Source organism: Streptomyces malaysiensis subsp. malaysiensis, from assembly GCF_040653035.1.
Classification (GTDB): Bacteria; Actinomycetota; Actinomycetes; order Streptomycetales; family Streptomycetaceae; genus Streptomyces; species Streptomyces malaysiensis.
Genome location: NZ_JBEZNG010000029.1, coordinates 1 through 57,311, shown reverse-complemented (window position 1 = coordinate 57,311; position 57,311 = coordinate 1). Strand labels below are relative to the sequence as shown.

Here is a 57,311-nt window from a genome sequence, read left to right as displayed (position 1 = left end):
AGCAGCGAGGTGATCAGGGCCGCGCCGCCGCCGAGGCCGACGATGTAGGAGACCTCGTGGCCGACGAAGGCGTGGCCGGCCGCCGCGGCCGCGAGGGCGCCGAAGGTCATGGACCACTGGGAGCCGAGGACGGTGCCGGCGAGGGTCCAGGAGAAGGTGGCCCCGGCGGAGGTGGTACGAGGCAGATAGCGGGAGTAGTCGGCGACGTACGGGCCGAAGGCGAGCTGCCAGGAGGCGGACAGCGACACCGCGAGGAGGAAGAGCGGGAAGTCGAAGGTCCGGTCGTGGAGCAGGGTGGCCAGATCGGTACGGTCCAGCAGCCGGATGCCCAGGTAGACGAAGGCCAGGGCGCAGATCACGCCCGCGATCCGGCCCAGGGTGTGGATCAGGCGGTAGCCGACGGCGGCCGCCACGGCGGTGACGAGGGCGAAGAGGATGATCCCGGTGGTGTCGCCGAGATGGGTGAGCTCGCCGACCGCCTGTCCCGCCAGCACGCTGCCGCTGGCGAAGAAGCCCACGTACATCACGATGACCAGCAGCAGCGGGACGATCGCGCCCCGGACCCCGAACTGGGCCCGGGAGGAGATCATCTGGGGCAGGCCGAGCCGTGGTCCCTGGGCGGAGTGGAGCGCCATGACGGCTCCGCCGAGCAGGTTGCCGATCAGCAGGGCGATGATCGCCCAGAAGGCGCCCGCGCCGAAGACGACGGCCAGGGCGCCGGTCACCACGGCGGTGATCTGGAGGTTGGCGCCGAGCCACAGGGTGAACTGGCTGAAGGCGGTGCCATGGCGCTCCGCGTCCGGGACGACGTCGATCGAGCGCTTTTCGACCAGCGAGTCCAGCGAGTCCAGGGAGTTCAGGGAGTTCAGTGGGTCCGGGGAGTCGGGCATATGTGTGCTCCTGCCGCTATTCCTTGGTGAGGCCGTTCTTGGCGGCCCAGTCCGCGGCGACCCGGTCCGGGTCCTTCTTGTCGTTGCTCACCAGCTTGTTGAGCCGGGCCAGTTCCTGGGTGGTGAGGGCGCCGCCCAGGCGGGCCAGGGCCTTGCGGACCTTGGCGTCGGCCTTGGCGGAGCGGACGACGGGCACGATGTGCTGGGCGGGGATGAGGGCCTTGGGGTCGGCGAGGATCACCCAGTCGTTGGCCTCGATGTCGGGGTCGGTGGAGAAGAGGTTGGCGACGTCGACATCGCCCTTCTTCAACGCGCCCTTGACCAGGGGGCCGGAGGCGTCGAGGGCCTTGAACTCCTTGAAGGTCACGCCGTAGCGGTTCTTGAGGCCGACCAGGCCGACCACGCGGTTCTTGTCCTCGGCCGGGCCGCCGAAGACCAGCTTCCCGTTCTGCTTGGCCAGGTCGGCGAAGCTGCGCAGACCGTACTCGCGCGCGGCCTCACGGGTCACGCAGAAGACGTCCTTGTCCTCGGCGGCCGCGTACGACAGGGCCTCCAGACCGCCCGGGAGGGCGACGGTGAGGGCGTTCTGGAGGTCGCCCGCCTCGGTCTGGGGGGCCTTGTCGTCGAAGTGGAGCAGCAGATTGCCCTGGTACTCGGGGAGCAGATCGATATCGCCCTGCTGGAGGGCGGGGATGACGATCTCGCGCGAGCCGAGGTTGGGCCGCACGTTCGTCTTGATGCCCGCGCCCTTCAGCGCCTCGGCGTAGAGGTAGCCCAGCAGCTGGTTCTCGGTGAAGTTGGCGGTGCCGATGACCAGGCCGCCCACGCTGCTGCCGCCGCCCGAGCCACCGCTGCCGCCGTCGCCCTTGAGCGAGGTGATACCGCCGCCGCAGGCGGCGAGCGCGGGCACGGAGGCGCCGGCGAGCAGGCCGCCGAGCAGTTTCCTGCGGTTCATGGGGTCGTCTCCTCGGATCGGAGTGAAGTCGGTGAGTCGGTGAGCCGGTGCTCAGTGCGCGTGGGCGCGCGGGGGGCGGTTGCGGAACAGCAGGCGCTGTACTCCGGCCAGCGCCAGATCCAGGGCGATGGCCAGTACGGCGACGAGCACCGCCCCGCCCAGCACCTGCACCAGATCGCGCTGGGCCAGCCCGTCGAAGACATAGCGGCCGAGGCCGCCGAAGCTGACGTACGCGGCGATGGTGGCGGTGGCCACGACCTGGACGCAGGCCAGCCGCAGCCCCGTCATGATCAGCGGCAGCGCGAGGGGCAGTTCGACCTGGAACAGCACCTGGTACCAGCGCATGCCCTGGCCCCGTGCCGCGTCCCTGACCTCGGGGTCTACGGCGGCCATGCCCGCGTACGTATTGGTGACGATCACCGGGACCGCGAGGGCGACCAGCGAGATGTAGACCGGCCACATGCTCAGCCCGCTGGCCAGGAAGACCAGGGTGACCAGGCCGACGGTCGGCAGCGCCCGCCCGAAGCCGGAGAGGTTGATGGCGAGGAACGCGCCGCGCCCGGTGTGCCCGATGAGCAGCCCGACCGGGAGGGCGATGGCGGCGGCGACCAGGGTGGCCAGCAGGGAGTACTGGAGGTGTTCCAGGAGGCGGGTCGCGATGCCGTCGGTGCCGGACCACTGGGAGCCGCTGGTCAGCCAGCGCAGCAGGTTCTGGAGTAGCTCGATCATGTCAGGCACGCCTCCTCAGCCACGGGGTGCACAGCCACTGGATGGTGACCAGCACCGCGTCCGCGACCAGCGCGAGCAGCAGGGACAGGATGACTCCGGCCACGACGGGGGTGGGGTAGTTGCGCTGGAAGCCGTCGGTGAACAGCTGGCCGAGACCGCCGTACCCGATGTAGCTGGCCACGCTGACCAGCGAGATCGCCATCACCGTGGCGACCCGTACGCCCGCCATGATCACCGGGAAGGCGAGCGGCAGCTCGACGGTGAGCAGGGTGCGCAGCGGACGGGCGCCCATCGCGGTGGACGCCTCGCGGACCTTGCTGGGCACGCTGTCCAGCCCCTCGACGGTGTTCCGGAGCAGCACGACCAGGGTGTAGATGGTCAGCCCGGTGATGGCGGTGGTCCGGGTGAGGCCGGTGACCGGCAGCAGCAGGACGAAGATCGCGATGGAGGGGATCGTGAACAGGATGTTCGAGACCCCGAGCAGAAGTCCGCGCAGCGGGCGCACCCGGTGGGCGATCACCGCCAGCGGCAGCGCGATCAGCAGGCCGAAGAGGACGGCCGGGACGGCGGTGGAGAGGTGGTCGAGGGTGAGGGTGACCAGGTCGGACCGGTGGTCGGGGAACCAGCCCCAGTCGACGGTCATGCGGTCACGCTCGCGTCGGAGGCCGTGGTGCCCTCACCGGTTTCAGCGGTTTCCGGTGCCTCGTCGGCGTTCTTCTCGTCGGCGTTCTTGAGGGCGGCCGCGCGGCCCGCCTCGGCGTGGCGGCGCCCGGCGTGCTCATGGATCCTGTCGCGCCCGGTGACCCCGGTGAGCACGCCGTCGGCGTCCACGCGGGCCACCAGACCCGCGGGGGAGGCCAGCGACTCGTCGAGGGCGGTGAGCAGCGAATCGCCGTCCCGCAGCGGGCGCACCGGCAGCAGCGGGGCTCGGTCGCCGTCCGGCCCCTCGGCGTCGCGCCAGCCCAGCGGCTCACCGCGCTCGGAGGTGACCAGCCGCCAGCGCTCCCCGTCGGCGGGCGCGGCCTCCTGCGGCACGTCCGCGAGGGTGGACAGCGAGAGCAGCTTCAGCCCGCGCTCGGCGCCCAGGAAGCCCGCCACGAAGTCGTCGGCGGGGCTCGCCAGCAGCTCGGCCGGGGGTGCGCACTGGACGAGGTGGCCGCCGGTGCGGAAGATCGCGATGCGGTCGCCGAGCCGTACCGCCTCGTCGATGTCGTGGGTGACGAAGACGACCGTCTTGCGCAGCTCGCTCTGGAGCCGCAGCAGCTCGTTCTGGAGCTGGGTCCTCACGACCGGGTCGACCGCCCCGAACGGCTCGTCCATCAGCAGCACCGGCGGGTCGGCGGCGAGCGCGCGGGCGACCCCGACGCGCTGCTGCTGACCGCCCGAGAGCTGGTGCGGGTAGCGCTTGCCGGAGTCGGCGGGCAGCCCGACCAGCTCCAGCAGCTCGGCGGCGCGGGCCCGCGCCTTGCGGCGGCCCCAGCCGAGCAGCAGCGGGACGGTGGCGATGTTGTCGAGGATCGTGCGGTGCGGGAAGAGCCCGGCCTGCTGGATCACATAGCCGATCCCGCGCCGTAGCTCGGCGGCGTCCGCTTCGAGGACATCACGCCCGCCCACGCTCACCGTGCCGCTGCTCGGCTCGACCATGCGGTTGACCATGCGGAGAGTGGTGGTCTTGCCGCAGCCCGACGTGCCGACAAGAACGGTTATGCCCCCTTCGGGGAGTTCGAGATCGAGGCGATCCACCGCTGTGGTGCCGTTCGGGTAGTGCTTGCTGACGTCCTTGAAGCTGATCATCCGCTTCCCCTTGCCCTGTCTGCATATAGTCATGCACAGTCATAGGCGAGTGAATAGAAGTCAAGAGGTCTGCGTTAATCGCCGGTTACTTCTGCTCGCGATATGGACGGAGCGCTTGGTGTTTTGCCCGAATGGGGCGTGCTGGAGAGGGGTTGCCCTGGATGTTGTCTCATATGCTGGATGCTGATCACGCGGCCGCCGACGGCACGGACGGCGCGGGCCCGCGGATCACACTGGACGGCCGGAGCCTACGCGTCGTCGATGTCACCCGTCTGGCCGACCGCCGCAGCCGGCCCGCGCCGCCCGACCCCACCGCGCTCGCGCTGGCCGAGCGCGCCTGGGAGACCGCGGACCGGCTCGCCGCCACCGGCCGCGTCTACGGCCGCAGCACCGGGGTGGGCGCCAACCGCACCGAGGACGTCGGCCCGGCCGACTCCGACCACGGACTGCGGCTGCTGCGCAGCCACGCCGGCGCGATCGGCGCACCGCTGCCCGGCCGCGAGGTGCGCGCCATGATGGCCGTCCGCGCCAATCAGCTGCTGGCGGGCGGCGCCGGGCTGCGCCCCGCCGTCGTCACCGCGCTCGTCGAGGGCCTCGACAGCGGCGCCCACCCGGTGATCAACGAATACGGCGCGGTCGGCACCGGGGACCTCGCCGCGCTCGCCCAGGCCGGGCTCGCGCTCGTCGGCGAGCACCCCTGGGACCTCACCGAGGCCGTGCCCGGACGGGGCGCCCCCGACCCCATCACGCTCGACAGCAATGACGCCCTCGCGCTCATCAGCAGCAACGCCCTCACCCTCGGGCAGTCCGCGCTCGCCCTCGCCGAGCTGCGGCGGCTGATGTCCGCCTCGCTCGCCGTCGCGGCGCTCTCGCTGATCGCGGTCGGCGGGTCGTACGAGGCGTACGCCGAACCCGTGCACGCCGCCCGGCCGCACCCCGGCTCCATCGCGGCCGCCGCCCGGATGCGCGCCCTGCTCGGCGCCCCCGCCCGGCCCACCCCGCCGCTCGGGCGCATACAGGACCCGTACGGCTTCCGCTGTCTGCCGCAGATCCATGGACCCGCGCTGGACGCGGCGGACGCGCTGGAGCGGGTGCTGACCGTCGAGTTCAACGCCGCCGCCGAGAACCCGCTGATCAGCGCTGCGGACGAGGCCGCCTACCACCACGGCAACTTCTACGCCGCGCATACCGCGCTCGCCCTGGACCACTTCCGGCTCGCGGCGCTCCAGACCGCCCGGCTCTCCACGGCCCGGCTCGCCGCGCTCAGCGAACCCGACTTCACCCGGCTGCGCCCCTTCCTCGGCGACGCCGCGTCCGCGAGTTCGGGCGTGATGATCCTCGAATACGCGGCGGGGGCGGCGCTCGGCGAGATGCGCGCGGTCTCCCACCCCGCCTCGCTCGGCCATGCCGTGCTCTCGCGCGGCGTCGAGGAACAGGCCAGTTTCGCCTCGCTCGGCGCCCGCCAGACGCTCCGGGTGGCCGACCACTACCGGTTGGTGCTGGGGTGTGAACTGGTCGCCGCCGTACGGGCGTTGCGCCAGCGTGGCCTGGAGCCCGACCCGGAGCTCCCGGCCGGTGCCGCCTTCGCCCTGGCGTCGGAAGTGCTCGATCCCCGGATGGAGGACCGGCCGTTGACGGAGGATGTGGCGGTGGCCGCGCGCCTGCTCGACCGGCTGGCGGAGGCATGAGGGACGAGGGTACGAGGGTCAGGAGGACGCCATGGGTACGGACCACGGGGTGAGCGGTGCTCGGATGACGCCGGTGGGCGAGGAGGCCGCGGGGGCGGCGGTCGGTGCGGGCGGCGCGGGTGTTCCGGCGGGTGCGGGTGTTCCGGCAGGTTCAGGTGCTCCGGCGGGCTCTGGCGTTCCGGCGGGCTCGGGTGTTCCGGTCGGCGCGGGTGCGGCCACCGCCTCCGGTGCTTCGACCGCCGCCCGGCTCCAGGCGCTCTTCGAGGGCCACCGGCTGACCCCCACCCAGCGTCGGATCGCCCACTGCATGGTGCGGCGGGCCGCGGACGCGCCGTTCCTCTCCAGCGTCGAACTGGCCGAACTCGCGGGCGTCAGCCAGCCGTCCGTGACCCGCTTCGCGGTCGCCCTCGGCTTCGACGGCTATCCGGCGCTGCGCAAACATCTGCGCGATGTCGCCCCCGCCGAGCCGGCGGCGGACGAGGGCTCGTACAACGAGTACCAGCAGGCCGTGCAGTCCGAGATCGACAATCTGCGCCATCTCGCCGCGCTGCTGGCCGACCCCGCCCCCGTCGTCCGCGCCGGCCGGCTGCTCGCCGAGTCCCGCCCGCTGCCGGTCCTCGGGCTGCGGGCCGCCTCCGCGCAGGCGCGCGGCTTCACGTACTTCGCGCGCAAGGTCCACCCGGACGTCCGGCTGCTCGACGAGGGCGGCACGATGCTCGACGACCGCGTCGACGCGGCGAAGCGCGCGGGCGCCACGGCCCTGCTGTGCTTCGCGCTGCCGCGCCATCCGCGGGAGGTCGTGGAGGGCCTGGAGTACGCCCGGGAGGCGGGCCTGGCCGTGGTCACCGTCGCCGACAGCGCCTTCGCCCCCGTCGCCCGCCACAGCGATCTGCTGCTGCCCGCGGCGGTCGGCACGGGCCTGGCCTTCGACACCGCGTGTGCGCCGATGCTGCTGGGGCGGGTGCTGCTCGAGGCGATGTGCGACGCGCTGCCGGATGCGCAGGCGCGGCTGGAGGAGTTCGACGCGAAGGCGGCGGAGCGGGGGCTGTTCGTGGAGTGAGCCCCTGGGGCCGTAGCCGCCCGCTTCGGGGGTTCCGCCCCGACCCCGTCCCTCTCACCGAATTCTCAGGCATCCTGGCTAGATTCCTCGATTCGACAGGGTTTTCTTCCGGAATTCACCAGGGGTGAGGAGGTCGGTCGTGGGGCGCGGGTCGTATGCGCTGGCACGGGTGGCGGTGATCGTGAGGGCTCCCGCGGGGTGGCTGTGGTGGCCCGGCGTACTGGCCGCCGGAATCGGAGCGCTGGTACCGGGGCTGACCGGACGCCGGATCGGAGTGCTCGCGGGGGCGGCGCTCTTCCTGGTCGCGGCGGTCGTGGTGTTCGCGGTGCGACGGAAGCGATATCGGGAACTGGCGCGCGCTGCCTCGCGCGCGGGCAAGTCGGTCTTCCTCCAGGACCGCGCGGTAACCGTACGGGCCCGCCGCCGCGCCCTGCGGTGGTGGCTCCTGCTGGCCTTCCTCGCCGCGGTCGGCTCCTCCTTCGCCGTCCCGGCGGCGGGCGGAATGCTGCTGGCGGGGCTAGGCGCGGGCCTGTGGGCGAAGGCGCTGTGGCTGGGCCGCTGGGAGCGCGCGAACGATGCGCTGCTGTGGGTCCGTACGGAACGAGTCTCCCGCGGGCGCCCGGCGGGCAAGGCGGTGGACGCCTACCAGACGACGGGCATCGTGGCCGGCGACGCGGGCCCGGGCGGCGCCCGCCGCCAGCGGACGATGGCACCGACCGCGCGCTGAGGGTACGCCGTGGTTTCGGGGCTGCCGTGTATTTGGGTTGCCCGGTGCTGGGGTCGCGCTGCGCCAGGGGTGTTCTGCGCCGGGTTGCCCCGTGCCGGGTTGCTCGGCGCCGGGGTTGCGCTGTGCCGGGTTGCCCCGTACCGGGGGCGTCTTGCGCCGGAGTTGTCCTGTGCCGGGGTTGAGCTGCGGGGGCTGGGCGGCGTGGGTGGGTGCGGCGCCGTCTCGCGCCTTCGGCGCATTTGAGCATGGGGCCGGGGTGCCCTGGCGGGGGCCCGTCGCCGACGGAGGGCCGGTGGGGGCGGAGCCCGGTGGCGGCGCCCCTCCGACCCAGGACTGGGCCCGATCCGGACTGCGGGGGGTTTGGGGTACCCCCTTCGAAAACGTTTGACAAATTAGTTGCACGAGATCAAACGTTTTTTGAAGGGGGTACCCCACCCGGCACAACGCGTGACGCGCTCAGTCATCCAGGGCGCGCGGCCTGGGCGGCGACCGAGAACGCCGCCGCGCACCGACCCGCCATCCCAGCGGCAGTCCGGCAACGGCCTCGGCCCGAGGCCACAGAAGCCGCCACCGCCTTTCGTCCCACCGACCGGTGGTCGGCGATGCGGCCCCCGCCCCGTGCCTACCTGGCCCGATGCTCAATCGGCGTCAGCCGAGACGAAGGTGTCGGTCGCGGGGCGGACTTCGGGCCCACTCAGCTTGGGCAGGGGCGGAGGCTGCCGGGTTCCGGGGCGTCCGCCGGTCGTGGGGCTGGCCGTCAGTCCGGCAGCGACGTCGGCTCCAGGCCACAGGTGCCGCCGCCGGGCCAAGCCCCCCACCGGCCGGTGGTCGGCGGCATGGCCCGCGCCCGTGCCCACCTGGCCCGTTGCTCAATCGGCGTCAGCCGAGACGAAGGCCGCGGTCGCGGGGCGGACTTCGGGCCGACTCAGCTTGGGCGGGGGCCGAGGTTGCCGGGTTCCGGAGGCTCCGGTCAGCCGGGCTGTCCGTCAGTCCGGCAGTGGCCTTGTCCCCAGGTCACAGGTGCCGCTACCGGGCTAAGCCCCCACCGGCCGGTGGTCGGCGATGCGGCCCGCGCCAGCGCTCACCTGGCCCGTTGCTCAATCCGCGTCGGCCGAGACGAAGGCCGCGGTCGCGGGGCGGACTGAGGAAACCCAGGGCTGGGCGCCCCGCGCCCTACCGCAGTCGGGTCAGCCCCAGCGCATACGCGGCACCGCTCTCCGCCACGATCTCCCCCACCGTCTGCGGCGGCCGCACCGTCGCGAAGCGCACCTCGCCTTCGGTGGCGTCGAAGCCGTAGACACCCGGCCTGGGCAGGCTGTTGTAGGCGAAGTGGTTGGAGAAGTAGTACGCACCCGTGTCCAGCAGGGCGACCAGATCGCCCGGTGCCAGCTCCGGCAGGGGCCGGTCGCGGGCGATCAGGTCGCCCGCGAAGCAGCAGGGGCCGGCGATGTCCTGGGCGATCGGGCCGTCGGGGCCCGCCGCCTTGGGGCGGCCCTCCGCGTCGTAGGCCGCGACCCGCAGCGGCCAGGCATCGGGGGCGAAGACCGTACGCGTGGCGAGCTGGGCGCCCGCGTGGGTGACCGCGATGGGGCGGCCGCCCGCGGACTTGGCGTATTCGACCCGGGCCAGTACCAGACCGGACTTGGCGAGCAGGGACCGCCCGAACTCGGTGACCAGCGCGTACCGCCCGTCGAGGAGCCCCGGCACGGTGTTCCGCAGCAGCTGTGCGTACTCCCGGTAGTCGGGGGTGACCTCGTCGGAGGCGAAGTTCACGGGGAGCCCGCCGCCGATGTCGAGCGCGTCGATCTGCCGGCGGCCGACCGCCTCGTTGATCTCTTCGGCCAGTTCGTAGGCCACCCGTATGCCCGCCGCCATCAGCTCCAGCGGACAGCCCTGGGAGCCGACATGCGCGTGCAGCCGGGTCAGCCAGGGGCGCTCCGTGAAGGCGCGGACGACCCACTCGCGCGCCCCCGGGTCCTGGAGGGCGACGCCGAACTTGGAGGTCGCGGTGGCCGTGCTGAGCGCGTCGATGCTGCCGCCGCCCACCTGTGGGTTGATCCGCAGGCCCAGGGGCGCGGGCGGGGTCGCGCGGTGCCCGACCAGCGCGCCGAGCCGGTCCAGCTCCTGCGGGTTGTCGGCGTTGACCGCGATCCCCAGGTCGAGGGCTTCGCGCAGCTCCGCGGCGGTCTTGGCGGGGGAGTCCAGAACGATCCGGTCGGGCGTCACCCCGGCCGCGCGGGCCAGCGCCAGCTCTCCGGGGCTGGCCACCTCGCAGCCCAGGCCCTCGTCGGCCAGCAGCCGCAGGACGGGGACGAGCGAGGCCGCCTTGACCGCGAAGGCGTGCAGGACGGGGGTGCCGGGCGCGACGACCTCCTCGAAGGCCGCGCGCAGTCCGGCGGCGGCCGCGCGGATCCCGGCCACGTCCAGCAGCCCGACGACGGGCTGGTCCGGGCCGAGCAGCCCCTGCTGCACGGCGGCCCGTACGGCCTGTTCACGCCGGGTGGCCATCGCGATCGGTGTCGATGTCATGACCTCAGCCAACCATTCGGGGACGGCTCCCGACCAGCGGCCCCGGAGCCGCTCCGGGAGCTCCGCCCGCTCTGCTCGGCGCCCCCCGAGTTCCCCGAGTCCCCCGCGCCTCCCACGTCCCCCGCGAGCCCCGACAGCAGCGCCAGGGCCTGTTCGGCGGGGCTGCCGGGGACGGCGTGGTAGACCACCAGGAGCTGGCCCTCGGTGCCGGTGACGGCCAGCTTCTCGTAGCTCAGCTCGAGCGGACCGACCTGCGGATGCTGGAAGGTGGACGTGCCGGACCCGGCCTTGGGCTTGACGTCATGGCGGGCCCACAGCCGCCGGAACCGCTCGCTCTTGACCGACAGCTCACCCACCAGCTCGGCCAGGGGCGGATCCTCGACATCGGGACCGACGAGCGCACGCAGGGCGGCTACGACCCCGGCGGTGGCGGTCTCGCTGCCGTGCGCCTCGTGGATCTCCGGGTCGAGGAAGAGCGCGCGGACGACGTTCACCCCGGGGCGGCAGAGCGGGGAGAGGGCGATGGCCAGCGGATTGGCGAAGAGGACGTCCATATAGCGGCCCTGGACGAAGGCGGGGTTCCGGGTCCAGGACATCACCAGCTGCTGAATCCCGGCGGGTACCCGCTCCGGCCGCTGCGGACGACGGCGACGGGGCGTGGGGCGGGCCAGCCGGTGCAGATGGGCGGTGGCGTCGTCGTCCAGGCGGAGCACACGGGCCAGGGAGTCGAGCACCTGTGCGGAGGGGTGCCGGTCGCGGCCCTGCTCCAGCCGCAGGTAGTAGTCGCTGCTGATGCCCGCGAGGAGGGCGAGCTCCTCGCGGCGCAACCCGGGCACCCGGCGCCGCCCCACGGTAGGCAGCCCGACGTCCTCGGGCCGCACGAGTTCGCGTCGCGCCCGCAGATACTCCCCCAGCCGATTCGCGCTCTCCACCATCTCTCCACGCTATGCGCCCGGCGAAGACTGAGCCTGGTCCTGCGACTACCAGGGTCGGCGGGACGGAACGGGGTCCGCCCGGCGCGCCGGGGGCGGACTGTGCTGCGCCCGGCGCGATCTGGCACCGCCAGGGGTGGTCGTGGGACGGGGGCCGCTCGCGTCGCGGGCCGATGGGGAGGCGGCCGCAGGCGGAGCCGGACCCCGTCGGCGGGCCGCCGACCGGCGCGGCAGGCGCAAGCCCCCGAGCCGTGGCTGCTGGGCGGTCAGGACCTGGTGCCCCCGGAGCCGACGGGCGGCTTCCGGCGGGGGCAGCGACAGGCCCGCGTGGGCCTGGCGCTGCCCGGGGGCGCTGCCCGGGGGCCCTGCCCGCGGGGCCCTGCGCTGTCCGGGGGCGTGTCGCGCGGGTCCAGCCTGGTCCTCGTACTCCCAGGACGCGGGGGGTCTGGGTGGGAGCGGTGGGTGGAGTGACGCTGGGGGGATGGACCCCAAGGAAACACGCATAACGACACCTTTTGACGCCCGTTCCACCGCCGCCGAGGTGATCGACGGCGTCGATCTCTCGGGCAGGCGCGCGGTGGTCACCGGGGCCGCCTCCGGTATCGGTATCGAGACCGCGCGGGCGCTCGCCGGGGCAGGGGCCGAGGTGACCCTGGCGGTGCGGAACCTCGACGCCGGGGCCCGGGTCGCCGAGGACATCACCGCCACCACCGGCAACAAGCAGCTGTATGTCGCACACCTCGACCTGGCCGACCGGGCCTCGGTCGCCGCCTTCGCGGACGGTTGGGACGGTCCGCTGCACATCCTCGTGAACAACGCGGGCGTCATGGCCCTGCCCGAGGGCCGTACGCCCGAGGGCTGGGACCGGCAGTTCACCGTCAACCACCTCGGCCACTTCGCACTGGCCTGCGGCCTGCACGGCGCCCTGGCAGCCGCCGGGTCTGCCGCAGCGGCCAGGCCCCTCGGGCCCGCCGCATCCGCCGGGTCTGCCGGGTCTGCCGGGTCCGTCGGGTTCCCTGGGTCTGCCGGGTCTGCCGGGTCTGCCGGGTCCGCCGCATCCCCCGGATCCGCCGGGTCTGCCGGGTCCGCCGGGTTCCCCGGGTCCGCCGGGTCCCCCGGGACCACCGGGTCCCCCGGGACCACCGGCACCCCCGGCACCCCCGCGTCCGCCCGAATCGTCGTCGTCAGCTCCGCCGCACACCTCCGCTCGCCGGTCGTCTTCGACGACCTTCACTTCGACTACCGGCCGTATGAGCCGATGCTGGCGTACGGGCAGTCCAAGACCGCCAACGTGCTCTTCGCGGTCGGCGCGAACGCGCGCTGGGCGGGCGACGGCATTGTCGTCAACGCCCTGAGCCCCGGGGGCATCCGGACCAATCTCCAGCGCCATGTCGGGGACATCGCGGCCCCGGGCGTGGTGTGGAAGACCCCGGAGCAGGGGGCGGCCACCTCGGTGCTGCTGGCCGCATCGCCGCTGCTGGAGGGCGTCGGCGGCCGCTACTTCGCGGACTGCGCCGAGGCCGAGCCGGTGAGCCGCCGCCCCGAGGACCTCACCGCCATGATGGTGGGGGTCGCCCCGTACGCCCTCGACCCGGAGGGCGCCGACCGCCTCTGGGCGACGTCGGAGCGGCTCCTGGCCGCGGACTGACCCGAGCCCTTTCCACCGGCACCCCGGGGCTACAGCTCCACCAGCACCGCCCCGAGGTGCCGCCCCTCCACCAGCTCGCACAGCGCCCCCGGCGCCCGGTCGATGCCCGTGAGCCGGGTGTACGGATACGTAATCGCGCCCTCGCGCAGCGCGCGGCCGAACTCGCGCAGGTAGTCGGGCATCGCGTCCTGGTGGTCCGCCGCGCTGATGCCGCGCAGCGTGACGCTCCGGGCGATCAGGGCCAGGGTGCTGATCGCGGTCGGGGCCAGCGCGTCGTCGGACAGCTGTGCGGCCAGCGCGCCGACCAGGGCGAAGCGCGCGTTGCGGCGGGCCAGCGCCAGCGCGGCCCGCAGCTGTTCGCCGCCGACGGTGTCGAAGAGGGCGTCGATGCCGTCGGGGGCGGCCGCGCGCAGCTGCTCGTCGAGGGGGCCCGCGCCGCGGAGGACGACCGCGTCGTAGCCCAGCTCCCGTGTCAGCCGGTCGGCCTTGTGGCGGGAGCCGGTGGAGCCGATGACCCGCGCGGCGCCGTGCAGCCGGGCGAACTGCCCGGCCAGGGAGCCCACTCCGCCCGCCGCGCCGGTGACGAACACCGTGTCGCCGCGCCGCACCCCGGCCCCGCGTACGACCCCCAGCCAGGCGGTGAACCCCTGCGACAGATGGGCGGCGGGGTCGGGCAGCGCCTCGGGGTCGACGGGCGACACCTCCCCGGCGTCGAGGACCGCGTATTCGCGCCAGCCCGCGCGGTGGCGGACGACGGTCCCGGGGGCGAGATCCGTTCCCGGCGCGTGGACCACCTCGCCGAGGGCCGGGCCCCGCATCACCTCACCCGCCCTGTGCAGCAACTGGGGGAGGCCGAAGGCGTCGGGGTCGGCGAGTGTGAGCGGGCGCATCACGGCGGCGACGCTCATCAGTTGGTTGCGCACCAGCACCTGACCGGGGCCGGGCGTGGGGACGGGGACGGTGACGACCTCGAAGTGGCCCGGGGTGAGCGCGCCTTCGGGCAGGGCCGTCAGACGCACCTCGCGGTGGGTGGCGGGGAGGGACACGCGGGGCTCCTCGGCGGGCGGACCGGACACGACCCGGCGACGCTACCCCGCGCCGACTAAGCCGCGCCGACTAAGCCGCGCCGACCATGCCGCGCCGACCAGCGCCGACCATACCGCCGCGCCCCACTGTGGCGCCCCACTGTGGCGCCCCGTCACGACGCCCCGCCGTGGCGCCGCGCCGCACCGGACGCGCGCCCCCGGCGAGCCCGCGCCGCTGAACCACCTGGGTGTATGCGAGACTCCGCACTATTGACTAGTCATATTCATCGGCATCAAGATGTGAATATCTCGATCCAGTCGATGGCAGGGAGGCTTGGCCCATGACAGGACCGCGACCCGTACGGGCGCCGCGTGGTGCGCAGCTCAGCGCTCGGGGGTGGCAGCAGGAAGCCGCCCTGCGCATGCTCCAGAACAACCTCGATCCGGAGGTCGCCGAGCACCCGGACAAGCTCGTCGTCTACGGCGGCACCGGCAAGGCGGCCCGCGACTGGCGCTCGTTCGACGCCATGGTCCGCACCCTGCGCACGCTGAAGCAGGACGAGACGATGCTGGTCCAGTCGGGCCGCCCGGTGGGCGTCATGCAGACGCACGAATGGGCGCCGCGGGTGCTGATCGCCAACTCCAACCTGGTCGGCGACTGGGCCAACTGGGAGGAGTTCCGCCGCCTGGAGGCGCTGGGCCTGACCATGTACGGCCAGATGACCGCGGGCTCCTGGATCTACATCGGCACCCAGGGCATCCTCCAGGGCACCTACGAGACCTTCGCGGCCGTGGCGGCCAAGAAGTTCAACGGCACCCTGGCCGGGACGATCACCCTCACCGCCGGCCTCGGCGGCATGGGCGGCGCCCAGCCGCTGGCGGTCACCATGAACGACGGCGTCGCGATCTGCGTCGACTGCGATCCGCGCGCCATCGAGCGCCGTATCGAGCACCGCTACCTCGACGTCCGCGCCGACAGCCTGGACCATGCGCTCCAGCTGGCCACCGAGGCCCGGGACGCCCGGCGCCCCCTCTCGATCGGCGTGCTGGGGAACGCGGCCGAGCTGGTCCCGCAGCTGCTCGCGATGAACGCCCCGATCGACATCGTCACCGACCAGACCAGCGCCCACGACCCGCTGTCGTATCTGCCGGTCGGCGTGGACTTCGACGAGATGGCCTCGTACGCCGCCGAGAAGCCCGCCGACTTCACCGAGCGGGCGCGCGAGTCGATGGCCCGGCATGTCGAGGCCATGGTCGGCTTCATGGACGCGGGCGCCGAGGTCTTCGACTACGGCAACTCCATCCGCGGCGAGGCCAAGCTGGCCGGCTTCGAGCGCGCCTTCGCCTTCCCCGGCTTCGTGCCCGCCTACATCCGGCCGCTCTTCTCCGAGGGCAAGGGCCCCTTCCGCTGGGCCGCCCTCTCCGGCGACCCGCGGGACATCGCGGCCACGGACAAGGCGATCCTGGACCTCTTCCCGGAGAACGAGTCGCTGGCCCGCTGGATGAAGATGGCGGGGGAGCGGGTCCACTTCCAGGGGCTGCCCGCCCGTATCTGCTGGCTCGGCTACGGCGAGCGCGACAAGGCGGGCGAGCGCTTCAACGAGATGGTGGCCGACGGCACGCTCGCCGCACCGCTGGCGATCGGCCGTGACCACCTCGACTGCGGCTCCGTGGCCTCCCCGTACCGCGAGACCGAGGCCATGCTGGACGGCTCGGACGCGATCGCCGACTGGCCGCTGCTCAACGCCATGGTCAACGTCGCCTCGGGCGCCTCGTGGGTCTCCATCCACCACGGCGGCGGCGTGGGCATGGGCCGCTCGATCCACGCGGGCCAGGTCACGGTCGCCGACGGCACGGCACTGGCGGGCGAGAAGATCCGCCGGGTGCTGACGAACGACCCCGGCATGGGCGTGATCCGCCACGTGGACGCGGGCTACGACCGCGCGGACGAGGTAGCCCAGGAACGAAACGTCCGGATCCCCATGAGGGAAGCGGAGTGAGCGTTGTGGGCAATCGTTCCGCGGAGGGGGTACCTCCCAGCGGTAGCTGGGGGAGGAACGGGTGGGCACAACCCACCCACCGGGCGTCAGCCGCGCACGAAACCCCGTCGTTCCACGACATGTGGCGCGACCTGACCCCCATCGGCCGCAACACCACAACAAACGGCTACCGCCGCTACGCCTGGACGGAAGCCGACGCGGACTGCCGAGAGTGGTTCAAGGCACAGACAGAAACCCGCGGCCTCACCTACGAAGTGGACCGCAACGGCAACCAATGGGCCTGGCTGGGCGACCCCACCGCGGGGGACGCCGTGGTCACCGGCTCCCACCTGGACTCCGTCCCCGACGGCGGCGCCTTCGACGGCCCGCTGGGCGTCGTCTCCTCCTTCGCGGCCCTCGACGAGCTGCGCGCACGGGGCGCCCGCCCCACCAAACCCCTCGCCATCGTCAACTTCGGTGACGAGGAGGGCGCCCGCTTCGGCCTGGCCTGCGTCGGCTCCCGGCTGACCAGCGGCCGGCTCAGCGTCGAGCAGGCGCATGAGCTGCGCGGCGCGGACGGGCTGAGCCTCCCCCAGGCGATGGAGCGCGCCGGTTACGACCCGGACGCGATCGGCCCCGACCCGGAGCGGCTGGCCCGTATCGGCGCGTTCGTCGAGTTGCACATCGAGCAGGGGCGTGCGCTGGCGGACACGGCCGACCCGGTGGGCGTGGCCTCCGCGATCTGGCCGCACGGCCGCTGGCGGTTCGACTTCCACGGCGAGGCCAACCACGCCGGGACGACCCGGATCGAGGACCGCCGCGATCCGATGCTCACCTACGCCAACACCGTCCTCGCGGCCCGTAAGAAGGCCAGGATCGCCGGGGCGCTGGCGACCTTCGGCAAGGTCAGCGTGGAGCCGAACGGCGTCAACGCGATCGCGAGCCTGGTCCGCGGCTGGCTGGACTCGCGCGCCGCCGACGAGGAGACCCTGGCCGCCGTGGTCGGCGAGATCGAGCGCGCCGCGGTCGAGCGGGGGCAGCGCGACGGGGTGGACGTCCGGGTCACCCGGGAGTCCTTCACCCCGGTCGTCGAATTCGCCCATGATCTCCGGGACCGGCTGTCCGGGCTGCTGGGCGGGGTTCCGGTGCTGCCGACCGGGGCCGGGCACGACGCCGGCATTTTGTCCGCGTCCGTTCCGACGGCCATGCTGTTTGTAAGGAACCCCACCGGCGTCTCGCATTCACCCGCGGAGACGGCGGGCGAGGATGATTGCCTCGCCGGTGTGGCCGCACTCGCGGAGGTACTGGAGGGCCTGGCGTGTCACTGACGGCGCAGACGTACTGGGCGGAGCACGCCTGGGTGAACGGAAGCGTGCGGTCGGACGTGGTGATCGTGGCCGCGGCCAATGGGCGGATCACGGCGGTGGTGCCCGGGAGCCCGCGGCCGCCCGCCGGTTCCGTCACCCTCCGTGGTCTGACGATCCCCGGTCTGGCCAACGCCCATAGCCACGCCTTCCACCGGGCCCTGCGCGGTGTCGTACAGGCGGAGGGCGAGGCGGGCGACTGGGCGGGGGACGAGGACGAGGCAGGGAACGGGGCGGGGAGCGAGGCGGAGGGCGGGGCCGAGGGCGATACGGCCGGGCGGGCGGCCCGGCACGGCAAGGGCGCGCCGGACTCCTTCTGGACCTGGCGCGAGGTGATGTACGGGGTCGCCGACCGGCTGACCCCGGACAGCTACTTCGACCTGGCTCGCGCCGTCTACGCCGAGATGGCCATGGCCGGGATCACCTGTGTGGGGGAGTTCCACTACCTCCACCACGCACCCGGCGGCATCCGCTACGGCAACTCCAACGCGATGGGGGAGGCCCTGATCGCGGCGGCGGCCGAGGCCGGTATCCGGATCACCCTGCTGGACACCTGCTATCTCTCCGCCGGTTTCGGGGCCGAGCCCAACGAGCACCAGCTGCGCTTCTCCGACGGCACGGCCGAAGCCTGGGCCGAGCGGGTCTCCGGGCTGAAGGGCGACGGCAACACCCGCATCGGCGCGGCGATCCACTCGGTGCGGGCCGTCCCCGTCGACCAGCTGGCGACGGTGTCCGGCTGGGCCCAGGAGCGCACGGCGCCCCTGCATGTGCACCTCTCGGAGCAGACCGCCGAGAACGACGCCTGTGTGGACGCACACGGCTTCACCCCCACTCGGCTGCTCGCCGACCACGGGGTGCTGGGCCCGCGGACGACCGCCGTGCACGCCACCCATCTCACCCCGGGTGATATCCGACTTCTGGGCCATGCCTCGACCGGTGTCTGTATGTGCCCGACCACCGAGCGTGACCTCGCCGACGGGATCGGCCCGGCCGTCGAGCTCCAGCGCGCGGGCTCACCGCTCTCGCTGGGCAGCGACAGCCATGCCATGATCGACATCCTGGAGGAGGCCCGCGCCATGGAGCTCGACGAGCGGCTGCGCACCCGCGCCCGTGGCCACTGGACCGCGGCCCAGCTGCTGCGGGCCGCCACCGTGGACGGCCATGCGGCGCTCGGCTGGGGCGCGGACGCGGGCCGGATCGAGGTGGGCGCGCTCGCCGACCTCACCACGATCGCGCTGGACTCGGCGCGCACCGCGGGGCCGCCGCCCCGGCTGGGCGCCGAGACCGCCGTATTCGCGGCGACCAGCGCGGATGTCCGGCACACCGTGGTCGGCGGCCGCCATGTCGTACGGGACGGGACCCATCAGCTCGTCCCCCGCGTACCGCAAGCGCTGGCCGAGTCCATCCAAGCCCTGCACGGCTGGTGACCCGGCCGCCACCGCCACGGCCGACGAAGGAGAGCACCCCCACGATGACGACCGCGACGACTGCGCCGACCACGACCGCCATCACCGACATCGCCGGTCTGGTCACCAATGATCCCTCCCTCGGTGCGGGCCCCCTCGGCCTGATCAAGGACGCGGCCGTCGTCATCGACGGCGACCGCATCGCCTGGGTCGGTGAGTCCAGCAAAGCACCCGCCACCGACAACCGGGTCGACGCCGGTGGCCGGGCCGCCATTCCGGGCTTTGTGGACTCCCACTCCCATCTGGTCTTCGCGGGCGACCGGACCGAGGAGTTCAACGCCCGGATGTCCGGCCGCCCGTACAGCGCGGGCGGGATCCGCACCACCGTGGCCGCGACCCGCGCGGCCTCGAACAACGTGCTGCACGCCAACGTCGGCCGCTATGTGGCCGAGGCGCGCCGCCAGGGCACCACGACCGTCGAGATCAAGTCCGGTTACGGGCTGACCTCGCGGGACGAGGCCCGCGCCCTGACCATCGCCGCTGTCCACACCGACGAGGTGACCTTCCTCGGGGCGCATATCGTCGCTCCCGAGTTCGCCGACGACCCGGCCGGGTACGTGGATCTGGTCACCGGCCCGATGCTGGACGCCTGCGCCCCGCACGCCCGCTGGATCGATGTCTTCTGCGAGCAGGGGGCCTTCGACGGCGACCAGGCCCGCGCCATCCTGACCGCGGGCCAGGAGCGCGGGCTGATCCCGCGGGTCCACGCCAATCAGCTCTCCTACGGCCCCGGGGTGCGGCTGGCGGTGGAGCTGGGCGCCGCCTCCGCCGACCACTGCACCCATCTGACCGATGACGACGTGGACGCGCTGGCCCAGGGGGAGACGGTGGCCACGCTGCTCCCGGGCGCGGAGTTCTCCACCCGCTCGACCTATCCGGACGCGCGCCGGCTGCTGGACGCGGGCGCCACGGTCGCCCTGTCCCCCGACTGCAACCCGGGCTCGTCCTTCACCAGTTCCATGCCGTTCTGTGTCGCCCTGGCGGTGCGGGAGATGGGGATGACGCCCGACGAGGCGGTGTGGGCCGCCACGGCCGGTGGGGCGCGGGCCCTGCGCCGTACCGATGTGGGCCGGGTGAGCCCGGGGGCCCGCGCCGATCTGGCGCTGCTGGACGCCCCGTCCCATGTGCACCTCGCCTACCGCCCCGGCGTTCCCCTCATCTCGGCGGTGTGGCTGGGCGGCACCCTGATCTGACGGTCCGGCACCCCGATCTGACGGCCCGGCAGCGCACGACGGGACACGAATCCGACGGAGACGCCAATAAGGGCCCGTGACGCGAATAAGGGCCCGTCCCGGTGATCCGGGGGCGGGCCCTTATCCGTCTGCGGAGGCGTCACTCCTCGATCATCAGACCCTTACGGAGCCGACGGAGGGTGCGCGACAGCAGCCGCGATACATGCATCTGGGAGATGCCCAGCTCCTCACCGATCTCCGACTGCGTCATATTGGCCACGAAGCGCAGGGAGAGGATCTTCCGGTCGCGGGCGGGCAGATCGGCGATCAGCGGCTTCAGGGACTCGACGTACTCGATGCCTTCGAGCCCGTGGTCCTCGTATCCGATCCGGTCGGCCAGCGCTCCCTCGGAGTCGTCCTCCTCCGGCTGGGCGTCCAGCGAGCTCGCGGTGTACGCGTTGCTCGCGGCCATGCCCTCGACGACCTCGGCCTGGGTGATGTCCAGCCGCTCGGCCAACTCGCGGACGGTGGGGGCGCGGTCGAGCCGCTGGGCCAGCTCGTCGCCGGCCTTGGCCAGGTCGAGACGGAGTTCCTGAAGCCGCCTCGGCACGCGCACCGACCAACTGGTGTCGCGGAAGAAGCGTTTGATCTCACCGACGATCGTCGGCATCGCGAAGGTCGGGAACTCCACGCCCCGGCCAGTCTCGAAGCGGTCGATGGCCTTGATCAGGCCGATGGTGCCGACCTGGACGATGTCCTCCATCGGCTCGCTGCGGGAGCGGAACCGGGAGGCGGCGAACTTGACCAGCGCCAAGTTGAGCTCGACCAGGGTGTTACGCACATAGGCGTACTCGTGGGTGCCTTCCTCCAGCACCTGGAGACGTTCGAAGAGGGTCTTCGACAGAGCCCTCGCGTCCACCGGTGCTACCGTGTCATACGGGGGTATCTCCGGCAGATCGGACAATTCCGGCAGTTCATCGAAGAGATGGCCAACGGCCGCCGGGGCGTCAGCGTCGGGGGTGAACTGCTCGGGCAGGGGGGCCGACGAAACGGTGGTCCGAGTACTCCCCGAGGGTTCGGTACGCGTGTCGTCGAGGCGGGGTGACATAGTCTCCTCCATCGTTCTCGGCATATGGCTGCCGGTGCCATAACGTGCTGCTCCGGTGAGCGGCGCCTCCAAAGCCGGTCCGTAAGCGGGTGTGACCCTCTACGCCTACCTGCATCGGCCACCAAGTGGCAAGTCCACGTTGTCCATATTTGCCGAATTTGCCGAACTATGCGAAATGTTCGGCTACCAGGGGGCCGGGTAGAAGGCGTAGGGTTCGATGCGCGCAATCGAAAGCAACGAGACGCCAGAAGAGGTGCGCAGATGGACCGCGGGATGGTCGGCAGCGCCAGTAAGGGCCGACTTCAGGTCGAGGTTCGGCACCATGGGGCGAGTGCGGTCGTCACGCCGGCGGGTGAGCTTGACCACCACACCGCAGAAGTGCTGCGCGAGCCGCTCGAGAAGTGCGTGGAGGGGGGACGTGTCCGGCTGGTGGTGGACTGCTCGAAGCTGGAGTTCTGTGACTCCACCGGGCTCAACGTCCTCCTCGGTGCCCGGCTCAAAGCCGAGGCCGAAGGCGGCGGCGTCCATCTGGCCGGGATGCTCCCGATCGTTGCCCGGGTGTTCGAGATCACGGGTGCGGACGCCGTCTTTACGGTGCATGAGTCGCTTGACGCGGCCCTTGTCGAGTGATGTAGCTCACTCCTGTTTCCGGCGTGTCATCGGTGGGTCATCGATGCGTTGCGCGCGTCACATCGGTGGGGCGGAAGTAGTGGGTGTTCTCACGCTATGGCCGGGCAGGAGACAGGCTGAAACTGTTGAAGAGATCAGGTATCCCTTGTCCCTGAATCGGTGAATCGGTGAGGTGAAGCGCTGATGAGCACCACCCGGCCGTACCCGCCGGGCGACCGCGGCCCGGATCCGGACGGCCCCGCCGCTTCGGCCTCCCCACCGGCTCCCCCGACCGCCGGCCCCATCGGCCAGATCCGCAGACTCCGTCTGATCGGAGCCAGCGGGGCGGTGCCGCGCGCCCGCGACTTCACCCGCCAGGCGCTGCGCGACTGGGGGTGGCTTCCGGCGTCCACCGCCGACCACCGGGCCGCCGCCGAGGACGTTCTGCTCGTCGTCTCCGAGCTGGTCACCAACGCCTGTCTGCACGCCGAAGGCCCGGAGGAACTGCGCGTCAGCTGCAACGCCAAAGTGCTCCGCCTGGAGGTCGTGGACCTCGGCACCGGTACGCCCGCCCCGCGCACCCCGCACCGCGCCGGGCGGCCCGGTGGCCATGGCATGTTCATCGTCCAGAGGCTGTGCCTCGACTGGGGGGTCGTGCGCAACGTGGAGGGATCCGGCAAGACGGTCTGGGCCGAGCTCGCCGCGCCGGGATGAAGAGCGCGGCTCAGGCCCCCCGCTCCCATCCCCTCCACCTGTTTTTCACCCGCGCTTCCCCCCGTTTCACGCCGATCCGGCGTGCTCTTTGTCTTCCCTTGACAAGGTCCCCGGCGTACCGTCAGCGCCCAATCTGATGTGCCGTCAGTTACTTTCGGCTGCGGCGCTTGACGAGAGGGGAACTCGTGGTGTCCCGCAACCAACGCCGTCCGGCCGGCCGTGGCGGCGCCCTCACGCTCGCGGCGGCCCTGGCCGGCTCCGTGGTACTCCTCACCGCCCCGGCCGCGCACGCCGAAACCGTGGACGTCGACTACCAGTGCAAGACGCCGATCGGCGACAAGAGCGCCGTATCGCCCATCGACATCAAGAGCGTCGCGAGCGGCGGCGCCTACAAGCTCACGATGTCCTTCGAGAAGGGCGTCTCCTCCAGCCCCGTCGAGCTCGGCAAGGGCGCCATGCACCCCAGCGCGCTCATCAAACTGGGCGGCGCGGAGAGCGGCACGGTATCGGTGTCGGGGCCCGCCAACGACAAGGCCATCCCCGCCAACACCCCGATCAAGATCAGTGACCTGTCGGGCACCTACACCCCCAAGAAGAGCGGAAAGGTCACCTTCACCGCCTCGACCCTCACCATCAAGGCGCTGGGCACGACCACGACCTGCACCCCCGGCAACAACCCCAAGCCCTCGCTGACGCTGGACGTCAAGGCGGCGGGCGGCGGCGGGGACTCCGGCTCCACCGGCGGCACGGGCTCCACCGGCGGTACGAGTGCGGGCGGCACGGGCGGGTCCGGCGGCTCCGGCGGGGCGCAGGGCGGCTCCGGCAACGACCAGCTGCCGCAGACCGGCCCGACGGACTCCGCCGTCGCGCTCGGCACCCTCGGCGGCACGGTGCTGCTCGCCGGGGTGGCCGGGGCGCTCTGGCTGACCCGCCGTCAGCGTCCGACACCCTGACCCGCGCGGCATCCGAGGAGCCGCCGATGCCGTCGCGTATCCGTGCAGCCGTCCATGCCGTCCATGCCGTCCATGCCGTCCACGTCGTCCACGTCGTCCACGCTGTCGTCAGCTCCGCCGTACGACCAGCCGTGGGGCGGGCGTTCGCCCCGGTGCTGCTGGCCGCGTGCCTGGTGGCCCCGGCCGCCCCTGCGTCCTGGGCCGCCACGGCTGCCGCCGCCGGTCCCGACTGGTCGGCGGCTCCCGCCGCCGGTGGCGGCGGCGCACCGGGCGCGGGCGACCGGCCGTACATCTACCTCGAAGGCGGACCGGGCGCCGTGCTCGAGGACAAGCTCTCCGTCACCAACCGGAGCGAGCGCCCCCGCACCGTCCGGCTGCGCGGCGGCGACGGCGCCCCGATCGCGCTCGCCGAGCGGCGGGTGACGGTGCCGCCCCGCACCCGCGCCGACATCCCCTTCACCGTCACCGTCCCCTCCGACGCGGTGCCCGGGGAACGCCCCGGCGCGGTCATGGTCTCCTCCGGCGGCCGCGAGATCGCGGTGCGGCTGCGGCTGAGGATCAGCGGCGCGACGCTGTCCGCCCTCTCCGTCGAGGACGTGACCGTCCAGGGCCGCGGCGACGGGGCGGCCATCCGCTACGCCCTCGTCAACCGCGGCAACACCGTGCTGACCCCACGGCTCGCCGTACGCGCCGATGGGCTCTTCGGCCAGGTGCTGCGCCGCGACCCGCGCACCCTGCCGGTCGAACTGCCGCCCGGCAAACGGGTCCGGCTCACCGAGAGCTGGCCGGACCCGCCCGTCCTCGACTCGGTGGACGTACGGCTCACGGTCACCGCGGGCGGGGGCGCGCACGCCACGGCGACCGCCGGATACACGGCCGCCTCCTGGTGGCTGCTCGCACCGGCGGCGGCCGTCCTGGTGGGCGCCGGCGGAGGCGTCTGGCTGCTGCGCGGACGACGGAGCCGAGGCCACACCCCGCGACCGCGGCCGCGACCGGAGCCGCAAGCGCAGCCGCAACCGGAGAGCACAGGGGCAGGAGCGACCACGTGAACGCACGCCGATACGCAGCCACCCCGGCCCGGCCCTCCGCCGTGGTCACCGTGCTGGCCCTGGTCCTCCTCACCCTCGGCGCGCCCCTTACGGGCGGCGCCGCGGCGGCCGACGGCCCCACCGCGAAGGTCTCCAAGGCCGAGGCGGGCACGGGCGGCACGGTCACCGTGAGCGGCGCCCGATGGCGGCCCCGTGCCCTGCTCACCCTGCTGATCTGCGGACAGAACATGATCGGCGGCACCAACTCCTGCGCCAACGGCGACGGCAGGGCGGTCACCGTCGGCGCGGACGGCACCTTCACCAAGAAGCTGCCGGTCGCCGAGCCGCCCAAACCCTGCCCCTGTGTCATCCATATAGCGACCGTCACCGGTGAAGCCGCCGCCGCGGACGTGGCGTTCAAGGTCGCCGGACATTCGGTGGCGCCGCTGCCGAAGGAGCGGACCGGAGGCGAGCGGCTGAGCGTGCTCTCGGCGCGGCTCGACGGGTCCAGCGGGCTGCTGACCTGGTTCGGCGCCCCGCCGAGACGGCAACTCGTCGTCACCGTCGGCAATCTCGGCTCGACCCCGGCCCGCGATCCGGTCTTCGACGTGGGCACCTCGCACGGCGTCTTCGCCCCCTCCTGGGAGGAGCAGCGCTGGCGGGGGACGCTCCAGCCGGGGAAGAAGAAGCAGGTCAAGCTGGACGTCGAACTGTCCGCCGGGGCCCATGGCGACTATCTGGTCTCGCTGCGCTACGGCCAGAAGCTGCTGGTCGAACAGCCGTGGGCGGTGGGACGGCCCTGGGGCGTCACGCTCTTCTGGGTCCTGCTGTGTGTGGTGGTCTCGGCGTCGGTCTTCCGGATCGGCATGGCCGTCGTGGACAAGCTACGGCCCCGTACGGCCCGAGCCGCACCACCGCCCCCGTCCGCGCCCCCGTCGTCAGGACCGGCCGCGGCGAGCGGCGCGCGTCCGGCGCTGCCCTGGTTCACCCCGGACACCGCGCCGGAGCCAGGGCCGCGCCTCCAGATTTCCGCACCGTCCGAGGAGATCCGACCGACCCCGAAAGGAACCACGTGAGATGCGACCAAGAGTGAGTGCGGCCGCCGTCGCGCTGCTGCTCGGCGGTGCGGGCGTGCTGCTCGGCGCGGGCAGCGCGGAGGGCGCCGAGGTCTCGTACAAGACCGAGTGCTTACCGCCCCCCATCTCCGGTCTGCCCCCGGTGGAGGGCACCACGACCGTGGCCGTCACGGCACCGGAGACGGCGAAGGTCGGGGACGAGGTCGAGGTGGTGTGGAAGACGGTGCAGGCCGCCTCCAAGAACCCGCCGATCCTCGACCTGGAGGCCGACACCGTGCTGCCGACCGGCACCGTCACGGTGGGCGGCGCACAGACCGGCGAAGTGTCCATGGAGGGACCGCGGGAGAACCCGGCGATCCCCAAGGGCGCTGAGATGAAGCTCTCCGACATGAAGGGGAAGCTGAAGCTCACCAAGGCGGGCGAGGTGACGCTGACGCCCGGCGGCTACAACATCAACGTCAGCAAGCCGCTGTCCACGGACACCAAGTGCTCGGCGAAGGAGGACGTCAAGGCCGCCGCGACCATCAAGGTGACGGACGGCGGCAGCGGTCCGGGCGGCACCACGAGCGGGACGACCAGCGGTACCACCAGTGGTACGACGAGCGGGACGACCAGCGGAACCACAAGTGGCACCACGAGCGGGACGACCAGTGGCACGACCGGCGGCTCCACGAGCGGTACCACCAGCGGCACCACCGGTGGTGGGGGCGGCGGAGGCGATTCGTACACCGGTAAGGAGATTCAGGTCCCCTACGCCTGCAAGACCCCCATCGGCGACAAGAACGCCACCTCCCCGGTGCAGATCAACGCCACCAAGAGCGGCGGGAACTTCGAGCTGACCGTCAAGTTCGGCAAGTCCGTGATGGACAGCCCGGCCGATATCCCCGCCGATTCGGTCAAGCCGTCGATGGCCGTCAAGGTCGGCGGTGCGGACAAGGGCACCGTCGCCGTGGCGGGGCCCACCAACAAGGAACCCATCAAGTCCGGTGATCCGATCGAGATCCCCGACCTCACCGGCACCTACAAGCCGGGCGCGAGCGGCAAGTCGACGCTCAGCCCCGGGGTGCTGACGGTCAAGGCGCTCGGTACGACCACCACCTGCACCCCGTCCAAGGACCCCGGTGTCTCGCTCGAACTGGACACCACCGGCCAGCCCGGCGGCACCACCGGCGGTGGGTCGACCGGCGGCGGCAGCGACTCCGGCGGCGGCACCTCCGGTGGCGGCGGCACCTCGGGCAGCGGCGGTTCGGCCACCAGCGGCGGGCTCGCCGACACCGGTGCGAGCGACCACGGCGGGCTGAAGGCGCTCGCCCTGATCGCCGGTACCACCGTTCTGCTCGGCGGCGCCATCTTCACCCTCACCCCGTGGCGCAAGCTGCGCGGCACCACCCGCTGAGCCCGTAGAACCGCCGTACGGAACGGCGAAAGACCGCCGTACGGAACGGCGAAAGACCGCCGTACGGAACGGCGAAGGGCCCGGCGCGGACCTCCCCGCGCCGGGCCCCTTCGTGGCCTCCAGGGACGTCAGTGCACGTCGGCCATCAACGCCACGACCTTCTTGCGGTACATGAAGACCGCGAAGCCCGCGAGCGCCGCCAAGGCGGCCTCCAGCGCGATCACCCCGACCCCGCTCAGATCGACCCCGGCGATGGACAGCAGCCCGGTGACACAGTCGCCCGCGGTCACCGCCAGGAACCACACGCCCATCATCTGGCTGGCGTACTTCGCCGGTGCCATCTTGGTGGTCACCGACAGGCCGACCGGCGAGAGGCACAGCTCGCCCATCGTCTGGATCATGTAGATCGACACCAGCCACAGCGGGCTGACCTTGGTGCCGTCCTGGGCCATGCCCATCGGCACGACGAAGACGAAGAACGAGGCACCGACCAGGACCAGGGCCATCGCGAACTTCAGCGTGGTGTTCGGCTCCCGGTCACGCCGCGCCAGCCACAGCCACAGCCAGGCGAAGACCGGGGCCAGCGCCATGATCATCAGCGGGTTGACCGACTGGAACCACGACGACGGGAAGTGCAGCCCGAAGATCGTGTCCGCGGTCTTGGAGTCGGCGAAGGCCGACATCGTCGAACCGCCCTGGTCGTAGATCATCCAGAACACCGCGGCGGCCACGAAGAACCAGATGTAGCCGCTCACCTTGGTCTGCTCGACCGCCGAGAGCTCCCGGTCGCGCTTGATCCGGATCAGCACCCCGGTCGGGATGATCAGGCCAAGGATGGTGATCGGGATCAGCACCCAGTTGAGGGTCCAACTGCCGCTGAGCACCACGCCGGTGTAGAAGACCGCGGCGACGATCAGCCAGATCATCGCCTTGCGCAGCCAGCCGCGGCGCTCCTCGGCCGCCAGCGGGGTCGGGACGACGCTGCTCTCCGCGTTCAGATGGCGGGTGCCGATCAGGAACTGCGCCAGACCCAGCGCCATGCCCAGTGCGGCGAGCGCGAAGCCCAGGTGCCAGTTGTAGGACTGGCCGACGGTGCCGATCACCAGCGGGGCGGCGAAGGCACCCAGGTTGATGCCGATGTAGAAGATGGTGAAGCCGCCGTCCCGGCGCGGGTCCTGCGGACCGTCGTAGAGCTGGCCCACCATCGTCGAGATATTGGCCTTGATCAGACCGGAGCCGAGCGCCACCAGGCCGAGACCGGCGAAGAAGGTCGCCTGGCCGGGGACGGAGAGCGCCAGATGCCCGGCCATGACGATCCCGGAGGCGATCACCACCGTCTTGCGGGGACCCCAGACCCGGTCGCCGAACCAGCCGCCCGGCATGGCCAGCAGATAGACCATGGCCAGATACACCGAGTAGATGGCCACCGCGTTGCCCTCGGTCATCCCGAGTCCGCCGCCCTGTCCGCCGACCTTGGCGTCGGGGCCACCGGAGATCAGATAGACGACGAGAAGGGCCCGCATGCCGTAGAAGCTGAACCGCTCCCACATCTCGATCATGAAGAGAGTGGCCAGGCCCCGGGGGTGGCCGAAGAAGGTCTTGCCGCCGGCAGGGGTCCCCTGCGCGGTGGCGCCCTTCGTCAGGCTGGACGCCATGGTGGTGTTTCCTTGTGTGCTCAGAGAGCGCTGCCAGGCGGGGCCAGCGCCCTGGGGGGATGGCTGAGCGACTGAGCGGCCGGGCGTGGCCGGGCCGGTTGTGCCGGCCCCGTCCCGCTCCGGACATGACAGAGACCTTTGGGTGCACCATCGCCACCAAAGGTCCCGGAGGAGTGCTACAGACGTTGTTTCACCATACGACACGTTCTTGACACTCTTGGGGACGGTGAGAGATACCTCACGGGCGGGGGTGTGCAACCTTTCGTGCTCCCTTCGTCGCACCGTACGCGCCCCGTGCCCCGACCTCGGCGGACTACCATCACCCCCATGACCCGAGTACTGCTCGCCGAGGATGACGCATCCATCTCGGAGCCGCTCGCTCGCGCTCTGCGCCGCGAGGGGTACGAGGTCGAGGTGCGCGAGGACGGACCCACCGCGCTCGACGCCGGTCTGCAAGGGGGCGTCGACCTGCTCGTCCTCGACCTCGGCCTGCCCGGGATGGACGGGCTCGAGGTCTGTCGCCGGCTCCGTACGGAGGGCCATGGCTTTCCGGTGCTGGTGCTCACGGCCCGCGCGGACGAGGTGGACACGGTGGTCGGCCTGGACGCCGGTGCCGACGACTACGTCACCAAGCCGTTCCGGCTCGCCGAGCTGCTCGCCCGGGTGCGGGCGCTGCTGCGGCGCGGTGCCGTCGAGACGCAGCAACAGCAGCCGGCCACCCACGGGGTGCGGATCGACGTCGAGTCGCACCGCGCCTGGATGGGCGACGAGGAGCTCCAGCTGACCGCCAAGGAGTTCGATCTGCTGCGGGTCCTGGTCCGGGACGCCGGGCGGGTCGTCACCCGCGATCAGCTGATGCGCGAGGTGTGGGACACCACCTGGTGGTCCTCCACCAAGACCCTCGATATGCACATCTCCTGGCTGCGCAAGAAGCTCGGTGACGACGCGGCCAACCCCCGCTACATCGCCACCGTCCGGGGCGTCGGCTTCAGATTCGAGAAAAGCTGAAAAAGGTGACCAGGGCTGACACGGTAGGGCAATGCGCCGTCGCTTGATCAACTCCACGCTCGCCGTGGTGCTCGTCGTCATCGCGGTCTTCGGCCTGTCGCTGGTGATCGTGGAGACGCGCACCATCGAGAACAGCGCCCAGGAGAGCGTGAGCTCCGACGCCGTGCGCCTGGTCAGCATCGTCGACAGCAGGCTGCTGGGCGGCGAGGGGGTCACCCCCCGGGTGCTGCGCGAGCAGATCGAGCCCGGCCGCTACGCCGTGATCAGGATGCCCGACCACCGCACTGTGGAGATCGGCAAGCGCCCCACGGGCAGTGTCATCTCCGCCAAGGAGACGGGTGAGCAGGGCGAGGTCGTACGGGTCGAGGCGTCCCGCTCCACGGTGAGCCGCGAGATCGGCCGCACCATGCTGATCATCCTCGCGGTCGCGCTGCTGGCCGTGCTCGCCGCGGTCGCCCTCGCCGTGCGCCAGGCGCACCGGCTCTCCGCCCCGCTCACCGATCTCGCGGAGACCGCGGAGCGGCTGGGCTCCGGGGACCCCCGGCCGCGCCACCGGCGCTACGGGGTGCCGGAGCTGGACCGGGTCGCCGATGTCCTGGACGCGAGCGCCGAGCGCATCGCCCGGATGCTCACCGCCGAGCGGCGGCTGGCCGCCGACGCCTCCCATCAGCTCCGTACGCCGCTGACCGCGCTGTCGATGCGGCTGGAGGAGATCACGCTCACCGACGACCCGGAGACGGTCAAGGAGGAGGCGACGATCGCGCTGGGCCAGGTGGAGCGGCTCACCGATGTCGTCCAGCGGCTGCTGACCAATTCACGCGATCCGCGCAGCGGCTCCGCGGTCGCCTTCGACCTGGACGAGGTCGTCAAGCAGCAGATCGAGGAGTGGCGCCCGGCCTCGCGCAGCGAGGGCCGCGCCATCGTGCGCTCGGGCAAGAAGGGGCTGCGCGCGGTGGGCACCCCGGGCGCGGTCGCCCAGGTGCTGGCCACGCTGATCGAGAACTCGCTGATGCACGGTGACGGTACGGTCGCGCTGCGTACCCGGGTCACCGGCAACCAGGCCGTGGTGGAGGTCTCCGACGAGGGGCCGGGGGTCTCGCCCGACCTAGGGGCGCGGGTCTTCGAGCGGACGGTCAGCGGTCGGAACTCCACCGGGCTGGGGCTCGCCGTGGCACGGGATCTGGCGGAGGCGGACGGCGGCCGGCTGGAGCTGCTCCAGCAGCATCCGCCGGTGTTCGCGCTCTTCCTCAGCCGCGAGGCCGAGGACGCCTCGGGCTCCTGAGCGGCCCTGAACCGCGCGGCCGGGCGCTACCTCGCCACCGCGCTACTTTCTGACCGGCTGCGTCCGGCGGTTGGCCTGGGCGGGCGGCGCCTCGGACAGAAAGGCTTCCGCGCGCCCGACGGCATCCCGCGCGGGCAGCGTCTGGAACACCCAGGTTCGGTAGGACCAGAAGCGGAAGAGGGTGCCCAGGCCGATGCCGAGGAACTTGAACACATTGCTCTGGAGCGAGCTGTCCCATCCGAAGCCATAGGTGGCGGTGTAGAGCACACCGTTCTCGATGATCAGGCCGATGGCGCTGAACAGCAGAAAGAGGCTGAGTTCCTTGGTGCGGCCCTGTTTGTCGCGGTCCCGGTAGGTGAAGTACCGATATCCCAGGTAGTTGAAGCCGGTGGCGACCACCGTGGCCACGATGCTGGCCCGCACCACGGGCAGTTCGGTGACGCTGCGCACCAGGTTGAACACCGCGAGATTGACGAAGACGCCGGCACCGCCGACCACCCCGAACTTCGCGATCTCGCGGGCCAGTTGCCCCATCTGGGCGCGCAGCCCACCGAGTGTGCTCCGTTCACTCATGGTGATCGTTCAGCCCCGTCCTGTCGGCGTCAATCACTCCATGCTAACCAGCGGCCGTGCCCCCCGCTCTCCAGACCGCGATCGCGGCCCGGCGGGAATGTCTGGAGGTTCCTCCAACGCAGGTCAGGGCCGGTCGAAGGGGGAAGTTACCCTGGGAGGGTGACATTCCCGGTAGTCGGCATGGTCGGTGGCGGCCAGCTCGCCCGTATGACCCATGAGGCGGGCATCCCCCTCGGTATCAGGTTCAAGCTGCTCAGTGACACCCCGCAGGATTCGGCGGCCCAGGTGGTCAGCGATGTCGTCATCGGCGACTACCGCGACCTGGCCACCCTTCGTGCGTTCGCACAAGGCTGTGATGTGGTCACCTTCGACCATGAGCATGTCCCGGCCGAGCATCTGCGCGCCCTGGAAGCGGATGGCGTGGTCATCCGCCCCGGAGTCGAGGCGCTGTTGCACGCCCAGGACAAGGGTGTGATGCGCGAGCGGCTGTGGAAGGCCGGTGTGCCGTGCCCCCGTCATCGCATCGTGACCGACCCCGAGGACGTCGCGCGATTCGCCGAGGAGGAGGGCGATGGCGATGGCTATCCGGTCGTCCTCAAGACGGTGCGCGGCGGTTACGACGGCAAGGGCGTGTGGGTGGTCCGCGGTGCGGCGGAGGCGGCCGAGCCGTTCCGCGCGGGGGTGCCCGTCCTCGCCGAGGAAATGGTCGACTTCGCCCGTGAGCTCGCCGCCAATGTCGTACGGTCCCCGCACGGCCAGGCCGTCGCCTACCCCGTCGTGGAGTCGATCCAGGTGAACGGGGTCTGCGACACCGTGATCGCCCCGGCCCCCGGCCTCTCCGAGGAGCTGTCCGGCCAGGCGCAGGAGATGGCTCTGAAGATCGCGGCGGAGCTCGGTGTGGTCGGCCATCTCGCGGTCGAGCTGTTCGAGACCCGCGACGGCCGGCTGCTGGTCAACGAGCTGGCGATGCGCCCCCACAACTCCGGTCACTGGACCCAGGACGGCGCCGTCACCTCCCAGTTCGCCAACCATGTACGGGCCGTGCTGGACCTGCCGCTCGGCGACCCCAGGCCGCGTGCGCCGTGGACCGTGATGACCAATGTGCTCGGCGGCGACTACCCCGATATGTACGCGGCGTATCTGCACTGCATGGCGCGCGACCCGGCGCTCAAGATCCATATGTATGGCAAGGACGTGAAGCCCGGGCGCAAGGTCGGCCACGTCAACACCTACGGCGACGACCTGGCGGATGTGCGCGAGCGCGGCCGCCACGCCGCCGACTACCTCCGAGGGACCATCACCGAATGAGCGCTCCTGTGATCGGCATCGTCATGGGCTCCGACTCCGACTGGCCCGTCATGGAAGAAGCGGCCAAGGCCCTCGACGAGTTCGAGGTCCCCTATGAGGTGGATGTCGTCTCGGCACACCGCATGCCGCGCGAGATGGTCGCCTACGGGGAGAACGCGGCGGACCGCGGCCTCAAGGCAATCATCGCGGGCGCGGGCGGCGCCGCCCACCTCCCCGGCATGCTCGCGTCCGTTACCCCGCTGCCGGTGATCGGGGTGCCCGTACCGCTGAAGTACCTCGACGGCATGGACTCCCTGCTGTCGATCGTCCAGATGCCCGCGGGCGTGCCGGTGGCCACCGTCTCCGTGGGCGGCGCCCGCAACGCGGGCCTGCTCGCCGCCCGGATCCTGGCCGCCCACGACCCCGAACTCCAGGCCAAGATGCGCGAGTTCCAGAACGAGCTCAACACCCAGGCCACGGAAAAGGGCAAGCGCCTGCGAGCCAAGGCGAACGGCGCGGGATCGTTCGGCTTCGGCCACTGAACCAACCAGCCCCTCCCGGAATTTCCAGCCCCTCGGGGAAATTCCAGCCCCTCCGGCGCTTGAGGAGCGGGGTCCAGGGGCGGAGCCCCGGCGGGGGCCTGGGGGCGGAGCCCCAAGTTTCGGGAAGGGGCGGGGTGGGGGCAAGCCCGCCGCAGGCGCCGCCCCACCCCCACCCCCGCAACACGTGACTTCGTCACGCCCGGGGGCGAAAATGCCAAGATGACCGATCACCTCGCGCAAGCCCACGACCTGCTGGCCGCAAACCCCGTCGTGGACGGCCACAACGACTTCCCCTGGGCCCTGCGCGAGCAGGTCCGCTACGACCTCGACCAGCGCGACATGGCCGCCGACCTCACCGCGTACACCCACACCGACATCCCCCGCCTACGGGCCGGCGGCGTAGGCGCCCAGTTCTGGTCGGTCTACGTACGCTCGGACTTCAGCGGCGACACCGCCGTCAGCGCCACCCTCGAACAGATCGACGTCGTCCGCCGCTTCACCGAGCGCTACGCGACCACGCTGCGCCCCGCCTTCACCGCCGACGACATGGAGGCGGCGCGGGCCGAGGGCCGCATCGCCTCCCTCATGGGCGCCGAGGGCGGCCACAGCATCAACTGCTCCATGGCCACCCTGCGCACCCTGTACGACCTGGGCGTGCGGTACATGACGCTCACCCACAACGACAACGTCCCCTGGGCCGACTCGGCCACCGACGAGCCGAAGGCACACGGCCTCACCCGCTTCGGCGAGGAGGTGGTGCGCGAGATGAACCGCCTGGGCATGCTCGTGGACCTCTCCCATGTCTCGGCCGACACCATGCGGGACGCGCTCCGGGTGACCGAGGCGCCCGTGGTCTTCTCGCACTCCTCCGCACGCGCCGTCTGCGACCATCCGCGCAACATCCCGGACGATGTGCTGGAGCTGCTGCCCGCCAACGGGGGCGTGGCGATGGCCACTTTCGTCCCCAAGTTCGTCCTGCCCGAGGCGGTCGCCTGGACCCGGGAGGCGGACGAGAACATGCGCGCCCATGGTCTGCATCCGCTGGAGATGACGCCCGCCGCGATGAAGGTCCAGCGCACCTTCGAGGAGACCAATCCGCGCCCCCTGGCCACCGTGTCGACCGTCGCCGACCATCTGGACCATATGCGCGACGTGGCGGGCGTCGACCACATCGGCATCGGCGGCGACTTCGACGGCACCGCGTTCACCCCCGAGGGCCTCAACGATGTCGCGGGCTATCCGAACCTGGTCGCCGAACTCCTCGACCGCCGCTGGTCATCGGCTGACCTCGCCAAGCTGACCTGGCAGAACGCGGTCCGTACGCTGCGCGGTGCCGAGGATGTGGCGCGCACCGCGCAGTCCACGCGCGGCCCGTCCCTGGCGACCATCGACCAGCTGGACGCCACCGAGTAAGGCCGTTCGGCCACGTACCGCACCCGCTCTGCCGGACCTCGTCCGGCAGGGGCGAGGCGGTTACGCCATCGGGCGCCCGAGGGCCCGGTAGGTCCACCCGGCGTCGCGCCAGACGTCGGGGTCCAGGGCGTTGCGCCCGTCGAGGATGCGGCGCTCGGCGACCACGGTCCCGAGGACCGCCGGGTCCAGCTCGCGGAACTCGCGCCACTCGGTGAGATGCAGCACCGCATGGGCGCCCTCCGCCGCCTCGGCCGCGCTCGCCGCGTAGGCGAGGGTCGGGAAGAGGGCGCGGGCGTTGGCCATGCCCTTGGGGTCGAAGACGGTGACCTGGGCGCCCTGGAGCTGTATCTGGCCGGCCACATTGAGCGCGGGGGAGTCCCGGACGTCGTCGGAGTCGGGCTTGAAGGTGGCGCCCAGCACCGCGACCCGCTTGCCGAGGAAGCTGCCGCCGACGGCCTCGCGGGCCAGCTCGACCATATGGCCGCGGCGCCGCATGTTGATCGAGTCGACCTCGCGGAGGAAGGTCAGCGCCTGGTCGGCGCCGAGTTCACCGGCGCGCGCCATGAAGGCCCGGATGTCCTTGGGCAGACAGCCGCCGCCGAAGCCGATCCCGGCCCGCAGGAACTTCTTGCCGATGCGCTCGTCGTAGCCGATGGCCTCGGCCAGCTTGACCACATCGCCGCCCGCCGCCTCGCAGACCTCGGCCATGGCGTTGATGAAGGAGATCTTGGTGGCGAGGAAGGAGTTGGCCGCGACCTTCACCAGCTCGGCGGTCGGGAAGTCGGTCACCACGAAGGGCGAGCCCTCGCCGATGGGCGTCTGGTACACCTCGCGGAGCAGCTTCTCGGCCCGGTCGCCGGCGACGCCGACCACGATCCGGTCCGGGTGCAGGGTGTCCTGGACGGCGAACCCCTCGCGCAGGAACTCCGGGTTCCAGGCGAGCTCGGCGTCCGCCCCCACCGGGGCCAGCTCGGCCAGCCGGGCCGCGAGCAGGTCGGCGCTGCCGACCGGCACCGTGGACTTGCCCACGACCAGCGCGGGGCGGCGCAGATGCGGGGCGAGCGAGTCCACCGCGGCGTTCACGTAACTCATGTCACATGCGTACTCGCCGTGCTTCTGCGGGGTGTTCACACAGATGAAGTGGATGTCGCCGAACTCCCCGGCCTCCTCGTAGGAGGTGGTGAAGCGCAGCCGCCCGGTGGCGCCCTCGATCCCCGCGGTATGGCGTCGCAGCAGATCCTCGAGGCCGGGCTCGTACATGGGCACCCGGCCCTGTGTGAGCATCGCGATCTTCTCGGGTACGACGTCGAGGCCGAGCACCTCGAAGCCGAGCTCCGCCATGGCCGCTGCGTGGGTGGCGCCGAGGTATCCGGTGCCGATCACGGTGATCTTGAGGGCCATGCAGTGCTCCAGAACGGTCGATCGCAGATGCGGTGCCTGAGCATAGTCGGGACCGCGGGACGGCTCAGCCGACTCTGTCAGGTAGGTCACGTATACCTACCGGGGCATCGCCCCTAGAATTCAGTTACTTAACGGTAGTTAGCACTCTTGGGGAGTGAGAGGCTTGGCGTCCTCGGTGAACGACTTCGATCTGTACCGGCCGTCGGAGGAGCACGACATGCTCCGTGACGCCGTCCGCTCTCTCGCCGAGGCGAAGATAGCCCCCTATGCCGCCGAGGTCGACGAGGAGGGCCGCTTCCCGCAGGAGGCGCTGGACGCCCTGGTCGCGAACGATCTCCATGCGGTACACGTCCCCGAGTCCTACGGCGGCTCGGGCGCGGACGCGCTGGCCACCGTGATCGTCATCGAGGAGGTGGCCCGGGTCTGCGCCTCCTCCTCCCTGATCCCGGCGGTCAACAAGCTGGGCTCGCTGCCGGTCATCCTCTCCGGCTCCGAGGAGCTGAAGAAGAAGTACCTGGCCCCGCTCGCCAAGGGCGACGCGATGTTCTCCTACTGTCTCTCCGAGCCCGACGCGGGCTCGGACGCGGCGGGGATGAAGACCAAGGCGGTGCGCGACGGCGACACCTACGTCCTCAACGGCGTCAAGCGCTGGATCACCAACGCCGGGGTCTCCGAGTACTACACGGTGATGGCCGTCACCGACCCCGAGAAGCGCTCCAAGGGCATCTCCGCCTTCGTCGTCGAGAAGTCCGACGAGGGCGTGTCCTTCGGCGCCCCCGAGAAGAAGCTCGGCATCAAGGGCTCCCCGACCCGCGAGGTCTACCTCGACAACGTCCGTATCCCCGCCGACCGGATGATCGGCGCCGAGGGCACCGGCTTCGCCACCGCCATGAAGACCCTCGACCACACCCGGATCACCATCGCCGCCCAGGCCCTCGGCATCGCCCAGGGCGCCCTCGACTACGCCAAGGGGTACGTCAAGGAGCGCAAGCAGTTCGGCAAGCCGATCGGCGACTTCCAGGGCATCCAGTTCATGCTCGCCGACATGGCGATGAAGCTGGAGGCCGCCCGGCAGCTCACCTACGCGGCGGCGGCCAGGTCCGAGCGGGTGTCCGCCGGGAGCGGCAAGGAGGACCTGACGTTCTTCGGCGCCGCGGCCAAGTGCTATGCCTCCGACGCCGCGATGGAGATCACCACCGACGCCGTCCAGCTCCTCGGCGGCTACGGCTACACCCGCGACTACCCGCTCGAGCGGATGATGCGCGACGCCAAGATCACGCAGATCTACGAGGGCACCAACCAGGTGCAGCGCATCGTGATGGCGCGCAACCTGCCGTAGAGCCTTTGTCCCAGGTCAGCGCGTCGTGGGGTAGGCGATCGAAGGCGTCAGAAGCCCGATGACCTTGCACCGATCTATGTGCGCGTCAGAGGCTGTTTCGGCGTTCCCCGAGGGACACTGACCGTGCACGCCATCGGTCGTCCACTCCCACCCAACCCTGTTTTCGTAGGCTCGTCATTGAGTGTCCCCCTGTTGATCGCCATGCGGCCGCGTGAGAAATCACGCGGCAAGGCAAGAAGGGACAGGCCAGTGACAACGGTCACGGAAGCGCAGACGATGGCCCCCCGGTTTCTGTGGCTGGACCTGACACGGAAGTGCCAGCTCCGCTGCACGCACTGCTACAACTCATCCGGGCCTGACGGTACCCACGGCGCCATGCCACACGACGAGTGGATCAGCGTTCTGGACCAGGCCGCACGCCTGGGCGTCCGCAGCGTTCAGTTCATCGGCGGCGAGCCGACCATGCACCCTCACGCCGCCGCCCTTGCCGAGCATGCGCTGGCCCTCGGCCTGCACCTTGAGATCTTCAGCAATCTCGTCCACATCACGGCGGAGTGGTGGACGCTCCTCCAGCGCGCAGGGGCCAGCCTTGCCACGTCGTACTACTCAGACCATGCAGCGGACCACAACGCGATGACCGGTCGCCCCAGCCATGCCCGGACGCGGGAGAACATCGTGAAAGCCGTTCGACTGGGCATCCCGCTGCGTGTGGGTGTCATCGGCGATAGCGAGGAGATCACCGACGCGGCCCGGCGTGATCTTGAGTCCTTGGGCGTGACGAGGATCGGTGTGGATCACGTTCGCCCCTTCGGGCGTGGTGGGCAGGACCAGGACTCGGACGCATCCGGGCTCTGTGGCCGGTGCGGTTCCGGCAGGGCTGCCATCGGCCCTGGTGGCGAGGTTTCCCCGTGTGTCTTCTCCGGTTGGATGAGCGTGGGGAACGTTCAGGAAGACGCCTTGGGGGCTATCCTCGGCGGCGGCGCCATGGCCGAGGCGAACGCGGCGATCCGCAGCGCGGTCCGCACTCAGCCCGAGCTGCAATGCGAGCCGAAAAGGTGCTACCCCGACCACAGCCCTTGTTACCCTGCCCAAACTCCCTGTAACCCCCAAGGGCAAGTCCCTCCCGCATGCAGCCCTGATGATCAGGAATGCAGCCCAGGCACTCCGTCTACGTACTGCAACCCAAGGAGATAGCGCCCTGATGACTCTCGATCCCGACCCCGGGTTCAGGGCGTTGATCAGGCCGCACACGGGCCAGGTGACCTGTATCGGTCCGCCTGACGGGCACGGGTTCAGCACGGATCTCCTTGCCGTCGTCGAATGCGAGAACGGGCCCTTCTTCGTCAAGGCGATGAAGAACCGCCCCGGTGGTCGGCGTGATCAGATGGTGCGGGAGAAGGTGATCAATCCGTTCGTTCGATCGGTCGCCCCGGCCCTGCTCTGGTCAGTTGAAGACGAGGAATGGATCGTCCTCGGGTTCGAGGTGGTCAAGGCACGAGAGACCGACTTCACGCCTGCATCAGCAGACCTGCCGGTGGTTGTGGATCTTCTCAATCGCATCCACGACATGGAGCTTCCGGGAGTCGTCCGGGACTGGACAGAGACCAGGTGGGACTGGTTCGCCGACAGGGGCGCTCCAGCCCTGTTCCGCGGCGACACGCTCCTCCACGCGGATATCAACCCGAGCAACCTGCTTATCGGCCAGCGGTCCTGGGTCGTGGACTGGTCTTGGCCGACCAGAGGCGCGGCGTTCATCGATCCGGCCATGCTCGTGGTGCAGCTCATTGCCGCCGACCACACGCCGGAGAGTGCTGAGTCGTGGGCGTCCACATGCGCGGCCTGGGTGAACGCCGACCCGAAGGCCATCGACGCCTTCGCGGTGGCCTACGCCCGCATGAACCGCCACAGGGCTCTTCGAAGGCCCGGAGAGCGGTGGCTGGCTGCCATGGCTGAGGCAACTGAGGCGTGGGCCACACACCGAGGCGTGCACCTGTGAACCACATGATCGGCGGTGACTCGTGGCCTGTGCGGACGGGTAAGTGAGCACGGGGAAATCCTGGAGGACGCCCTCTGGGGGCGTATGCGCCGGCCAGATCCGGGTGATGGGTAAAACACAGATTTACGCGGGCGCCAACCAGGTCCAGCGCATCGTGATGGCCAGGAACCGCCCGTAGCAGGGTTACTGCCCAGTCCGTGAAGCGGCCCGCCCCTCTCAACCGATCCAGCAACCCCTTCCGTGCTCTCCTCTGACCAACCAAAGAAAGTGCCCCGGCCGGAGTTATCCGGTCAGGGCACGCGCATTTCTCAGACCAGCAGCGAGGCAGGAATAACCATTCGAGCGCGGTCATTCAGGTCCCGGGCAGCGTGATTCTGTAGGTGCGGTTTGATCAGTTTCAGCATGCTTTGCATTCGCTGATCAGCCCTCCCTGATTGGACTAGCGGGTAGTCGTCAAGTGCGCTGTGCCAAGTGGCGCATGCTGCTTCCATATGCCCAATAGCGATTTGCCGTTCGGCCAGAATGGCCCGCTCCTTGACGCGAGTGCGTCGATAAACGTCATACCTCAACCGGTCTGACTGCTTCATTGCTTCGACTGCGCCAGTGACATCACCAAGCTCGTAACGAACCTGACTGGTGTGATAGTTCAAGGCCGCCGGATCATACGATCCAAATGCTTTCTGCTGAGACTCGGCCTTATCCATGGCGATTTCAGCTTCCCGAAGGTACATGAGCGCCTTGGCTTTTTCGCCAATCTGCGCCGAAGCGTGTGCCTGTTGGCCGGCAAGAAATGCTCGCATCCTGGGACCGGCCTTGGGGGATGCGGCAGCAGCGGCATCGGCAAGCCTCATCGCGGCCCTGCCATGCCCCAGGTCAACTGCCTGAACGCTCATGCCTCGCAGCGTGGTGCAATAAGTCAGGTGATCCTCTGAGGCTCCAGCCAACTGCAAAGCCTTCAAGTAATACTCCTGAGCCAGTCCGTGAACCCCTTCATCCACGGCCATGTACCCGGTGAGGTAACACAGGTCCGACGCAGCCGACATCATTGCTTTACGGACTTCTTCTGTGGCGTCGGCCCGGAGGTACGGAGCCACCGTATTGACAAGGAAAGCTGCGGCCATGGGTCGCGCATGGCGGCCACCGAACTGATCATCAAGCTCTGAGATCCGTTCGGTCATGGCAGCGACCGTATGGACGTCAGGCATCCCTATGCGCTGCACTCGCCCCGTCTGAATGGCTTCCACGCGGCCCACAACGTCCGGCCAGTTGGGTACCGTCAGCGCGACAGAGAAGAGGCTCACGCCAAGGACACTGCGGCGCGAGGGGTCCATGTCCTGCCTCCCCAAGTCGATCAACGACTCAACGGTACCCAGGCGTGCGTTCGACTCGTCGGCAGGCAGGGGGAACCCTGCCTCAGCGTGCGTGATCGGGCGGCCCAGCTTGCGGGCGAACGCCTCCAGGATCAGCGGTCGGGCAGCCTCTTTCGGCATGTGCCCCCGAAGCCACTGATGAGCGGACGGCTCCCGGTACTTCTGCGGCGTTCCGCGTTCCGTGCCGATGCGGTTGACCTCCTGTGCGAGCTGCCGCAGCGTCCACCCGGTCTCTCGGAACAGCCGTTCCAGGCCCTTGTTCGGCTCCCGCTCACTCACTCGGCGCTCAACTCCTCAGCTAAAGCAGGCGCTTAAAGCTCTTAAAAACCGCCGTTCTCGCCACGGTACCGCGATGCGTAGCGGAGCGGTTGCCTAGAGCGAGAAGGACCCCCGCGACCGTGCGACCGGTCCGGGGGCGTGGTCAACGCTGAAGAGGAGCGTCAACATGAGAAAGCGTATCGCCCGGTCCATGGAACGGTGGCTGCGGAGGTTATTCCCCGCCCCCGGCCGCCATCGGACAGTCGATGCCTCCAAGCCCACACTGGCCCCTGCCCGTGTGGCCGTACCGTTCCCGACCTGTGTGCCTACCTGTCAGGAAGACTCGCCCACGCTTCAGCTCCCACGTGTTCCGACCGTAGAGCGCTTCCCCATCGCGTGGGACACCGATCCTGTGCCGTTGTATGTCCTCCGGAGCGAGCAGCAGCGAGCGCTGGGGGCAGTGCGATGAGCGCGAACGAGCCTCCGGCTCAGCCGCAAGAGACGCAGCAGGGCCCGCCCAAGCTCCCGACTCAGAAGGAGTTGGACGACCGGGCGGAGGCACTGAACCAGCAGATTGACAAGCACCTTGGGCGCGGAGGGCAGGCTCGATGACCTCATGTGCCACGTGCGCCCGTTTGAAGCACGAGAAGGCAAAGGCCATGGAAGCCGGTGACTACCGGCGTGCCGCTGATCTCGAACTGAAAATCCGCCACCATCCGGACGGCCACAAGATGCCTCCGTTCGGTCCCCGCTGGGGGTGGATCGCATGAACGAGCAGCCGTACAAGGGCCCTCAGCCGGGCCAGGAAGCCTACGACGCTGCCGCAGAGCGCACGGGCATCCTCCAAGCCATCTGCGACGTCGATGAACTCGCCTTCGACCACCGCATGCCGGGCCCACTCGTCGCGTTCCTTCGCCCCCAGAGGGGCGGACAGGAGTGGATGACTGACTCCAGGAACCTCCAGTTCCCCAACGAGGGACGGCCGCATCCCGACTCCGGCGACGAGTAGCCCTGACGCATCCCATGACTCCACCCGCCGGACGGTGTTGATCCCCGCCTGGTGGGTGGGTGAGCCCCCGCCCTGATCGTTCGCAACAGGAAGGGCCAGCGGTCGGGGCGGGTCAGCAAGTGCCGTGCACCAATCCAACCAGGGAGGATCACAGCAATGACAGCAGTAGTGAACGACCAGCGGACCGGCCGCTCACTGGTCGGCGAAGAGTTATTCGGTAGCCTCGCTCACTTCATGGCCACCCACAACGCGCAGACCCCGGAGCGGGCCGAGCGCATCGCCGACCAGGCGGTTGCGTTCCTCGCGACCGTGACCACCGCCACCGTGCCCATGGTCCCGTCGGACGACGTGGACATGGGACTGCACGCCTTCATCCTGCACACCAAGGCGTACGCGCAGTTCTGCGACCAGCACGCCGGACGCTTCCTGCACCACAACCCGGCCCCCGGTGGTGGCGGGCGCACCCTGGAAGCCGTCACCACCACGGCGCATGCCATGAAAGCGGCGGGCTTCATGGTCTTCGATGACCTGTGGACCGTGAACGGTGAGAGCGCCGCGCAGTGTGACTCGGACTGCGGACGGGACTACAGGGCCAACTGACCGCCTGTAATGTCCGGCCGATGACGTGAAGCGGGACCGGCTCTCACAGAGGGCCGGTCCCGCCTCTGGGAGGAGTTGCGCTGTGATCCATTCGGGGCCGTACGAACTACCGGGTAGCGTGCTCGACACGCTTACGCCCGTGTCGAAGCGACAGGTACTGAACCGTCGTGGATCAACCGTTTGGGAGATCACTACAGACGGAGGCAGACATGCCGCAAAGGTCGGGTATCCAAGCGCGACGCATGCATGGACGGCCTTAGCTCCTGCCCGTGAGGGCACCATCTTGCAGCAGCTCAGCCCCGGAGGGGTGAGTTACGGCGACTGGGAGCACGGCACCTGGAACATCCAGCCCTGGCACCAGGGCGAGAGCCTGTATGACCTGTGGCAGCCGCACCGCGCCGAGGGGGCCTCATCAGAGCCCGATCTAGGCGAAGCGCTGTCGTGTGCGGAAGCTGTGGCCGCACTGCATGCCACAGGGTGGGCCCACGGAGACGTCCAACCCGCGCACTTGATCATCAGCCCCGAGGGAACGGCACTCATTGATCTCGCCCTGGCTCGCGGCGGCGACATCCCCGCCGCGTACGACTTCGGCTATCGGGGCTGTCTCGTCCACTACGAGGGCCCCGAGATCTCCCGGAGCGTGCTGGAGACCGGTACAGCCACCCCGACCATGGCAGCGGACGTCTATGCCCTCGGTGCCTCGCTCTTCATCAGCGCAACCGGACTGCGCCACGTCGCGTACCCCGACGACGCCAGCCGCAAGGCTCAGCGGCAAACCATCGTGGACGGACCGCACCGCCCGGTGAACGTGCCCGGAGTGCTCGGCAAGCTCATCGAAGCCATGCTCAGCCCCGAGCCGGCCGACCGGCCCACGAGTGCCGAAGTCTGTAAGGAACTGAGCAGCGGGCACTGAGCCCCTTGATCCGCCCCGCCCACCAGGTGCAGCGCATCGTGATGGCGCGCAACCTTCCGTAATCCTCCGGGACCAATGAGCGGCGCCGGGCCCGATCGGGCCCGGCGCCGCTCATTGGTCCGGTCCGGATCAGTTGCCGGAGACGGTGACCTTCTCGTCGTTCTTCAGCTCGCCCATCAGCTGCTTGACCTTGGTCATGTCCCACTGCACCGCGCTGCCCTTGGAGGTGGCGAGGCCGGGGTTGGAGACGGGCATGTTCATCTGCTTGCCGTCGCCGCCGGAGACGCTCTTCATCGCGAAGAACATGTCCTTCACGTCCCACAGGCTCATGTCCTTGTCGACGACCAGGTTGTCCAGGCCGGCGCCCATCGTCGGGTAGAGCTTGAAGGGGTTCAGGACGGTGCTCGGCGAGGCCGCCTTGTTGGCCAGGGCGGAGAGGAACTTCTGCTGGTTCTTGGTGCGGTCCAGGTCGCCGCCCGCGAGGCCGTAGCGCTGCCGGACGAAGGCGAGCGCCTGCTGGCCGTTCAGCGTCTGCTTGCCCTTCTTCAGGTCATTGCCGGACTTCTTGTCCTTCATGTCCTGCGGGACGTCGATGTCGACACCGCCGACGCCGTCCACGAGGTTGGCGAAGCCGTCGAAGCCGATCTCCGCGTAGTGGTCGATCTTCAGACCGGTGTTGAACTCGATGGTGCGGACGAGCAGCCCGGGGCCCTCGGAGGAGTACGACGCGTTCAGCTTGTTCTGGCTCTGCGGGATCCGCCGGCCGCTCTCCGAGCCGGTGAAGGCCGGGATGGTGACCCAGGAGTCACGCGGGAGGCTGACCATGGTGTTGCCGTTGTCACCGACATGGAGAAGGATCATGGAGTCGGTGCGGCGGCCGTCGGCCGAGCCGGTGTGCAGCTTCTTCTTGTCCTCGTCGGACATGCCCTCGCGGCTGTCCGAACCCACGATCAGGTAGTTGGTGCCCTTGCCGCCGCCCGGCCGGTCCTCGACCTTGCTGAGGTCGACCTCGCGGCGGAGCTTGGAGTCGGCCCAGAAGTAGGTGCCGATGCCGACGGCGAGCAGCAGGACGATCAGGGTGACCAGGCCGATGGTTATCCGGCGCTTCCAGTTCTTCGGCCTCACCGGACGCGGGCCGGGGCCGCCCGGACCACCGGGGCCGTAGGGGTCGCCGCCGCCGGGCCCGCCGTTGCCGTGGCCGTAGACCTGCCCGGTGTTGTAGCCGTCGTCGTAGTCGTCATAGCCCTGGGACGCCTGCTGCCGCGGGATGGTGCCGTGGGGCGAGAGATCGGGCGGCAGCGGCGGCTCGTGGCGCGGCGGTGGACCGCCCGCACCAGGTGCCGCGCGTCTCACTTGCGGCATGGCGCGCGCCCCTTCCGGCTCGGCGCTGCCGCTACCACGTCCGTACCGGCCGCTGCCGTCGCCGGTGAATCCTTGGGGCCATTCGCTCATGCAAGGCAGTGTGCCTGGTCGGGTGGGTCGCATTACAGGGCGGGGGCCGGATCGCGGCACGGCTGTTGCAGACCTGATAAGAATCTCGTCCGCATAAGGTGGACGGCATGACCAATCAGGCCCAGGGTGCGGAATCGGAGCTTCCGGGTAAGCCCACTTCCGCCTCTCGTACCACGCTGTCACATATCATGACAGGCAGTGACACCAATCTCCTCGGGACCGTCCACGGCGGCGTCATCATGAAGCTGGTGGACGACGCGGCGGGAGCGGTCGCCGGACGCCACTCCGAGGGGCCCGCGGTCACCGCGTCGATGGACGAGATGGCCTTTCTCGAACCCGTCAGAGTCGGCGACCTCGTCCATGTGAAGGCCCAGGTCAACTGGACCGGCCGGTCCTCCATGGAGATCGGGGTGCGGGTGCTGGCCGAGCGGTGGAACGAGTCCACGCCCGCCACCCAGGTCGGCAGCGCCTATCTGGTCTTCGCCGCCGTCGACGCCGACGGCAAGCCCCGGCCCGTGCCCCCGGTCATCCCGGAGAGCGAGCGGGACAAGCGGCGTTACCAGGAGGCCGAGATCCGGCGCACCCACCGGCTGGCCCGCCGCCGCGCGATCAAGGAACTCCGCGCCCGGCGCACCGACGAGGGCAGCGAGCACGACGGCCGGCGGTAACCCGGGTCACAGGGAGCGAGCAGCCCCCTCGGGGCAGACGACCTCGTCGCCGGTGACGGCCCCGAACCCGGTCTTGTCGGCCTTCGGCCCCTCGGCCCGGACCGGCCGTACGCCCGTGTAGTCCGCGCCGAGGGTGATCTGCATCACCGCGCCCTGTCCGACCACCGGCTTCAGCCGGGCCCCGGGCAGCGCGGCCGTCAGCGAGCGCACCGAACGGTCCCAGACGGGGTCGTAGGCGATCACCGTGTGCCGGACGTCGGGGGTCGCGGCGTCGGCGGGGGAGCCGGTGGTGGCGAAGCCGGTGGCGTGCAGCGCGCGGTCCGCGCGGCGGCCGAGCCCCGTCGTATTGGTGCCGTTGAGCACATGGACCCGGACCCGGGCCGGGTCCACATCGACCGGGGTGGCCGCCGTCTGCTTCGGGCGGTCGGCCACGAGCGGCCGGTCCTCGCGGAGGGTGGCGAAGAGCCGCTCGGACTTGGCCCGGTCCCAGCGGAGCGTGGAGCCGGCCCCCTTCACCGGAACGCCCGGCAGGACCACCGGGACCGAGGCGAACTCCGAGGACGCGGGGGTCACCCCGCTCATCGCCCGCCCCAGGGCGACCATGTCGGCCGCGTCGAAGCCGTTGTCGGCGCGGACCGAGCCGAGCAGAGCCCCGGCCACCCGGTTGAACCGCACCGGGTTGAGCAGGATGCCACCGGCCGTGGTCTGGTGGACCACGGCGGCCAGGAAACGCTGCTGGCGCTGGATCCGGCCCAGGTCGGAGGTGCCGTCCACATGCCGGGAGCGGACGTATTGCAGCGCCTCGCCGCCGCTCAGCACATGGGTGCCGGCCGGCAGGTCAAGACCGGTGTGGTCGTCCTTGAGCGGCCGCGCGGTGCAGATCTTGACCCCGCCGAGCACATCGACGGTCTTCATGAAGCTGGTGAAGTCGACCTCGAGGTAGTGGTCGACATGGACTCCGGTCATATGCTCCACGGTCCGCACGGTCAGGCTGGGCCCGCCCTCGGCGTACGCTGCGTTGAGTTTCCGCGGATGCCGCGGATGGAGTTTTCCGGTGGCGTCGGTGTACGCGGGGATCTGGGCGTAGGAGTCGCGGGGCAGGCTGACCGCGCTGACCCGGCGGTGGTCGGCCGACAGATGCATCAGCATGATCGTGTCCGTGCAGTGGCAGGGGGCCCCGCCCAGCCGGTACAGCGCCTTCTCCCGAGGCGTGATCTTCTCCCGTCCATCCGTGCCGACCACGAGGAAGTTGACGCCCCCGCCGGTGTGCTTCGGCCGGTTGTCCAGGCCGCCGAAGGCATCCACCCGGTGGATCCCGGATTCGAGCTCCCTGACCAGCAGATGCCCGATGCCGCTGACCGCCAGCACCAGACAGGCGCCGCCCGTGGCGAGCCGCAGCCCCCAGCGGGGGCGGCGGGCGCGGGGGCGCGACGGGCGCGGCGATCTGGCCGGTGCACTCACTCCGGGGACCTCCGTGACTTCGGCGGGCTGGGCGGAACCGCCTCACCGTAGGCCCATACGACGATCGCCCCGGCGGCCCCACGCCGCCCGTACAGCGCGCTGCCACCCGGGCGGCGCGTTCCGGTGTCCCCCATTCGCGGTAACGTGACCCCGATACCACAGTCTTTTGGGGCCCCGCCACCAGTCTCCTGGGGCCCGGCCCCCGAACCCCGAGGTGCCATGCCCCCGCATCAGCTCCCGGCCGTCTCCGTGATCATGCCGGTGCTCAATGAGGAACGCCATCTGCGCAATGCCGTGCGGCACATCCTGGAGCAGGAGTACGACGGCGAGATGGAGGTGGTGATCGCGCTCGGCCCGTCCACGGACCGCACCGACGAGATCGCCGCCGAACTGGTGGCGGAGGACCTCCGGGTGCATACGGTCCCCAACCCCACGGGCCGCACCCCCGCCGCCCTGAACGCGGCGATCAAGGCATCCCGCCATCCGGTGGTGGTGCGGGTCGACGGCCACGGCATGCTCTCGCCGGACTACATCGCGACCGCCGTACGGCTCCTGGAGGAGACCGGCGCGCAGAACGTCGGCGGGATCATGCACGCCGAGGGCGAGAACGACTGGGAGAAGGCCGTCGCCGCCGCCATGACCTCCAAGATCGGAGTGGGCAACGCGGCCTTCCACACCGGCGGTGCGGCGGCCCCCGCCGAGACCGTCTACCTGGGTGTCTTCCGCCGCGAGGCGCTGGAGCAACAGGGCGGCTACAACGAGGAGTTCATCCGCGCCCAGGACTGGGAGCTGAACTTCCGGATCCGTGAGGCCGGCGGGCTGATCTGGTTCTCGCCCGAGCTGAAGGTCTCCTACCGGCCGCGGCCGAGCGTGCGGACCCTGGCCAAGCAGTACAAGGACTACGGGCGCTGGCGCCATGTCGTCGCCCGCTTCCACCAGGGCTCGATCAATCTGCGCTATCTCGCCCCGCCGACCGCCGTCGTCGCCATCGCGGCGGGCATCGTGGTGGGCGCGGCGGTCACCCCGTGGGGCCTGGTGATCCCCGGCGGCTATCTGGCCGCGATCGCCGCGGGCTCGATCCCGGCGGGCAAGGGGCTTCCGGCGAAGGCCCGGCTGCGGATCCCGGTGGCGCTCGCGACCATGCACATGTCGTGGGGCTGGGGCTTCCTGACCAGCCCGCGGTCGCTCGCCAAGCGGGTCATCGCCAGCCGCCGCCCGGCGGTCATGGCGCGGTAGCGGCCGTCCCGCGCGGCTTCGTACGAAGGGGTCGGACCCGGGTCCGGCCCCTTCGCCGTGCCGTCATGGGATCTCACGTGCCGTCACGGGGACCTCAGAAGGTGTAGCCCGGGTTGACCTGCATACAGCCCTTCTCCTCGCCGTTGAGCGCGTCCGCGCTCTTGGGCGTCTTGCCGCCGTCGTCGTCGTCGGCCGCCGGCCGCGGATAGACGGTGCCCTGGCGCCAGTCGTTGCCGACCACCACGCTGATCTCCCGCACCGACTGCGACGACTTCACCGCGGACTCCGGCAGCTTCAGCGCCTTGGCCACGGCCAGGCCGTCGCCCTGCCGGGCCTCGTCCGGGTAGAGGACGGTGGTGTCGGCCTGCGAGATGAGCGTCGCGTTCGCGGTGGCCTTGGCGTAGCCGAGCCGCACCAGCTCGGAGGTGATGACCGAGGCCCGGCCGGGGACCGGCCCCAGGACGGTGCTTGCGGTGCCGTTCTGCACCACCACCGGGATCTCCGCCTTGGGCCCGGTGGGCGCCGGGGTCGCGTCGCGCTTCTTCTTGTCCTTGCCGTCCAGCGCGACATCGTTGCGCAGCAGCGAGAAGGTCTGCTCGGCGTCGCCCGGCTTGGGCAGTACGTAGCCACCGCCGCCGCCGTACTCCCAGGGCATGGTGATCATGGTGGTGCGCTTGGTCGGCACCCGCTTGAGGTCATTGCCCAGGTCGTACAGCCCCTTGACGGTGCCGAGGCCGTGGTCGACGGTCAGCGCGTCGGTGGCGGCCTCCGCGAGGTCCATCAGCTTGCCCGGGTCGCTGAGCTTGGTGCCCGCCTTCAGCTGGCGGATCATCGAGGTCATGTACATGTGCTGGGCCTTGGCCCGGCCTATGTCGCTGTTGTCCTCGAAGCCGTAGCGGGTGCGCAGCCACTGGAGGGCCTGGACGCCCTTGACGTTGTGGGTGCCCTTGGTCAGCTTCAGACCGGAGCCATGGCCCTTGCTGTCATGGGAGTAGACGTTGTCGTCCACACACACCGGGACGCCGCCGATGGCGTCCGCCATGGAGACCACCCCGGAGAAGTCGATCATCATGAAGTGATCGATGTAGACGCCGGTGAGCTCCTTCCAGGTGGCGACCGTGCAGCCGGGACCGCCGTGCTGGAGCGACTGGTTGATGGCCCCCTCGGTCTTCGGGTACACCGTGCCGTCGTGCGGATCGGTGCACTGGGGGATGGTCACCCGGGTGTCGCGCGGGATGCTGACCACCGACATATTGCCGCGGTCGGCCGAGACGTGCACCAGCATCTGCACATCGCCCAGTGGCTTGCGGCCGGCGTCCTGCTTGGCGCCGCCCAGCTTGACGTTCTCCGCGGTGTTCCGGCTGTCGGAGCCGATGAGCAGGATGTTGAGGGGGGTCTGGCCGGCGGCGTTGGGCTCGGGTTTGCCGATCTTGCTGTCGCCGAGGTCCAGCTCCTCCTTCTTCAGATTGCCGTTCAGGTGTTCGTAGTAGAAGTATCCGGCGCCTGCCGCGCCAAGTATCAGTACCGCCAGCGTCAGGGCGGTCCAGCGCAGGATCCGCACTCCGCGACTCCTCTTCGGCCGCCCCTGACCGCCACCCGGTCTGTGCCCCGCGCCTGGCGACGCGGGGCCCTTCCGTTCCGGCGGTCTGCCGTCCTCACCCTGCTCACGGGGTTCGGGGACGGCGGCCCGCCGACCTCTTTCCCCCCGCACATCGCTCTGCCGCATCGGGCCCTCCCCGCACTTTCTAGGTCGTCCGGCCCGATGGCCCCGCGAGGCCCCGATGGACGAGATGGATCCGCCGGCCGACGACGGTCACTTGGCGCAGACGTTCTTGTCGTCGGCCCCGACCCTCTGGATATCCTTCGGCGCCTTCGACGGAGCGGAGATGGGGGTACCGGCGCCCTTGAAGTCCGCGCCGAGCGTCAGGGTCATCTCCGCCATCGGCTCGGCGTCCTTCGTGCCTTGCTTCATGGCGGAGGCGGGCAGCCCCATGCTGTCGGCCAGCCGGCGCGCCTGGTCGGCCTGGTTGGGAGCGTACTCCAGCGTCGTCTTCTTCAGCTCTGACGGAGCGTTTCCACCGTTGCTGGTGCGGAGCATCCCCTCGGTGTTCTGCATCCAGTCGACGGTCTCCTGGGCGGCGCCGAACTGCCCACTGCCGTTGAGCACCTTGACCCGGACGTCGGCGGGGTCGGCCTTCGGCCCCTTCAGCAGCGCCGCCTGCTTGTCCTTGGCGGCCTTCTCCTTCTCCTTGACCTCGGTCAGGGAGACATCCTGGCGGACCATGGCGAACAGCGGTTCGGCCTTGGTCTTGTCGAGCAGCACGGTCGCACCGTCGGTGTTGTCGACGACCGGGACGGTCGCGAAGGTGACGTTCTTGAGGTCGACCTTGCTCAGGTTCTTCCCCAGCGAGGCCAGCTTGGAGACGGTGCCGATGCCGGTGTCCACGGTGAGCGCCTTGGTGGCCGTCTGGGCCAGGCCCCACAGCTTGCCCGGGCTGGAGAGCGTGCCGCTGGACTTCATCTTGCGCATCAGCGAGCTCAGGAACTGCTGCTGGAGCTTGATCCGGTCCAGGTCGCCGCCGAAGCCGACGGTGTGCCGGGTCCGGACGAACGCCAGCGCCTCCTCGCCCTCGATCGTATGGCGGCCCTTCTTGAGGTTCAGATGCGACTTGGGGTCGTTGACGTCCTTGGCGAGGCACACCTCGACCCCGCCGACCGCCGAGGACATCTCCTTGACCGCGTTGAAGTCGGCCATCATGAAGTGGTCGATCTCGAGCCCGGTGAGCTTCTCGACCGTCTGCCAGGTGCAGCCGGGGTCACGCCCCTCCTGGCCCAGACTGGTGTTGAAGCGCACCTCCGACTCGCCCGGGATGCTCTTGAAGGAGCCGTCCTCCTGCTTGGTGCGGCAGTCCGGGATGTCGGTGATCATGTCGCGCGGAATGGACAGCACGGTCGCGTTGGACCGGTCCTCGGAGACATGGAACAGCAGCGTGGTGTCGGCGTGTCCGACGCTACCCGCGTCACCGTAGCCTTCGTTCCCCTTGCCGTCGCGCCGGTCGGTGCCGATCAGCAGGATGTTCATCGGGCCGTCGGAGACCGCGGCGTTGTTCTCGCCGACATCGACCTTGCTGATGTTGCTATTCAGGTGCTGATAGACGAAGTACGCCGCGGCCGAGCCGCCCACCAGCAGAAACGCCAGTGTGCCGCTGCCCCAGTAGAGCGCCTTCTTCGCCTTCGACTTCTTCGGCTTCGGCTTGCGACGGCTGACCGGGCCCGTCGCCTCCTCCTTCTCCTCCCGCTTCGCCGCACGGCGGCGCCCTCTGGGCTCGGAGCCGGCGGCGCCGTCACCGCTCGACGATCTGGGGACCCGTCGCAGCTCGGTGGTGTCGTCCGCCGATGTTTCGGCCGGGTTCAGCCGCAGTTCGTAGTTGCCCGTATTCGGGTCGAACACCCACTGATCGGCTGGGTCGAATTCACCCGCCCCGCCAGGGCCTTGCGCGTCCACGGTCGCCTGTGTCCTCCGTCGGTGCCACGCGGCGCCTCCCCCTCAAGGCGCTCCATCCTTCTTCGTGCAGTGCGCGGCCACCTCGTAGAGCGCACCGGATCGCTCACACTATCCGTCCAGATCAGCGTCAAGCGACGCCGGTGACAAATTCCACTTCCCTACAACTGGGCAATCTGCTCAATCCTTATCTGATCCTTCACGAATCGTGGCTCCTCCTTATGGTCCTTTTACTCGCAGATGCCGCGCGCCGCCGTCGTCCCCTGGTACGAACCGAGGCCGGCGGTCTTCGGGACACCGCTCGTCGAAGCCGTCACGGCATGGGACACCGGAACCGGCCGGTCCAGCCGCAACTGCCGGAACAAGCGGTCGGCATCGGGTTGGACGAGCTCATCGCGGTTTTTGTTGTACGTGTACGGCTGGCGCGGAATCGTGAGGAACCGGATCTTCTCCCGGGGGATGTCCCGCAGACCGCGCACCAGATCGTACAGATCTTTGAGCGAATCCAGCCCCGGATCCGTGGTCAGCGAGGAGGTCGCCGCGTTGAGCACCGGATACAGCTTCGCCGGATTGAGCAGCACACCATTGCTCTGCACTTTCTTCACAAGCGAGCTCATGAACTCTTGTTGTCTGCCGATGCGCTCCGTGTCGCTGCCGTCGCCGATGCTGTACCGGGCGCGCACATAGCCCAGGGCCTGCTCCCCGTGGAGGACCTGACGGCCCGCGGGCAGTTTCAGATGCGCGTCATCGTCGTCGACGGGCTCCTTCAGGCACATCTCCACCCCGCCGACCGCGTTCACCAGCCGCTTGAAGCCGTTGAAGTCCACGATCACATGGTGGTCGACGCGGATCCCGGTCAGCTTCTCGACGGTGCGGATCGTGCAGGCCGCGCCACCGGTTTCGAACGCCCAGTTGAACTGGGCGAACCGGGCCTGGGCCGGTTTTCCGCCCGGCCGGTCGCAGGCCGGGATGTCCACCATCAGATCGCGCGGGATGGAGACGGCGGTGGCGCTCCTGCCGCCGGCCTGGAGATGCAGCAGGATCGTGGTGTCCGAGCGCTGGGTGCCGGTGTCCCTGCCGTATTTGCCGTTGCCCTCGCCGCCCCGGTTGTCGGAGCCGATCAGCAGGATGTTCTGCGCGTCCCGCACCACCGACACCGGCCGCTCGGCCTCGTACTTCCTCAGCTCGTGCGCGGTACGGGTATCGGTGCGGATATTGCCGTCGAGGCGCTCGTAGAACCACCACCCCACCCCGGAGGCCGACAGCACCAGCACGGCCATGCCCAGCGCCAGGACACGCGGCCAGCGGCGCCTGCGTCTCGGTATGGGATCAGAGCTGTCGGTCGTCACGTCCGCGTCCTCCCACCCGTCCTCCGCCCGTGGGCGGAGCGGCATCGCATGCCGGGAACCCGATTACCGGTCCGAGGACCGGTCCGATGACCGGGACGCCGGGCGCCGGGACACCGGTGACCGGAATACCGGGCGCCGGAGTGCTCCCGGGGTACCGATTACCGGAACAGACATGCGAAGCCCGCGCATGGTTGTACGTATCCGTAGATCATCGCGGGGTGGGCGACGCGGCCCGTGGACTGGGCCCTCGGTCCGCCGGACGGGTCAGGGTGCGGTGGCGGTGAGCGGGTCAGGGTGTGGTGGCGGTGACGCGCTCGCTCTCCTTGCGCTCGGCCAGCTCCTTGTCGTCCAGCCGGTCCAGATGGCGGCAGAGCACCACCGAACCACCGCTGACCAGCGGCGCGTACAGCCCGTACGACAGCCCCTCCCAGATGTCGTACGGCAGCCCCGAGAGGATCCGCGAACCGGGCCCGAGCCCCCGCCCGGCGGCGTCGGCGTGCGCCCGCTCCACCACCTCGGCGCTCGTCAGCTCCACCCCGCCGACGGCCAGCGCGGGCGTATCCGGATCCACCGGGGAGTACGGGGCGAAGCGGTCGCCCTGGCTGGGCACCTCCACGGCGTAGTCCGCGAACCCGTCCGGCAACTGGCGGAAGCGGCCGCCCAGCGGCTGGAGCGACAGCGCCACCCGCTCCCCGGCGCACTCCCGCGCCTCCTCGAGGGTGTCGGGGCCGCTGACGACGAGGTCGGCGGAGGCCGGGTCGCCCCCGATGTCCACGAGGACCCCGACCGAGGAACAGGCCACCAGCCACACGGCGGTCTGCCAGTGGGCGGGAAGCAGCAGTGCGCATCTCTCGCCGGGCGCGGCGGCGAGATCGTCCTGGAGGAGATTGGCGGTCTTCGCCACCCAATTGGCGAAGGTGGCCACGGAGAGTTCGACACGTTCGCCCGTGGCGTCGTCGTAGAAGGTGACAAACGGGCGGGAAGGGTCCGCGTCGAGCGCGGATCCCAGCAGGTCGGCAGGGGTGCGATCGGTGGCGTTCACCCGCGCAAGCCTACGCGCCGAATATACGGCTCGGACGGGGCCTGTTGGGTCCGGGCCGCCGGACGGTCCGTGACGTGTCCGCTCTTCCGAATGGACAGTTTTGTCGCTGTATGTAGACGATTTCAATCATGCGTGCATACCTGGCATCCTCGATCGGCGTCGCGTGCACCGCCGCCCTCGCCCTTCCCCTCGCCCTCCACCCCGACCCCGCCCACGCCCGGGCCGAACGGACCGTCGCCGCGGGTTCCACACAGTCGCTGCCGCTCAGGCCGCTTGTCGGGGGCGGGCTCGATGGGGGTGTTGGCCGGGGCGTTGATGGGGGCGTCGATCGGGATGTCGCTCGGGACGTCGGTGGGGGTGCTGATCGGGACGTGGGTCGGGAGGCCGACGAGGACGTGGGTCGGGAGGTCGATGAGGGCGCGGGGCGGGGCGTTGGTCGGGGTGCCGTCCCGAGCGTCGATCGGGGCGTCGCGGTGCCCGGCGCCGACGCTCCGGCCGCCGACCGAGGCGTCACCGCGTCGGGCGTACGGCCGTTCTCGCTCGTCGGCGTCGTCTGGGACCGGCCCGCCGCCGAACTCCGCGGCCGGGCGCAGGTGCGCACCCGTACGGTCGGCGGCGAGTGGACCCCCTGGCGCGAGCTGCTGCCGTACGGGGACGAGGCCCCCGACCCCGACTCGCCCGAACGCCTGGCCGCACGGGCCCACGGCGGCACGGCGCCGCTGTGGGTCGGCGCCTCGGACGGCGTCCAGGCGCGGGTCAGGCCCGAACCGGCCTCGGCCGCGGACGCGCGGGCCGCGGCGGCCCTGCCGAGCGGGCTGCGGCTGGAGCTGATCGACCCCGGCGAGGCCCCGGCGCCGCCGCCCCCGGACCGGGCCGCGCTCCGCGCCCTCCCGGCGCGTCCGGTGCCGACGGCGGGGGGTGTCGCGAGGACGGGCGGGGCGTCGGCGGGTGCGGTGCCGACAGCGCCGGGTGCGAGGCCGTCGGCGGGAGCGTCCCGGAAGCCGCCCTCGGGATCCTCCGGAGCGTCCGCCAAGCCGCGGCCGTACCCCGCCACCCGGCAACCGAGCCCCGCCACCCCGCCGTCCATCCGGCCGTCCACCCCGCCGTCCACTCCGCCGTCCAGTGCGCTCCCGGCGGAGGTGACCAAGGCGAACGCCGCCCGGTACAGCGCGCCGCGGCCCCGCATCGTCACGCGTGCGGGCTGGGGCGCCGACGAGAAGATCCGCGAAACGGGCCATGTCTACAGCAAGACCGTGAAGGTCGCCTTCATCCACCACACCGTGACGGGCAATAAGTACAGCTGCTCCGAGGCGCCCTCCCTTTTGCGCAGTATCTACCGCTACCACGTGAAGAGCCTGGGATGGCGTGACTACGGCTACAACTTCACCATCGACAAGTGCGGAAATATCTACGAAGGCCGCTCCGGCGGGGTGGCCAAAGCCGTACGCGGAGCACACACCCTGGGCTTCAACACCGACAGCATGGGCGTCGCCGTTCTCGGCACTTTCTCCACCCAGAAGCCCCCGGCCAAGGCCGTGACGGCCATCGCGAAGCTGACCGCGTGGAAACTGGGTCTCTTCAAGCGGAATCCGCGCGGCGCCACGCATCTGGTGTCCGGAGGCGGCAACAAGTACAAAGAGGGCGCCAGCGTAAAGCTCGATGTGATCGCGGGTCACCGCGACGGCTTCGCCACCGAGTGCCCGGGCGAGCGTCTCCACGAGAAGCTCGGTTCGGTACGGAAGGCAGCCGCCCGCCTCCAGGGGCGCTGATCAGGCGCGGTCCGGGGATCTGCATACACTGGCCGCCGACCGGCGAGCCCCACCAGGAAGCAGAGACGATACGTGACCAAAGCGCCAGCAACGCTATCGCCGGAGGCGATCCTCCTGGTCGGCGGCAAGGGAACCCGGTTGCGCCCGATGACGGTGCACACTCCCAAGCCGATGGTCCCGGCGGCCGGCGTTCCGTTTCTGACCCACCAACTCGCCCGCGCCCGCGCCGCCGGGGTCGAGCACATCGTGCTCGCCACCTCCTACCTGGCGGAGGTCTTCGAGCCGTACTTCGGTGACGGCTCCTCGCTCGGCCTGCACCTGGAGTACGTCACGGAGGTGGAACCGCTCGGCACCGGCGGCGCCATCCGGAACGTCGCCTCCCGGCTGCGCTCGGGCCCCGACGACCCGGTGCTCATCTTCAACGGCGACATCCTCACCGGCCTCGACATCCGTGCCCTGGTCGACAACCACCGCACGACGGGCGCCGACGTCTCCCTGCACCTCACCCGGGTCACCGACCCCCGTGCGTACGGGCTGGTGCCCACCGACGAACACGGTAGGGTCACCGCCTTCCTGGAGAAGCCGCAGACCCCCGAGGAGATCGTCACCGACCAGATCAACGCGGGCGCGTACGTCTTCAACCGCTCGGTCATCGACACGATCCCCGCCGACCGCCCCGTCTCCGTCGAACGCGAGACCTTCCCCGGACTGCTCGCCGACGGCGCGCATCTGCAAGGCATGGTCGACTCCACGTACTGGCTCGACCTCGGCACCCCCCAGGCGTTCGTCCGCGGCTCCGCGGACCTGGTGCTGGGCCGCGCCCCCTCCCCGGCCGTACCGGGCCGCTGCGGAGACCGCCTCGTCCTGGACAGCGCCTCGGTCGCGGTCGACGCCAAGCTGACCGGCGGCACGGTCATCGGCCCACAGGCCCGGGTGGGCGCGGGCGCCCGCATCGACGGCAGCACGGTGCTGGAGGGCGCCATCGTGGAGGAAGGCGCACAGGTGCACGACTCACTCGTCGGCGCGGGCGCCCGGATCGGCGCCCGCACGGTGCTCCAGGGCGCGGTCGTCGGAGACGGCGCCCTGGTCGGCCCGGACAACGAACTACGGGACGGCGTACGAGTGTGGTGCGGCGCGGACATCCCAGCAGGCGCGGTCCGCTTCTCATCCGACCAGTGACAACCCCGAACCCCCACCCGAACCCACACGAGCCCAGCCCCTCCAACCCCAACCCCTCCAACCCCAGCCCCTCCGGCGCTTGAGGAGCGGGGCCGGGGGCGGAGCCCCAGCGGGGTGACGGGGCGGAGCCCCGTCTTTCGGGAAGGGGCGGGGTGGGGGACTCAC

At 70.6% G+C, this 57,311-nt stretch carries 48 protein-coding genes (1 of these 48 running past the window's edge); 29 read left to right on the top strand and 19 right to left on the bottom strand.

Going from position 1 to position 57,311, the window contains the following annotated elements:
- The 5 genes in view from AB0E24_RS38145 to AB0E24_RS38125 are tightly spaced (at most 51 nt apart) and all read right to left on the bottom strand, a layout consistent with a single transcriptional unit that may run on beyond the window.
- A protein-coding gene (locus AB0E24_RS38145; protein WP_359384185.1) for a purine-cytosine permease family protein crosses the window boundary here: on the bottom strand, positions 1-890 show its 5' portion. Its footprint begins 586 nt before the window's first position; 890 of the gene's 1,476 nt are visible here — the first part of the coding sequence; its start codon is at positions 888-890; the stop codon falls past the left edge of the window.
- Positions 891-906: 16 nt separating this feature from the next.
- Positions 907-1,845 carry an ABC transporter substrate-binding protein gene (locus tag AB0E24_RS38140; RefSeq protein ID WP_069873380.1) on the bottom strand — a complete coding sequence of 313 codons (939 nt, stop codon included), beginning with the start codon at positions 1,843-1,845 and terminating at the stop codon, positions 907-909.
- A gap of 51 nt (positions 1,846-1,896) precedes the next feature.
- Positions 1,897-2,574 carry an ABC transporter permease gene (locus AB0E24_RS38135; protein WP_069873378.1) on the bottom strand — a complete coding sequence of 226 codons (678 nt, stop codon included), beginning with the start codon at positions 2,572-2,574 and terminating at the stop codon, positions 1,897-1,899.
- Position 2,575: 1 nt separating this feature from the next.
- Complete coding sequence (locus AB0E24_RS38130; RefSeq protein WP_069873376.1) at positions 2,576-3,217, bottom strand: ABC transporter permease; 642 nt, start codon at positions 3,215-3,217, stop codon at positions 2,576-2,578.
- Complete coding sequence (locus AB0E24_RS38125; protein WP_100807023.1) at positions 3,214-4,368, bottom strand: ABC transporter ATP-binding protein; 1,155 nt, start codon at positions 4,366-4,368, stop codon at positions 3,214-3,216. Before AB0E24_RS38125 ends, AB0E24_RS38130 begins: the two co-directional genes overlap by 4 nt.
- Before the next feature lie 161 nt (positions 4,369-4,529).
- Here AB0E24_RS38125 and AB0E24_RS38120 point away from each other — a divergent pair, with 161 nt between their 5' ends.
- From AB0E24_RS38120 to AB0E24_RS38110, 3 genes are all read left to right on the top strand, one after another.
- A complete protein-coding gene (locus AB0E24_RS38120; RefSeq protein WP_383170138.1) occupies positions 4,530-6,056 on the top strand; it encodes an aromatic amino acid ammonia-lyase in 1,527 nt (508 codons plus the stop codon).
- Between the two features lie 31 nt (positions 6,057-6,087).
- A complete protein-coding gene (locus tag AB0E24_RS38115; RefSeq protein ID WP_237287709.1) occupies positions 6,088-7,116 on the top strand; it encodes a MurR/RpiR family transcriptional regulator in 1,029 nt (342 codons plus the stop codon).
- A 139-nt stretch (positions 7,117-7,255) separates the two neighbouring features.
- Positions 7,256-7,843, top strand: a complete 588-nt coding sequence (locus AB0E24_RS38110; RefSeq protein ID WP_100807024.1) for a hypothetical protein — start codon at positions 7,256-7,258, stop codon at positions 7,841-7,843.
- A gap of 1,173 nt (positions 7,844-9,016) precedes the next feature.
- Here AB0E24_RS38110 and AB0E24_RS38105 read toward each other — a convergent pair.
- Together AB0E24_RS38105 and AB0E24_RS38100 are read right to left on the bottom strand one after the other, a co-directional pair.
- Positions 9,017-10,372, bottom strand: a complete 1,356-nt coding sequence (locus AB0E24_RS38105) for a type III PLP-dependent enzyme domain-containing protein (RefSeq protein ID WP_079257903.1) — start codon at positions 10,370-10,372, stop codon at positions 9,017-9,019.
- Entirely contained in the window at positions 10,369-11,307 is a 939-nt protein-coding gene (locus AB0E24_RS38100) for a helix-turn-helix domain-containing protein (RefSeq protein ID WP_359384177.1), read from the bottom strand. The genes AB0E24_RS38105 and AB0E24_RS38100 overlap by 4 nt, the downstream gene beginning before the upstream one ends.
- A 478-nt stretch (positions 11,308-11,785) precedes the next feature.
- Here AB0E24_RS38100 and AB0E24_RS38095 point away from each other — a divergent pair, with 478 nt between their 5' ends.
- Positions 11,786-12,952 carry an SDR family NAD(P)-dependent oxidoreductase gene (locus tag AB0E24_RS38095; RefSeq protein WP_359384174.1) on the top strand — a complete coding sequence of 389 codons (1,167 nt, stop codon included), beginning with the start codon at positions 11,786-11,788 and terminating at the stop codon, positions 12,950-12,952.
- 29 nt (positions 12,953-12,981) lie between these two features.
- Here AB0E24_RS38095 and AB0E24_RS38090 read toward each other — a convergent pair whose 3' ends face one another.
- Positions 12,982-13,998, bottom strand: coding sequence for an MDR family NADP-dependent oxidoreductase (locus AB0E24_RS38090; RefSeq protein WP_347231610.1), 1,017 nt, complete (start codon positions 13,996-13,998; stop codon positions 12,982-12,984).
- A gap of 320 nt (positions 13,999-14,318) precedes the next feature.
- Between AB0E24_RS38090 and hutU the strand changes: the two genes are divergently transcribed.
- The 4 genes from hutU (at position 14,319) to hutI (ending at position 19,979) form a co-directional block, all read left to right on the top strand.
- A complete protein-coding gene (hutU, locus tag AB0E24_RS38085; protein WP_079153734.1) occupies positions 14,319-15,977 on the top strand; it encodes a urocanate hydratase in 1,659 nt (552 codons plus the stop codon).
- 119 nt (positions 15,978-16,096) lie between these two features.
- Complete coding sequence (locus tag AB0E24_RS38080; RefSeq protein ID WP_093700454.1) at positions 16,097-17,284, top strand: allantoate amidohydrolase; 1,188 nt, start codon at positions 16,097-16,099, stop codon at positions 17,282-17,284.
- Positions 17,275-18,747, top strand: a complete 1,473-nt coding sequence (locus AB0E24_RS38075; RefSeq protein ID WP_435865367.1) for a formimidoylglutamate deiminase — start codon at positions 17,275-17,277, stop codon at positions 18,745-18,747. The genes AB0E24_RS38080 and AB0E24_RS38075 overlap by 10 nt, the downstream gene beginning before the upstream one ends.
- Positions 18,748-18,791: 44 nt before the next feature.
- Positions 18,792-19,979 (top strand): imidazolonepropionase, encoded by a 1,188-nt coding sequence (hutI, locus tag AB0E24_RS38070; protein ID WP_069873356.1) that lies wholly within the window; start codon positions 18,792-18,794, stop codon positions 19,977-19,979.
- A 139-nt stretch (positions 19,980-20,118) separates the two neighbouring features.
- On the opposite strand, the gene AB0E24_RS38065 is transcribed toward hutI, so the two are convergent.
- Positions 20,119-21,066, bottom strand: a complete 948-nt coding sequence (locus AB0E24_RS38065) for an RNA polymerase sigma factor SigF (RefSeq protein WP_069873353.1) — start codon at positions 21,064-21,066, stop codon at positions 20,119-20,121.
- 261 nt (positions 21,067-21,327) lie between these two features.
- Between AB0E24_RS38065 and AB0E24_RS38060 the strand changes: the two genes are divergently transcribed.
- From AB0E24_RS38060 to AB0E24_RS38035, 6 genes are all read left to right on the top strand, one after another.
- Positions 21,328-21,696, top strand: a complete 369-nt coding sequence (locus AB0E24_RS38060; RefSeq protein WP_069873351.1) for an STAS domain-containing protein — start codon at positions 21,328-21,330, stop codon at positions 21,694-21,696.
- A 183-nt stretch (positions 21,697-21,879) separates the two neighbouring features.
- A complete protein-coding gene (locus AB0E24_RS38055) occupies positions 21,880-22,389 on the top strand; it encodes an ATP-binding protein (protein WP_069873349.1) in 510 nt (169 codons plus the stop codon).
- Between the two features lie 185 nt (positions 22,390-22,574).
- A complete protein-coding gene (locus tag AB0E24_RS38050) occupies positions 22,575-23,342 on the top strand; it encodes an LPXTG cell wall anchor domain-containing protein (protein WP_069873345.1) in 768 nt (255 codons plus the stop codon).
- Positions 23,343-23,368: 26 nt separating this feature from the next.
- Positions 23,369-24,391, top strand: a complete 1,023-nt coding sequence (locus AB0E24_RS38045) for a COG1470 family protein (protein ID WP_359384164.1) — start codon at positions 23,369-23,371, stop codon at positions 24,389-24,391.
- Positions 24,388-25,446, top strand: a complete 1,059-nt coding sequence (locus AB0E24_RS38040; protein ID WP_232637979.1) for a hypothetical protein — start codon at positions 24,388-24,390, stop codon at positions 25,444-25,446. Before AB0E24_RS38045 ends, AB0E24_RS38040 begins: the two co-directional genes overlap by 4 nt.
- A 1-nt stretch (position 25,447) precedes the next feature.
- On the top strand, positions 25,448-26,842 hold the full coding sequence (locus AB0E24_RS38035) for a hypothetical protein (RefSeq protein ID WP_174885189.1): 1,395 nt from the start codon (positions 25,448-25,450) through the stop codon (positions 26,840-26,842).
- Positions 26,843-26,970: 128 nt separating this feature from the next.
- Here the strand turns inward: AB0E24_RS38035 and AB0E24_RS38030 are convergent, their stop codons facing one another.
- Positions 26,971-28,497, bottom strand: a complete 1,527-nt coding sequence (locus tag AB0E24_RS38030) for a peptide MFS transporter (protein ID WP_232637981.1) — start codon at positions 28,495-28,497, stop codon at positions 26,971-26,973.
- A gap of 327 nt (positions 28,498-28,824) precedes the next feature.
- On the opposite strand from AB0E24_RS38030, the gene AB0E24_RS38025 reads away from it, so the two are divergent.
- Together AB0E24_RS38025 and AB0E24_RS38020 are read left to right on the top strand one after the other, a co-directional pair.
- Positions 28,825-29,505 (top strand): response regulator transcription factor, encoded by a 681-nt coding sequence (locus tag AB0E24_RS38025; RefSeq protein ID WP_014061218.1) that lies wholly within the window; start codon positions 28,825-28,827, stop codon positions 29,503-29,505.
- Between the two features lie 31 nt (positions 29,506-29,536).
- On the top strand, positions 29,537-30,787 hold the full coding sequence (locus AB0E24_RS38020) for a sensor histidine kinase (protein WP_069873336.1): 1,251 nt from the start codon (positions 29,537-29,539) through the stop codon (positions 30,785-30,787).
- A gap of 42 nt (positions 30,788-30,829) precedes the next feature.
- Here AB0E24_RS38020 and AB0E24_RS38015 read toward each other — a convergent pair whose 3' ends face one another.
- Entirely contained in the window at positions 30,830-31,360 is a 531-nt protein-coding gene (locus AB0E24_RS38015) for a GtrA family protein (RefSeq protein WP_069873334.1), read from the bottom strand.
- Positions 31,361-31,519: 159 nt separating this feature from the next.
- Here AB0E24_RS38015 and AB0E24_RS38010 point away from each other — a divergent pair, with 159 nt between their 5' ends.
- The 3 genes from AB0E24_RS38010 to AB0E24_RS38000 all read left to right on the top strand — a co-directional run bounded on the left by AB0E24_RS38010 (position 31,520) and on the right by AB0E24_RS38000 (position 34,602).
- Entirely contained in the window at positions 31,520-32,668 is a 1,149-nt protein-coding gene (locus AB0E24_RS38010) for a 5-(carboxyamino)imidazole ribonucleotide synthase (protein ID WP_102934871.1), read from the top strand.
- On the top strand, positions 32,665-33,189 hold the full coding sequence (purE, locus tag AB0E24_RS38005) for a 5-(carboxyamino)imidazole ribonucleotide mutase (RefSeq protein WP_069873330.1): 525 nt from the start codon (positions 32,665-32,667) through the stop codon (positions 33,187-33,189). The genes AB0E24_RS38010 and purE overlap by 4 nt, the downstream gene beginning before the upstream one ends.
- Positions 33,190-33,408: 219 nt before the next feature.
- Complete coding sequence (locus AB0E24_RS38000) at positions 33,409-34,602, top strand: dipeptidase (protein WP_359384154.1); 1,194 nt, start codon at positions 33,409-33,411, stop codon at positions 34,600-34,602.
- Positions 34,603-34,662: 60 nt separating this feature from the next.
- Here AB0E24_RS38000 and AB0E24_RS37995 read toward each other — a convergent pair whose 3' ends face one another.
- Positions 34,663-36,003: a UDP-glucose dehydrogenase family protein gene (locus AB0E24_RS37995; RefSeq protein ID WP_099013993.1), complete on the bottom strand. Its 1,341-nt coding sequence runs from the start codon at positions 36,001-36,003 to the stop codon at positions 34,663-34,665.
- A 163-nt stretch (positions 36,004-36,166) separates the two neighbouring features.
- Here AB0E24_RS37995 and AB0E24_RS37990 point away from each other — a divergent pair, with 163 nt between their 5' ends.
- The 3 genes from AB0E24_RS37990 (at position 36,167) to AB0E24_RS37980 (ending at position 39,338) form a co-directional block, all read left to right on the top strand.
- On the top strand, positions 36,167-37,342 hold the full coding sequence (locus tag AB0E24_RS37990; RefSeq protein ID WP_079257894.1) for an acyl-CoA dehydrogenase: 1,176 nt from the start codon (positions 36,167-36,169) through the stop codon (positions 37,340-37,342).
- A 201-nt stretch (positions 37,343-37,543) separates the two neighbouring features.
- The gene (locus AB0E24_RS37985) at positions 37,544-38,536 is read left to right on the top strand and encodes a radical SAM/SPASM domain-containing protein (RefSeq protein WP_349306561.1); all 993 of its coding nucleotides are present in this window, start codon (positions 37,544-37,546) and stop codon (positions 38,534-38,536) included.
- Positions 38,537-38,543: 7 nt separating this feature from the next.
- The gene (locus tag AB0E24_RS37980; protein WP_102934868.1) at positions 38,544-39,338 is read left to right on the top strand and encodes a protein kinase family protein; all 795 of its coding nucleotides are present in this window, start codon (positions 38,544-38,546) and stop codon (positions 39,336-39,338) included.
- 308 nt (positions 39,339-39,646) lie between these two features.
- Here AB0E24_RS37980 and AB0E24_RS37975 read toward each other — a convergent pair whose 3' ends face one another.
- The gene (locus AB0E24_RS37975) at positions 39,647-40,987 is read right to left on the bottom strand and encodes an NsdA family TPR-like regulatory protein (RefSeq protein WP_359384148.1); all 1,341 of its coding nucleotides are present in this window, start codon (positions 40,985-40,987) and stop codon (positions 39,647-39,649) included.
- Positions 40,988-41,732: 745 nt separating this feature from the next.
- Between AB0E24_RS37975 and AB0E24_RS37970 the strand changes: the two genes are divergently transcribed.
- From AB0E24_RS37970 to AB0E24_RS37960, 3 genes are all read left to right on the top strand, one after another.
- Complete coding sequence (locus AB0E24_RS37970) at positions 41,733-41,975, top strand: hypothetical protein (RefSeq protein ID WP_069873320.1); 243 nt, start codon at positions 41,733-41,735, stop codon at positions 41,973-41,975.
- A 156-nt stretch (positions 41,976-42,131) separates the two neighbouring features.
- A complete protein-coding gene (locus AB0E24_RS37965) occupies positions 42,132-42,575 on the top strand; it encodes a glycine-rich domain-containing protein (protein ID WP_359384145.1) in 444 nt (147 codons plus the stop codon).
- Positions 42,576-42,858: 283 nt separating this feature from the next.
- Positions 42,859-43,488: a protein kinase domain-containing protein gene (locus AB0E24_RS37960; RefSeq protein WP_308311562.1), complete on the top strand. Its 630-nt coding sequence runs from the start codon at positions 42,859-42,861 to the stop codon at positions 43,486-43,488.
- Positions 43,489-43,617: 129 nt separating this feature from the next.
- Here AB0E24_RS37960 and AB0E24_RS37955 read toward each other — a convergent pair whose 3' ends face one another.
- On the bottom strand, positions 43,618-44,940 hold the full coding sequence (locus AB0E24_RS37955; RefSeq protein ID WP_167746835.1) for an LCP family protein: 1,323 nt from the start codon (positions 44,938-44,940) through the stop codon (positions 43,618-43,620).
- A 107-nt stretch (positions 44,941-45,047) separates the two neighbouring features.
- Between AB0E24_RS37955 and AB0E24_RS37950 the strand changes: the two genes are divergently transcribed.
- Positions 45,048-45,608: an acyl-CoA thioesterase gene (locus AB0E24_RS37950; protein WP_069873312.1), complete on the top strand. Its 561-nt coding sequence runs from the start codon at positions 45,048-45,050 to the stop codon at positions 45,606-45,608.
- A gap of 6 nt (positions 45,609-45,614) precedes the next feature.
- On the opposite strand, the gene AB0E24_RS37945 is transcribed toward AB0E24_RS37950, so the two are convergent.
- Complete coding sequence (locus AB0E24_RS37945; RefSeq protein WP_359384139.1) at positions 45,615-47,069, bottom strand: LCP family protein; 1,455 nt, start codon at positions 47,067-47,069, stop codon at positions 45,615-45,617.
- Positions 47,070-47,288: 219 nt separating this feature from the next.
- On the opposite strand from AB0E24_RS37945, the gene AB0E24_RS37940 reads away from it, so the two are divergent.
- The gene (locus AB0E24_RS37940; RefSeq protein ID WP_079257892.1) at positions 47,289-48,305 is read left to right on the top strand and encodes a glycosyltransferase family 2 protein; all 1,017 of its coding nucleotides are present in this window, start codon (positions 47,289-47,291) and stop codon (positions 48,303-48,305) included.
- A 94-nt stretch (positions 48,306-48,399) separates the two neighbouring features.
- Here AB0E24_RS37940 and AB0E24_RS37935 read toward each other — a convergent pair whose 3' ends face one another.
- From AB0E24_RS37935 to AB0E24_RS37920, 4 genes are all read right to left on the bottom strand, one after another.
- Complete coding sequence (locus AB0E24_RS37935) at positions 48,400-50,031, bottom strand: LCP family protein (RefSeq protein ID WP_359384135.1); 1,632 nt, start codon at positions 50,029-50,031, stop codon at positions 48,400-48,402.
- 87 nt (positions 50,032-50,118) lie between these two features.
- Positions 50,119-51,810 carry an LCP family protein gene (locus AB0E24_RS37930; RefSeq protein ID WP_359384132.1) on the bottom strand — a complete coding sequence of 564 codons (1,692 nt, stop codon included), beginning with the start codon at positions 51,808-51,810 and terminating at the stop codon, positions 50,119-50,121.
- 227 nt (positions 51,811-52,037) lie between these two features.
- Positions 52,038-53,156 carry an LCP family protein gene (locus AB0E24_RS37925; RefSeq protein ID WP_069873474.1) on the bottom strand — a complete coding sequence of 373 codons (1,119 nt, stop codon included), beginning with the start codon at positions 53,154-53,156 and terminating at the stop codon, positions 52,038-52,040.
- A gap of 289 nt (positions 53,157-53,445) precedes the next feature.
- Entirely contained in the window at positions 53,446-54,198 is a 753-nt protein-coding gene (locus AB0E24_RS37920) for a TIGR03089 family protein (protein ID WP_359384128.1), read from the bottom strand.
- A 128-nt stretch (positions 54,199-54,326) separates the two neighbouring features.
- Here AB0E24_RS37920 and AB0E24_RS37915 point away from each other — a divergent pair, with 128 nt between their 5' ends.
- Together AB0E24_RS37915 and manB are read left to right on the top strand one after the other, a co-directional pair.
- Positions 54,327-55,967, top strand: coding sequence for a peptidoglycan recognition protein family protein (locus tag AB0E24_RS37915; protein WP_359384125.1), 1,641 nt, complete (start codon positions 54,327-54,329; stop codon positions 55,965-55,967).
- 72 nt (positions 55,968-56,039) lie between these two features.
- Positions 56,040-57,146, top strand: coding sequence for a mannose-1-phosphate guanylyltransferase (manB, locus tag AB0E24_RS37910; RefSeq protein WP_102934860.1), 1,107 nt, complete (start codon positions 56,040-56,042; stop codon positions 57,144-57,146).
- Positions 57,147-57,311: the final 165 nt, after the last annotated feature.

Coding starts and splice junctions, on each gene's coding strand:
- AB0E24_RS38020 (WP_069873336.1), top strand. CDS start 29,537: ATGCGCCGTCGCTTGATCAACTCCACGCTCGCCGTGGTGCTCGTCGTC.
- AB0E24_RS37940 (WP_079257892.1), top strand. CDS start 47,289: ATGCCCCCGCATCAGCTCCCGGCCGTCTCCGTGATCATGCCGGTGCTC.
- hutI (WP_069873356.1), top strand. CDS start 18,792: ATGACGACCGCGACGACTGCGCCGACCACGACCGCCATCACCGACATC.
- AB0E24_RS38095 (WP_359384174.1), top strand. CDS start 11,786: ATGGACCCCAAGGAAACACGCATAACGACACCTTTTGACGCCCGTTCC.
- AB0E24_RS37980 (WP_102934868.1), top strand. CDS start 38,544: ATGACTCTCGATCCCGACCCCGGGTTCAGGGCGTTGATCAGGCCGCAC.
- AB0E24_RS38000 (WP_359384154.1), top strand. CDS start 33,409: ATGACCGATCACCTCGCGCAAGCCCACGACCTGCTGGCCGCAAACCCC.
- AB0E24_RS37965 (WP_359384145.1), top strand. CDS start 42,132: ATGACAGCAGTAGTGAACGACCAGCGGACCGGCCGCTCACTGGTCGGC.
- AB0E24_RS38045 (WP_359384164.1), top strand. CDS start 23,369: ATGCCGTCGCGTATCCGTGCAGCCGTCCATGCCGTCCATGCCGTCCAT.
- AB0E24_RS37985 (WP_349306561.1), top strand. CDS start 37,544: ATGCGGCCGCGTGAGAAATCACGCGGCAAGGCAAGAAGGGACAGGCCA.
- AB0E24_RS38135 (WP_069873378.1), bottom strand. CDS start 2,574: ATGATCGAGCTACTCCAGAACCTGCTGCGCTGGCTGACCAGCGGCTCC.
- AB0E24_RS38080 (WP_093700454.1), top strand. CDS start 16,097: ATGTGGCGCGACCTGACCCCCATCGGCCGCAACACCACAACAAACGGC.
- AB0E24_RS38140 (WP_069873380.1), bottom strand. CDS start 1,845: ATGAACCGCAGGAAACTGCTCGGCGGCCTGCTCGCCGGCGCCTCCGTG.
- AB0E24_RS38055 (WP_069873349.1), top strand. CDS start 21,880: ATGAGCACCACCCGGCCGTACCCGCCGGGCGACCGCGGCCCGGATCCG.
- AB0E24_RS37950 (WP_069873312.1), top strand. CDS start 45,048: ATGACCAATCAGGCCCAGGGTGCGGAATCGGAGCTTCCGGGTAAGCCC.
- AB0E24_RS38120 (WP_383170138.1), top strand. CDS start 4,530: ATGTTGTCTCATATGCTGGATGCTGATCACGCGGCCGCCGACGGCACG.
- AB0E24_RS38130 (WP_069873376.1), bottom strand. CDS start 3,217: ATGACCGTCGACTGGGGCTGGTTCCCCGACCACCGGTCCGACCTGGTC.
- AB0E24_RS38030 (WP_232637981.1), bottom strand. CDS start 28,497: ATGGCGTCCAGCCTGACGAAGGGCGCCACCGCGCAGGGGACCCCTGCC.
- AB0E24_RS38105 (WP_079257903.1), bottom strand. CDS start 10,372: ATGACATCGACACCGATCGCGATGGCCACCCGGCGTGAACAGGCCGTA.
- AB0E24_RS37955 (WP_167746835.1), bottom strand. CDS start 44,940: ATGAGCGAATGGCCCCAAGGATTCACCGGCGACGGCAGCGGCCGGTAC.
- AB0E24_RS37970 (WP_069873320.1), top strand. CDS start 41,733: ATGAACGAGCAGCCGTACAAGGGCCCTCAGCCGGGCCAGGAAGCCTAC.
- hutU (WP_079153734.1), top strand. CDS start 14,319: ATGACAGGACCGCGACCCGTACGGGCGCCGCGTGGTGCGCAGCTCAGC.
- AB0E24_RS38015 (WP_069873334.1), bottom strand. CDS start 31,360: ATGAGTGAACGGAGCACACTCGGTGGGCTGCGCGCCCAGATGGGGCAA.
- AB0E24_RS38100 (WP_359384177.1), bottom strand. CDS start 11,307: ATGGTGGAGAGCGCGAATCGGCTGGGGGAGTATCTGCGGGCGCGACGC.
- AB0E24_RS37995 (WP_099013993.1), bottom strand. CDS start 36,003: ATGGCCCTCAAGATCACCGTGATCGGCACCGGATACCTCGGCGCCACC.
- AB0E24_RS38025 (WP_014061218.1), top strand. CDS start 28,825: ATGACCCGAGTACTGCTCGCCGAGGATGACGCATCCATCTCGGAGCCG.
- AB0E24_RS38125 (WP_100807023.1), bottom strand. CDS start 4,368: ATGATCAGCTTCAAGGACGTCAGCAAGCACTACCCGAACGGCACCACA.
- AB0E24_RS38035 (WP_174885189.1), top strand. CDS start 25,448: ATGCGACCAAGAGTGAGTGCGGCCGCCGTCGCGCTGCTGCTCGGCGGT.
- AB0E24_RS37915 (WP_359384125.1), top strand. CDS start 54,327: ATGCGTGCATACCTGGCATCCTCGATCGGCGTCGCGTGCACCGCCGCC.
- AB0E24_RS38060 (WP_069873351.1), top strand. CDS start 21,328: ATGGACCGCGGGATGGTCGGCAGCGCCAGTAAGGGCCGACTTCAGGTC.
- AB0E24_RS37935 (WP_359384135.1), bottom strand. CDS start 50,031: ATGCGGCAGAGCGATGTGCGGGGGGAAAGAGGTCGGCGGGCCGCCGTC.
- purE (WP_069873330.1), top strand. CDS start 32,665: ATGAGCGCTCCTGTGATCGGCATCGTCATGGGCTCCGACTCCGACTGG.
- AB0E24_RS38065 (WP_069873353.1), bottom strand. CDS start 21,066: ATGTCACCCCGCCTCGACGACACGCGTACCGAACCCTCGGGGAGTACT.
- AB0E24_RS38115 (WP_237287709.1), top strand. CDS start 6,088: ATGGGTACGGACCACGGGGTGAGCGGTGCTCGGATGACGCCGGTGGGC.